This is a genomic window from Shewanella hafniensis (assembly GCF_019655335.1).
Classification (GTDB): Bacteria; Pseudomonadota; Gammaproteobacteria; order Enterobacterales; family Shewanellaceae; genus Shewanella; species Shewanella hafniensis.
This window is the reverse complement of record NZ_BPFD01000016.1, coordinates 1-57,671: the sequence shown is the minus strand read 5'-3', so window position 1 is coordinate 57,671 and position 57,671 is coordinate 1. Positions and strand designations below refer to the sequence as shown.

The window sequence follows — 57,671 nt, the reverse complement described above, 5'->3', positions numbered from 1 at the left end:
TCAAGAAATGATCCTGCTACTCAGCAAGAAAAATGCCGAAGAACGCCTGGCTGCATTTATCAGCAATCTGGCTAATCGTTTTGGTAGCCGTGGCTTTTCGCCAAAGGAATTCCGCTTAACCATGACCCGCGGTGACATTGGTAATTATCTCGGTTTAACCGTAGAGACCATCAGTCGTTTACTTGGGCGTTTCCAAAAATCAGGCTTAATTGAGGTTAAGGGTAAGTATATTACTATCCTCGACTCACAAGAGCTGAATCTGTTAGCGGGTAATTCGCGCATAGCGAGATAGTTCACCGCAAGCGTGTTTTCTGCAAGAAAGTTGAGTGAAACATAATAGTTAAGTGCAAAAGTATTAGGCGCTAATTCCTTGCTATAGATTGCAAGAACAATTCAGTTGAAAAAACGCGGCTGGCTAGACATGTCATGCAGATTAAGGCATGATTTTTAAGCGAGTTTTAATCAATTTCAATTGAGTTTGATCTAGAACAATACAGCTAACTGCCAAAGGCTCATGATGATATTGAGCCTATGACTAAAGGAACCTCCCATGAAGGATTATCAAAAAATACTGGTTGTGGTTGACCCTACCACAGAGAATCAAGTTGCCCTCGCTCGAGCGGTAACCTTGGCCAGTAAATGCAATGCTCAAGTCACTGTGTTTCTTTCTATCTTCGACTTTTCTTATGAGATGACTTCGATTCTGTCGAATCAAGAGCGCGAAGCCATGCGCCAAGGCGTCATAGATCAACGTCTCGCTTGGATCCAAGACTTACTCGCCGCTTACGCTCATCTGCAACTCAATATCGATACCCAAGTCATTTGGCATAACCGCCCCTTCGAAAGCATTATTAATCATGCAATTTCAGGGCAATACGATTTGATTGTTAAAGGCACCCATGCCCACGACAAACTCAAAGCGGTGATCTTCACCCCAACCGATTGGCATTTAATGCGTAAAGCGCCTGTGCCAGTGTTGATGGTGAAAGCCCATGACTGGCCAGCGGCGGGTAAAATCCTTTGCGCTGTGAATGTGGCGACCGAAGATACCGATCATCAAATGCTTAACGGTAAAATCATTGAGCACGCAAAAGATTTGGCAGATAAATTCTCTGCCGAAGTGCATTTAGTTAATGGTTATCCCGGCACACCGGTAAACCTAGCCATTGAATTACCAGATTTTGATGCCCAATCCTATAACGAAACCATTCGCATGCAGCATGAGCAGCGCGTAAGTTATCTCGCTAATGCATACGGCATTAATCCAAACCATTGCCATGTAAAAGAAGGCCTGCCTGAGGATGTGATCCCTGAGCTTGCTGAAAAACTCGATGCCGAATTGGTGATCTTAGGCACAGTCGGCCGCACCGGATTTTCAGCGGCATTGATTGGTAATACCGCAGAGCATGTTATCGATAGCATTAATTGCGACTTACTGGCTATCAAACCTGACGGTTATAAATCGCCGTTAGAAGAAGCCTAAGCGATACGCGGCACTTTACCCCGCCAAAGATAGCTGGAATAATACGCGCCCTGAAACTGAGTTACTGGGCGCTTTTTTATGCTTGAAGCTATATCTGAAGTTACGGCAAATCCTATGTCTGAAGAATTATCAAAAAAACACACTACCCGTCTGAATAAATTACAGAAACGTCTGCGTCGTGAAGTGGGTAGCGCAATCGCCGATTACAATATGATTGAAGATGGCGATAAGATCATGTGCTGCCTCAGTGGCGGTAAAGACAGCTATGCGATGCTCGATATTTTGATGAATCTGCAGCAACGCGCGCCCATTCAGTTTGAAATCATTGCGGTTAATTTAGATCAGAAGCAACCAGGCTTCCCTGAGCATGTGCTGCCCGCCTATTTAGATAAGCTCAATGTGCCTTATCACATCCTCGAGAAAGACACTTACTCGATAGTGAAAGACAAGATCCCTGAAGGCAAAACCACCTGCTCCCTGTGTTCTCGCCTGCGACGCGGTACGCTCTATGGCTTTGCCCAGCGTATTGGCGCCACTAAAATCGCCCTAGGCCATCACAGGGATGACATTATCGAGACCTTGTTCTTGAATATGTTCTTTGGCGGTAAGATGAAAGCAATGCCGCCAAAGCTGCTGTCGGATGATGGCGCTAATGTGGTCATTCGGCCACTTGCCTATTGTCGCGAGAAAGATCTCGAAGAATATGCCAGCTTAAAAGAATTTCCAATCATCCCCTGTAACTTGTGTGGCTCGCAGGAAAACTTAAAGCGCGCCGCTGTCAAAGACATGCTGAATCAGTGGGATAGACAATACCCAGGTCGAATTGAAACAATTTTCACCGCTATGCAAAACACCGCACCATCACAGGGTGTTGACCGTGAGCAGTTCGACTTTGTGTCTCTAACGCGTGACCCTAACGCGCCTCTGCGTGGCGATGTTGCCGAAGCCAATCTGCCCGCATTCGATTTCCTAGATATCGCCAACAGCGGCCGTATTGATTTGGATGCAGCAAAACGCATTGATATTGTTAACACTTACGAAGTCTAATTAAGGCTGAAACTAGCGCCCTAATCAGTAAATAAGTTAAACCAGCAAAACAAAAATGCCCACATGATGTGGGCATTTTTATGGCTACAAAATAAGTTAATCTTTGAGTACGTGCTTCTCAATCGACTATTTCAAGATGCCAATTCAAGATACAAAGAGGATCACTTCACCCAAGGACTCAAGACTAATGGCTGGGCACTAAAGCTTAGCGTCGTGATGTTTTCAAGCTCATTCACGGCTAATTTATAACTGCCCTTAACGGCTTGTTCACGGCCATTAAGGTGTACATACACTTCTTGCTCGGGTTGGAATTCAAAGTTAAGACCAGCAATAGGATCCCTAAAATAACGCATCGGGAAGCCTTGCATAGCACCAAGCAGCGTGTCCATTTCGGTCACGATTTGCTGTAAACGCGCTTTATCGTACTCAGCCAATGTCTGTTTTGCTCTGACTTGCATCGCGATAGCACATCCATCAGCACTGCCCGCAAAATTGAGATTAACCAAGGCACGCTGATCTTTTAAATCATCATCTAAGGGAATAAATAACCGCTGAGCATAGGTATACGTCAATGGCGTTGATGTTTTTTCACTGGAAATAGAACCGCTTTGGATCAAACAGTTTTTTTGCATTGGAACACTAAAAGCCACTTCTACGAGTTGGTAACTGCCCTTATTGACTTGTTTTAACCTATCATAAAAACCTTTATATTCAAGGGATACAGTTTCTGCAGCGGCGCTAGTTGCCAGTAAACAGAGGCCACTAAACAACAATTTTTTATACATCGACATTCACCAAATATTTTTCATTATGACGTAACATATCAAGCAGCTCATCAATATAAGCTTCTTGTCTTTCAGAATAATTCACGAGTCCGTAAATCAATTGATCCGCTGTCGGCTCTAGCTCCTGTGAGCGTAAATCAGCGCGGATAGAACGAAACAGCGCATAAGCCGTATTAGAATTTAAATTGCGCATGTAGGATGAAACGGACTCGTCGACCGATGAAAATACTTTGACCTCATGGCTCTTACCAGATCCCCGTGAAGATGGCACTATGCCGCAACCAGCACTAAAACACCATTCACCAAAAAAATTAAAGCCTTCACGGGCAAAACGTGAGCTGCCCCAACCGGATTCATTCGCGGCTTGGATCAGCACCATAGATTCAGGCACAATATCGACGCGCTTTAGTAAGCTTGCTAAGGATTTAGCATCGACGTTTCGTGCCGCATATTGGTATTTGTCGAATAGCGTATTGAGTTGCCCGAGTTGGGTCTCAGATAAACTCTTGCCATTATCAACCAAAGCGAGCATTTCACTGACAAACTCGCGTTCCATCGAGATGATGGCATTCTGCTGCTGCACAATCGGCCGCAGAAAATCAAAAAAGGCTTTCTTCTTTTCGGTGATATCGTTGATCGCAGAAAAGTCAGGAACTTGCGTAACAGGATCGACAGCGTCAACGAGTTGGGTCGCAATGCTAGATGAATCATTCGTGTTGGGAATGATCCAAACGCGCAATGCAAAAATCGCCACTATGACCATGGCTAATGCCAATGTAAACGATCCGATTCTACCCGTTTTCAATAGTTCACCTTAAGTATGACGCCCGTATTGGGCAAATAAAGGGCGGATTATAAGCTGTTTGTCAGATTTAACGAAATGTGCCCGCCGTCACTGTCATTAATCACGCATCTGGCGCATTAACTCAGGTACAATATTGCGCCTAAGTCGCGATTCTGAATCCGTGTATACGTGCTTGCCGTATGACAGTCGATAATAGATGCAAGCTTTCGACTGAGCTTTTATACTAAGGTTCCTTAACGCAGTTAAATTGCACAGTAGCGCTTACGTCATTGCGCTTTGTACTTAATCAGTGATGACAGTAACATTCATTTTTCGGGTATTCAGGAAGGAAGAACCCAGATGCAGCATTTGATGTTAAATCAATTTGAACGTGTCGTCGCCATTGGCGGAGGCCATGGTTTAGGCCGAGTATTATCGTCACTCGATTTTTTAGGCAGCCGTTTAACGGGAATTGTCGCGACCACAGATAACGGTGGCTCTACCGGTAGACTCAGAGCCGAGCAGGACTGTATTGCCTGGGGCGATTTACGCAACTGCTTATCCCATCTAGCCAATCGCCCTTCCGTCGGCTCACAACTATTCGAATACCGTTTCCAAGGTGAAACTGAACTCAGCGGCCATAATCTGGGTAATCTTATTTTACTGGCGCTTGATCAGCTGTGCGTTCGTCCATTAGAAGCAGTTAATCTCATCCGTAATTTACTCAAGATTGAAACCCAGCTAATCCCTATGTCTGAACAACCCACACACTTAGTGGCTCTGCAAGCCTGTGGTAGTAAAGTGTTTGGCGAGATCAATGTCGACAGTATGGATGAAGCACCTATCGCGCTCTGCCTTGAGCCACAGGTCGATGCAACTTTTGAAGCCTGTGAGGCCGTTCGACACGCAGATTTAATCATTTTAGGCCCTGGCAGCTTCTTAACCAGCATTATGCCGCCGCTGCTATTACCTAAGTTTGCAAAAAGCCTAGCCGCTACTAAAGCTCAAGTGATCTTTATCGATAACCTTGCAGAGGAAGCCTCACCCGCGGGTCGATTTAGTATTGAGCAACGTATCGCTTGGTGCCATCAAGTCATTGGCAAGCCCATCATTCACAAAGTGTTACGTCATGGCGAACAAACGCGTTTAGGACCACTCATTAACTATTTTCCGTTGAAGAATCGCCATAACCCGAATTTACATGATCAAGCGAACCTATTAGATGCATTAAGCGCCCTGCTACGAATTAAATCTGAGCTCACGCTACAATCGCAGGAGCCTCTCGCGCTTAGCTACTAATCACTGAATAGCCCGCACATTCTGAAAAACATAAAGGACAGCAAATGCTGTCCTTTATGTTTAAGGCTAAAGAGAAATTCCTTTAGCCTCATTCTATAATCTAATAAGCCTTACAATACTTGCGCTATCGCTTTGCAGATCACTGGCATATTGGTCTTAGTCATGCCTGCAACGCTAATGCGTCCTGAACCAACGATATAAACCCCAAACTCGTCTTTCAAGCGCGCCACTTGGGTTTTGTTCAAACCAGAGAAACTGAACATACCATTTTGGCGAGAAATAAAGCTAAAGTCCTGAGTCACGCCTTCAGCCTTTAAGCTGTCAACGAACAGGGTACGCATTTCGGCGATACGCTCACGCATCTCTTTAACTTCCTGCACCCACATGGCTTTCAGGGCTGCGTCATTTAAGATAGTGCTGACGATCAGCGCGCCATGTGCTGGCGGATTAGAATAGTTTGCACGTATGGTACGTTTCACTTGGCTAAAGGCACGCACGGCAGCATCAGCATCTTCAGCCACCACAGTTACGGCGCCGATACGTTCGTTGTACAAACCAAAGTTTTTAGAGAAAGAGTTAGCAACCAGCAGCTCCGGCACTTTTGATGCCACTAAACGAAGACCTGCTGCATCTTCTTCAATTCCAGCACCAAAACCTTGGTATGCAAAGTCAAACAATGGCACAAGTTTCTTATCAGTACACAATTGGGCTACGAGTTCCCATTGCGCCAAGGTTAAATCGATACCGGTTGGGTTATGGCAGCAACCGTGTAGCAACACAACATCGCCTGCATTCGCGTGAGACAAGTCCGTCATCATGGTATCAAAATCGATATCATGGGCTTCTGCTTTGTAATAACCGTATTCTTTAACGGCTAAACCCGCAGTTTCAAAAATGTTTTGATGGTTGGCCCACGTTGGATTGCTGACCCAAATAGTGTGCGAATCGGTATTACGCAGTAAAAACTCAGCAGCAATACGCAGTGCACCTGTGCCGCCTGGGGCTTGCGCTGTGGCAGCACGGCCAGAAGTGATTAATGCACTGCCCTCACCGAATAACAATGTTTGTACAACATGGTTATACGCTTGCACGCCTTCAATGCCTAAATAGTTTTTGGTCTTCTCTTGCTCAAGTAAAATAGCCTCGGCTTTTTTCACTGAAGTCAGCACTGGAGTTTGTCCAGCCTCATCCTTATAAATACCGACACCCAGATTAACTTTATCCTGACGGGGATCTGCCTTAAAGGTATCAGTTAAACCAAGAATGGGATCTGCGGGTGCGAGTAATACTTGAGAGAAAATCATGACTACGTATCCTAATTATGCGCGTGTAGGGGAAATTTCGGCTTATTTATACCACTGTCTTTAAGGGGGGAATAGCGACTTAAGCACCTTCTCAGGGAAATTCTTACGCCATTGTAGATTTAACAGTAAAAGTTCAATTTTTTTATGTAATTATAAGCATAAACGGAAAATTGCTTTAATAAAGTTATTTATAACATCTAGATCACAAAATCCTGTAATTTTATCTTGTAGAAAAGAATCGCGCTGACGTCGCAATACTGAATGAATAAAATGTGAGCGGGATCTATAGCTAATTCTAACTTAGCCGAGTAATCATCTTAAATGGCACTAAGTGAGCCAGTGGCATTCGGCTTTGAGGATCTATAAAGCAAAAAAGCCCTGACATGAGTCAGGGCTTTTCTGTTTTTTGGTACCCGAGGCCAGACTTGAACTGGCACGCTGTTACCAGCGAGGGATTTTAAATCCCTTGTGTCTACCGATTCCACCACTCGGGCAAACTCTTTATATTAACGACGGGAATCGTGTCATTAATACTTTAAACTATGGAGGCGCGACCCGGAGTCGAACCGAGATCGACGGATTTGCAATCCGCAGCATAGCCATTCTGCCATCGCGCCCAAACTGCCAAATTTATTAAATTTGGAGCGACATATCGGGTTCGAACCGATGACCTATACCTTGGCAAGGTATCGCTCTACCAACTGAGCTAATGTCGCCTATCATTGCGCTTAATCATTAGAAGCCATGCTAGGCATGCTTTCCCCTGACTGCGGATTGGCATTCTACCGATTTAGACCTCAGAGTCAATCAACAATTTTTAAAAAATGATCTAAGCCGTATCGTTTGCCCAATAAACCGCCATAAGTCAGCAAAGTTGATGTTTCCTTCATCAATTTAAGCTTTTTGCTGTTACTGACGCCGATGCGGCAGATGATTAAGTGCGGCAGAAAGCTGTGGTTGATAGGAGCATTGCGGCGAACCCAATTAAATTGCATAAGTATAGAAAAACAAAAGCGCCCTACAGGGCGCTTTATGTGAAGATTATGCACAAGTCTTGAAGACTCAGCATTACTTACGCTAGTGATTTACGCAGCCAACTTATGCAGGCAAAGATAGCGTCGTTAAACCTAACATAGTTTGCATTACACCAACCACTTGGCAACTGTAACCAAACTCGTTGTCATACCAAACATAAAGAATGGCACGCTTGCCTTCTGCGATAGTTGCCTGTGAGTCAACCACGCCCGCATAACGAGAACCCACTAAATCGCTCGATACAATTTCAGTAGAGTCGGTGTAATCGATTTGATTTTGTAGCGGTGATTGCAGCGCCGTATCTTTAAGGTACTCGTTCAGCTCATCTTTACTGGTTTCAGCATTCAAGTTCATGCTGATGATGGCCATAGAGACGTTTGGCGTTGGCACGCGAATCGCGTTACCGGTTAACTTGCCCGCTAACACAGGCAGTGCTTTAGCAACGGCTTTAGCGGCACCCGTTTCAGTGATTACCATGTTTAATGGTGCACTGCGGCCACGGCGGTCAGCGGTGTGATAGTTATCAATCAAGTTTTGATCGTTGGTATAAGAGTGAATCGTCTCAACATGACCATTCTCAATACCATATTTATCATTCACAGCTTTCAGTACAGGCGTAATAGCGTTGGTCGTACAGCTTGCCGCAGAAACGATAATGTCTTCTGGGGTAATATCGCCTTCATTCACACCGTAAACGATATTCTTGATTGCGCCTTTTGCAGGAGCTGTCAGCAACACTTTACTCGCGCCAGGGCTCTTAAGGTGTAAACCAAGACCCGCTTCATCTTTCCAAATACCAGTGTTATCAACAACGAGTGCATCGCTGATATCGTATTTAGTGTAATCCACTTCATCAGGCGAGTTTGCATAAATCACTTGGATATAGGTACCGTTGGCGATGATGGCATTGTTCTCTTCGTCAACTTCCACAGAACCATTAAAAGGACCATGGACTGAGTCACGGCGTAATAAACTGGCACGTTTCTCTAAATCACCTTTCTTACCTCCACGTAATACGATAGCGCGTAATCTTAACTTATTGCTGCGGCCTGTGCGTTCAATCAGCAGGCGTGCTAATAAGCGACCGATACGGCCAAAACCATAAAGCACAACATCACGCGGTGCGACATCATCAGCATGGTCAATGGCATCGGCCAACTCTTTTGCCATATAGCTTTCAATTTCACTGACATCGGTGTGATCACGCCAGTAATTGACTGCAAGCTTACCAATATCCACTTTACATTGTTTAACTGCGAGTTTGCTCAAAGCTTGAACGAAGGGGAAACTCTCGCGTAAACGTAATTTTTCACCGACATGACGACGAACTAAACGGTGCGCTTTAATGATTTCAATCGTAGAAGCATTGAGTAACGGCTTGCCGTAGACCACGACTTCAACGCCTTGGTTACGGTACAACTTGCCTAACAAAGGCTGCATCGCCTCTGCCATTTCAAAACGTTCTTGCCAACTTTGTAGGTGTTTATCAGCGCTCATTTACAGATCCTTTATCTCACTTTTCAATAAAATGTACTGAAAGGTTTGAGTAACATGACGAAAAGACCAATAATCTAATGCGGGTTTTAGGGAAAACCCTGTTTTGGTCGGCGCCATTGTAATGAAAGTCGCGCTGTGTTGCCAGTAAGATATTTTCTGTAAATCTGTAATTTTATTAGAAAAATTATCGTTTGGAGAGTGTTTTGAGACAAAATCTAGTAATAATTACATCATTTACCTTTGGGATGAGCCTTTTTGGTCTTTTCGGTTGTGATAATGGCCGAAATATCTCAGCAATTTGTAAAAATAATCCTGAAATTTGTGCCGATTTGCATAAGGATGGCTGGTGTTTGGCCGAAAAAACTAAACTAATCCAGAACCGCTACGAATTAAAAGACAACGAAAACCCCACAGGCAAACAACTCTACCTGCAATTGACTTACCTTGAGGATTACAGCCGCTGTATTGAACTCGCCTCTGGTGTTCAGCATATCATCCACACCAATCGCACCGCGGATAGAGCCAGAGCCTTTAGATTAAGCACCCAGAATTTAAGTTTGCTACAAGATCAAACCCGCGAGCGACAAGATCCTTTCATGTCCTATTACCAATGGACTCGCTTTGGCGATACCGCAGCGCTAAATAGATTATTAGAGCATGAAAACGCCGGCGAAGTGACTGACCCTTTCCTACTTGCCCAAGTCGCAACTTACTACAGCAATCGAAATGCCATCAAAGCGCAACAACTCTATCTTAAGGTCTTTGCGGAGATCCAATACGATGATTTCGACGTTAACTGGTTACTTGGGCTCGCATCAGCCTATCGCCAGCTACAGCTACTTGATAAAGCCTTTATGCTGACGAAGGCAAATTTACTACTTACGCAGCAGAAGTATTCAGAGGAAAAAATGCTAGCCTTGCTCGGTGGCAATAAAACGCTGGCGACTGAACTCGATTTAAAAGCCCAAGCTCTTATTGATGCGCTAAAAAACGGGACTTATCCTCAGAGTCCAGTAAGACAATGGCTTGATCCTCAAGCGGTTGACAAAGCGCCTACGGCAACCGAGGCTGTACCACCTGCGCTTGTCGAAAAAACAGACTAAGCAACTGATGGCAAAATGTTTGCCATCTTGTAATTTTTTACCCAATTAACGCGTAAAAAATGGCGATTTCGCGACCGATGTAAAAAAAATACCTAATTTGTTAATCAAGACAGCGGTAAAATGCCGATTTAACTTGACGATAGCTGTCAGTTTGGTAATTTTACTACCAGTTGAATTTTATAATCACCAGAGGGATATGAGATGACTATCCGTGTAGCAATAAATGGCTATGGCCGTATCGGTAGAAACGTATTACGCGCCTTGTACGAAAGCGAAAAAGCTTATCCAATCAAGATTGTCGCTATTAATGATTTAGGCGACGCTTCAATCAACGCTCACCTGACAAAATACGATTCTGTCCACGGTCGTTTCAATGCCAAAGTTGACCATGATGCCGAAGCTATTTATGTGAATGGCGACAAGATCCTCACTTTCCAAGAACGTGATCCTGCAAAACTACCATGGGCTGAGTTGCAAGTAGACGTGGTGTTCGAATGTACCGGTATCTTCACTTCTAAAGAAACTGTTCAACCGCATTTAACCGCTGGCGCGAAGAAAGTGATTATTTCTGCTCCAGGTAAAAACGTCGATGCCACAGTTGTTTACGGCGTGAACAACAACGTACTGACGTCGGACATGACAGTGATTTCAAATGCTTCTTGTACCACTAACTGTTTAGCTCCTTTTGCTAAGCCGTTAAATGACGAGATTGGTATCGAATCAGGCCTGATGACCACGATTCACGCTTATACTAACGATCAACGTTTATCTGACGTGTACCACACAGATTTACGTCGTGCCCGTGCTGCGGCGCTATCAATGATCCCAACTAAAACGGGCGCAGCTGCTGCTGTAGGTTTAGTTGTACCTGAATTACAAGGTAAATTCGACGGTCTAGCGGTTCGTGTACCTACAGTTAACGTATCACTAGTGGATTTATCTTTCATCGCTGCCCGTGACACGACAGTTGAAGAAGTGAATGCCATTATCGAACGTGCTGCCAGCGTTGCGCCATTGAGCGAAGTGTTAGCGGTAAACAAAGAGCCATTGGTGTCTATCGACTTTAACCACAATGCGTTTTCTTCAAACTTTGACGCCACTCAAACTCGTGTAAACGGCCGTTTAGTGAAAGTGATGTCTTGGTATGATAACGAATGGGGATTCAGTAACCGTATGTTAGATAACGCGGTTGCACTGATGAACGCCAAGTAAGTAAGCGTGAAGTAATCTAGTCACTAGATCTCGCGTTACTCAATCAAGCCTCGCATTTTGCGGGGCTTTTTATTGCCTTAGTTTTAATAAAAACAACAGACATAAAAAATCCCCACGCTATGGTAGGGATTTTATTAGACTAAATAAAAGCTAAATAATGCGCTTAGGCATTACCCTTCACTTTCATATTCAGTGTCTTGGCAAAATCCAGCATACGCGTCAGCGGGATTAGCGCTTTCACTCTTAAGTCTTCATCCACAAATATCTCATGGGTGGTTTTATCGCTGTCGGCGAGTGACGCTTCAATCGCCTGTAGACCATTCATCGCCATCCAAGGACAGTGAGCACAGCTCTTACAGGTTGCGCCATTTCCGCCCGTTGGCGCTTCGATTAAGATTTTACCTGGCGCCGCCTGCTGCATTTTATAGAAGATGCCGCGATCGGTTGCCACGATAAAACGCTCATTTGGCATAGTCTGCGCCGCTTTAATCAACTGACTGGTCGAGCCAACGGCATCGGCCATTGCCACCACACTGGCTGGTGACTCAGGATGCACAAGGATAGCCGCATCTGGGTAAACGCTTTTCATATCGCGCAGTGCGTTCGATTTAAACTCGTCATGAACAATACAATCGCCCTGCCACATCAACATGTCGGCGCCCGTCTGTTTGGCAATATAACTGCCTAAATGACGGTCTGGTCCCCAAATGATCTTTTTGCCCTCGCTGTCTAAGTGCTCAACGATTTCAAGGGCAATACTGGAGGTCACCACCCAATCGGCGCGCGCTTTAACCGCAGCCGAGGTATTGGCGTAAACCACCACAGTATGATCTGGGTGCGCGTCGCAGAAAGCGCTGAACTTATCGATTGGGCAACCTAAGTCCAATGAACAAGTCGCTTCAAGGGTCGGCATTAGGATAGTTTTTTCAGGGCTCAAAATCTTGGCGGTTTCGCCCATAAACTTGACCCCAGCAACGATTAAGGTTTTTGCTGTGTGATCGCGGCCAAAGCGCGCCATTTCTAAAGAGTCTGAAACGCAGCCGCCGGTTTCTTCGGCAAGGGCTTGGATTTCAGGATCGGTATAATAGTGAGCAACCAGAACGGCATCTTTTTCAATGAGCAGTTGTTTGATACGCGCCTTATAGTCGGCTTTTTCAATATCAGACAAAGGAACAGGCTTAGGCGGAAACGGGTAATCAATGGTTTCTATGGTTGGAGCAAATGGGCTGAGGGCTAACTGACTCATAACACATCCATCAGGATAACGACGTTAGGGAATTATACGTAATCGGGATCAAAAGATTAACCCATTTGTGCAAAGCAAAGTAAAAAGGACGCCCTAAAGCGTCCTTTTACTGTCAAATCTGCCTGCCAGCGGCTTAACGCATGGCCAATAACATCTCTTGCGGCTGCTCAAGATATTGTTTCCACAGATTACAGAAGCGAGCAATGGTGCCACCATCGATCACTCTGTGGTCACCAGACCAGCTCACTTGCATGATTTGGCGAGCTTCGACTTCCCCTTTCGCGTTAAAACGCGGCAAGGTTTGCAACTTGCCTAAGGCCACAATCGCCACCTCAGGTTTGTTGATAATAGGCGTCGCCACTGTGCCACCTAAGGCGCCAATGTTAGAAATAGATATAGTGCCGTCTTTCAGATCCGCTGGCGCCACGCGGCCGCTGCGGGCTGCTTGGGTCAGACGGGTGATTTCTGCCGCCACTTCTAAAATGCTCTTGTCCTGCACATCTTTGATGTTGGGCACCAAAAGACCCACTTTAGAATCCACCGCCATGCCGATATTGTGACGCGCCTTGTAAGTCAGCTCAGTGCAATCCGCATTCACTTGACTGTTCATCACAGGGAACTGACTTAACGCGAGCGACATTGACTTCATGAAGAAAGGCATCATGGTCAACTTCACTTCATCTGACGAATACTTCACTTTCATGCTTTCACGCAGTGCAACTAAGTCTGTTAAATCAAACTCTTCGCAATAGGTAAAGTGCGGAATGCTCGATACAGATTCCACCATCATGCGTGCCATCACAGCTTTTACGCCGCGAATAGGCTCAACCGTGTCAGCGCGTTGAGTCACTGTAGATGTTGGAACTTGGGTTTGAGATGCTTGAGTCGCTTGAACTGGCGCCTCTTTTACCTGAGCCACACTTGGAGCAGAAACATTGCTCGCGCCTTGTTGGAAGCGAGAGATGTCTTCCTTATACACACGGCCGTGCTTTCCTGTGCCAGGTACTTGGCTCAAATCGATATCTAACGACCGCGCCATACGGCGAACTGCGGGGCTGGCTAAGGCTTTACCTTGGCGAGCGGGTTCTGCACTCACAGCCTGTGCTACTGGTGCCGCATTAGCCGCAGTATCAGTGTTTGTTGTTGCCGCAGGTGCAGAAGCCATATGCTTAACTTCAATGGCAAATAAAGGCGCATGTACTTTAGCTAGCTGACCTTTGCGATAATGCAGTTTGGCAATTTTACCCGCTTTAATAGCAGGAATTTGCACCAGCGCTTTATCTGTCATCACGTCGGCAATCGGTTGATCTTCCTCAACCCAATCACCTTCGCTCACTAGCCATTCGACGAGTTCACATTCAACAATACCTTCGCCAATATCCGGTAGTAAGAATTCTTCAATGCTGACGGATGAACTGGATGAAGTATTGGCAGTTGTTGCGGCCACAGGCTCAGTCACTGTTGCAGTCGTCGCAGCAGATTCAGCCGTAACAGATTCGCTCGCAATTTCAACGGCACCTTCAATTTTTACGGCATAGAGCGGCGCATGTACCTTAGCAATATCGCCTTTGGCGTAATAGAGTTTAGTCACCACGCCACCAAAGGGCGCGGGGATCTGTACTAAGGCTTTGTCTGTCATCACGTCGGCTATAGGTTGGTCTTCAACGACTGTATCGCCTTCTTTCACCAGCCATTCCACGAGTTCACATTCAACAACGCCTTCACCAATGTCCGGCAAAATAAAATCTTTAATCATACCGGACTCCTAGAAGGTCACTGATGCTTTGATGGCTTCAAACGTTTTGAATGCATCTGGCATGTATTCTTTTTCATGAATGAGTGGGTACGGGGTATCTAAACCACACACTCGGCTAATGGGCGATTCCAGATATAAAAAACACTCTTGTTGAATCGTTGCCGCAATCTCCCCCGCAAAGCCACCTGTTAGCGGCGCTTCGTGGTTGATAAGCAGTCGCCCGGTCTTTTTAACGGAGTCGGCAACGGTATCAATATCCCAAGGCGCTAAGGTACGAAGGTCAATAACCTCACAGGAAATACCTTCTTTAGCCGCCATTTCTGCCGCCTTTTCAAGGATTTCCATTTGCGCGCCCCACGCGACTAAGGTGATGTCTTTGCCTTCGCGAACCACTTCAGCCTTACCCAGTTCAATTTCATAATCGCCCGCGGGCACTTCGCCAACCGATGCGCGATATAAACGCTTAGGCTCAAAGAAGATCACCGGATTTTTGTCACGAATTGACGCAAGCAGCAGGCCTTTGGCTTGCTCAGGGTTACGTGGCACAACGACTTTTAAGCCTGGAGTTTGGGTAAAATAGGCTTCGGGTGATTGGGAGTGATAATGCCCACCGGCAATACCACCACCGTAGGGCGTACGAAACACTAAACTGCCCACATTGAACTCATTACCACTGCGGTAACGGAACTTAGCGGCTTCGTTGACGATTTGATCAAACGCCGGAAAAATATAATCGGCAAATTGGATCTCGGCCACGGCGGTCATGCCATTTGAGGCTAAACCATTGGCAAAACCGGCAATACCTTGCTCTGTCAGCGGCGTATTAAAGCAGCGAGCGCGACCGAATTTTTCTTGAAGACCGGAGGTGGCGCGAAATACCCCGCCAAAGTGGCCCACATCTTCACCAAAAACCACCATGCGTTCATCGGCTTGCATGGCAATCGACAAGGCCTCATTGACGGCCTGTAACATATTCATTTCAGCCACGGCTTATAGTCTCCCTGCACTTTTTGGATAGGCTTGCGGATATTTCTTGATATGTTCTTTAAGCTCGGCAAGTTGCTTTTTCAGCACTGGCGTCGGCTTGTCGTACACATCTTCAATAATTTCATCCAGCATAGGCACAGGAATTTTTTCAGCCACTTTTACCGCAGCCAATACTTCTTCACGATATTTTTCATGCAGTTTCACATCATCCGCTTCAGCCAACCAACCTTTGTTGATAAGCCATAATTTGAAGCGTTTAACCGGATCGTGTTGCTGCCACTTGGCTTCTTCATCTTTCGAGCGATAACCAGAAGGATCGTCTGAAGATGAATGCGCGCCGAGACGGTAAGTCATGGCTTCAATCAGCACTGGCGCATTATGCTCAATCGCATAGGCGCGTGCTTGTTGGGTTGCAGCTAACACGGCCAGCATGTCATTCCCGTCAACACGAATAGTGTGCATGCCATAACCCACACCGCGACTCGCAATACCGTTACCGGCAAACTGCTCTTCGGTTGGAGTTGAAATGGCGTAGCCATTGTTACGGCAGAAGAAAATCACTGGGCATTTCAGTACGGCGGCCATGTTTAGACCGGCATGAAAATCCCCTTCCGATGCAGCGCCTTCGCCAAAATAGCAAACCGCGACTTTGCGCTTACCTTGCATTTTTAAGCTGTAGCCCACACCCGTCGCCTGCGGGATTTGTGTCGCAAGGGGTGAAGAAATCGTTTGATAATGCAATGCCGCACTGCCGTAATGGATTGGCATTTGGCGACCTTTACCGAGATCTTTCTCGTTACTGAACATCTGATTCATAAACTGTTCAGTGGTAAAGCCGCGATAACGCAGCGCCGCATGCTCACGGTATTGCGCGAGGATAACATCTTCTTGATCGAGTGCGGCCACACTGCCGACAATCGCCGCTTCTTCACCCGTACAGGTCATGTAGAAGCTGATACGACCTTGACGCTGGGCGCCAAGCATACGTTCATCAAGTACCCGAGTGAATACACAGGTATCGTAAATTTTAGTGGCTAAGGTTTCATCTATCACAGGCAAAACCGCGGTTTCATAAGTGGTGCCGTCGGCTTGTAGAATTCGAAGGATAGGAATGTGTAGCGATGCCTTATCCAAGAAGCCGACACGGTGCACTGTATCAGTGTTGAGTGTTGCTTTGCTCATATTGTGCTCTTGTTATCTCATTACGCACCAAAGCGTTTTGATGCGTCTGTTTATACGAATATGCCCGACGAACATTACGTTAACGTAAACTACCTATCAACCATTGGCATAGCTCAAACCACAAGTTATCCCTGCCTCGCATGTATATATTGCTTTACAAGCCTAACGCACGTCCGCATTCACCGCAGGGATCAGGCAAATCACAGTGCGATTGCCAATAGGCACTTTGGCATTAGGGAACACGACAGACTCAAACTCATGTTCCACTTTAATTTCTTGCCCACCTTCCCGCGCTAAAACAAAGCCCTTAGGGAAAGATCTGAAGTTTTCGACATCGGTGGCGAAGGTAAATTCAAAATCATCGAAATGTTTATTGATGACCCGGCACACTTGGTACAAGTTAACCTTATCGGCATCAAATGCATCTAGCTCCAACGGCTTAGCGGTGATCAAGCGCATAAACATTTCATGGGTGGCGATAAAACGCGTCATGTCGTTCTGCCCCATGGGAAACACTTTGCCAAGCTCAATGGTAAAGGCATCGGCGCCGTAGCGTTCGGAGGAAAAATAGCTAAAGGTCGTGGTCGGTTCGTGGTGAAAAAGAACCGTATCGACACCGCTTGCGGCTAAAAACATGATTTGCTCGCCACTAAAGGCACGCCCAGGACGATAGGGATAAATAGCGAACTTTTCATGCTTCGAGGCGCGCATCGCCGTGTGCAGATCATAATGAATGCGCTGACGACCATCGGCAACCGCGGTATAAAAACGATCGACATAGGCTTCGAGTTTTTTGGCGCGCACTCGCTCAGGATTGACTAATCCCGGAGGATTGGAATGCTCACCACTAAAGAGACGATTCATGTTCTCATCGATAATACGCGTGCCGTTATTAATCGCTAATGGATTACCAATCAGGAATAAAGTGCGCTGCTTTGCGATGATTTTTTGCTGTAAAAGCTGCTTAATTAAGCTATTGCAGAGTTCAATAGGCGCGGTCTCGTTACCGTGAACACCGCAAGATAGGACAACATCTTTTCCTTCATTCTCGGCGGGCTCAAAAACGATAACGCCGGTATCCCAGACTTCAACTTGGGTATGCTCGCCTAAGCTAAATGTAAACTCGCCATCGAACTGTTCAGGATGGGCTAAGGTGAGCGCTAAAAAATCCTTTGAATCTAACAGAGCTTGTAACACAGAATTCTCCTTATAATGGTGTGTAACAGTAACGGCGCAATAGCATCAGTGCAGATAGCCATAACCACTCAAGCATTCATCTCAACGCGGTTAGTCTCACTCGCACCTTAAAAAGCGGCTTCAATACTAACACATGTTTTTAGTGCTGTTCTCAGACATTTATCGCCATAGGACCCAGTTTTGAACGGAATAAGATCAACGCGGCGCTTTGCTACGGCGAGTGTAAATTTTCCATCACCTTATCGAAAATTCATCCTGCATAAATATTCCTGCTAGAGGCTTGCTTTTGCGCGCGAGTTTTATCACAATCCTTAGCCATCTAGACTTCTATTGGATTTAATTATGGCGTTAGCAACCTTTGGTGCCGGCTGTTTCTGGGGCGTAGAGTATTTTTTTAGACAAGTGAACGGCGTATTGAATGCCACCTGCGGTTACATGGGCGGTAATAATAGCGCGACCACCTATGAAGAAGTCAAAAAAGGCAAAACTGGCCACGCCGAAGTGGTACAAGTGGAATTTGACCCTGCCCTGATCAGTTATGAAGACTTGCTCGAGGTATTTTGGAAAAACCACAATCCAACCAGTCTGAACATGCAAGGTGGAGATATAGGCACTCAATACCGCAGTACGATTTTCTTCCATGATCGCGAACAAAAAGCCGCGGCAGAAGCCTCAAAGTTGGCTTTTGCCCGCTCAGGTCGTTGGGGATTACGCCATATCGTGACTGAAATAGTGCCATTGCAACAGTTCCATGTGGCTGAGGAATATCACCAAAATTACATTGATAAGAATAACTTACCGAGTTGTCATATCGAGTACTAAATACGGTCAAATCAGCATGAAAAAATACTCATAACTGACATTAGACACAAACAAAAACGCACTCAAAACTGAGTGCGTTTTTTTTGATACTTTATAAACCTACTGCTGCATTAAGCATTCAGCGCCTTATCAATTAATGCCTGCGCATCTTTGATAATCTCAGCTAGATGCTGCTCACTGATAAAACTCTCGCCGTAAATCTTAAATAACGCTTCCGTGCCCGATGGACGCGCCGCAAACCAACCATTCGCCGTAGTCACTTTAATGCCACCAATGGCCGCATTATTGCCCGGTGCATGGGTTAACACGTTTTCGATTGCCTCACCCGCAAGCACTGTGGCATTTAAGGTTTCAGCATTTAATAACGCAAATTTGGCCTTGTTTTCAAGACTGATTGGGCTATCGATACGCTTATAAAAGCTTTGGCCAAACTGTTTTACTAGCTCTTGATGGCGTTGACCTGGAGTTTTACCTGTCACCGCAAGAATTTCTGCGGCAAGTAACCCTAGAATAAAGCCGTCTTTATCTGTACACCACGTAGTGCCATCACGGCGCAAAAACGCCGCGCCAGCGCTCTCTTCACCGCCAAAGGCGATGGTGGCTTCGGCTAAACCATCAACAAACCACTTAAAACCCACAGGCACTTCGAGTAACTTTTTGCCATGGAAAGCACAGATTTTATCGATAAGCGCACTCGATACTAAGGTTTTACCTATGGCTAAGCTATCGCTCCAATCCGGTCTGTGCGTCAGTAAATAATCGATAGCGACCGCAAGGTAGTGATTAGGGTCCATCAAGCCTGTACCAGGGCAGACAATGCCGTGGCGGTCATAGTCAGGATCGTTACCAAGGCATAAATCAAAGGATTCTTTATGGGCGAGTAACCCAGCCATCGCATAGGGAGAAGAGCAATCCATGCGGATTTTGCCGTCTTTATCCAGCGGCATAAAGCTAAAGCTTGGGTCAACTTTATCATTGACTAAGGTGATATCGAGCCCATAACGCGCGGCAATCGGTGCCCAGTAGAAAATCCCTGAACCACCGAGCGGGTCAACACCGATACGCAGCTTAGCGTTGGCAATCGCCTGCATATCGATAACATTCTCTAAATCAGCCACATAGGGCGTTACCAAATCAATGGCGTTGACATAGCCTGAGGCCAGCGCTTCGGCATACGCTAATTTTTGCACGCCAGCTAACGCTTGGCGTAAGTAATCATTGGCACGCGACTCAATCCAAGCCGTGATATTACCTTCGGCCGGTCCACCATGGGGTGGATTGTATTTGATCCCACCATCTTGAGGTGGATTATGGGAAGGCGTGATAATCAAACCATCGGAAAGAGGCGCACCTGTGATATTTGCTTCGCGATTGGCGCAAATCACTCCATGGGACACCACAGGCGTTGGCGTGAAACCATCATTCTGCTGGATATGCACTGTGACTTTATTTGCCGCCAGCACTTCAATGGCCGACAAATAAGCGGCGTAGGATAACGCATGGGTGTCAATACCGAGGATCAACGGCCCATTGATATTCACCGATTGGCGATAATCCACCACAGCTTGGGTAATCGCCCAAATGTGTTGTTGGTTAAAACTGCCATTAAAAGCGCAGCCTCTGTGCCCAGAAGTGCCAAAGGTAACGCGTTGTTGTACGTCATCCATATTTGGCGTGATGCTGTAATAATGGCTCATCAGTTTTGGAATATTGACCAGATCCGTCTGATTAGCGATTTGTCCTGCCCTTTGATGTATTGCCACCTATGGCTCTCCTGCACTCAATTACAATTAGAAAATGTAGATAAATATCGTAATAACTTAGCTCACCCGCGGATTAAACGCGCTCGGCTATGCCAGCTGCAACCGTTGCATCACAGCCAAATTGCACTAAGACTTCGGATAAAATGGTGCGTTTCTTGGCGGTATTGTTATTGCTCGTCACCCAAAAACCACTGGTACCGATTTCTTTAGGATTCGCCGAGGCACTCGCTTCCAGTAATTGCTCTTTCGAACGGGCAAAATACAAACGATCGCGCCCTTGGATCTGCAAAATTTGTGAGAATTGCTCTGGGGCTAATTGATACAAACTTTCGAGCAAAAACAAAAAACGCCCAACTGCGCCTTTTTGTTGCGATAACAGATGTTCATCGACTAAACGACTAAAATCATTCACAGCAGGTGCAGTTTGCACTACGGCAGCTTGAATTGGTTCAGCCTCTAAACTTGGTTGGCTTATCGCCAAAGGCTGAGGTGGTTCGACCGCATCGACGGACAGGCCGAGTAATCGACGAAGAATGTCAGAGGCGCTCTCACCAATACGTTCTGTTTTGCTGGCAATATGACGATAGAGCTCTTCATCAACTTCGATATATTTCATAACCTTAATTATCCTTTGTTATTCGACAGGCTTAACCGAAAAAAGTGTACCACAGCGATCGGGGCAGATCATTGCGATCGGTTAACAGTGTATCCATGTCTATCAATCTGATAAAGCGTCATTATTCTAAAAATGCGTGAAATAGCACAGCAAACTAGCAGATAATCGGCAATTGTCGAAAAAGCGCCCAAGTTAATTGCCGCATATACGCTAAAGTAGCAACTGACTTGTCAAGCCAACGGCATTAAGGGCACAATTCGCGCCACGTTAAGCTAAACATATCCAACAGGAATCACCATGAACTTTGTTTCTACAGGCCAAGGACCCGCTGTACTCTTGATCCACGGCTTGTTCGGCAACCTAGATAACCTCAAAGGCCTAGGGCAAGTATTAGAAAGCCAGTATCAGGTTATTCGTGTCGATGTGCCCAATCATGGTTTAAGTGAGCATTGGGATGAGATGGATTACCCTCGCCTCGCCACTGCCATGGTTGCATTACTCGACGAACAGGCTATTGAACGCGTCCATATTGTGGGTCACTCCATGGGCGGTAAAATCGCCATGGCGACAGCGTTAGCTCATCCAGAGCGCATTATCAGCATGGTGGCAGCCGATATCGCCCCCGTCGCCTATGAGCCAAGACACGATACAGTGTTTGCCGCATTAGCAAGTCTGCCCTTAGAAGGTCATACCGACAGACGGTTTGCCCTAAACCACTTGATTGACAAAGGTATCGACGAAGCCACGGCGCAGTTTTTACTCAAAAACCTGCAACGTACCGACACAGGCTTTCGTTGGAAGCTGAATTTAAGTGGTCTAAAAGCTTGTTATCCTAATATTATTGGCTGGCATAATCAGGCGCCAAATCCAGTACAAAGTTATAGCGGCCCGAGTCTATTTATTCGCGGCGGTGACTCGAATTATGTTACGAGTGAACACAGAAGCGCTATCATGGCGCAATTCCCTGCGGCGCAAGCGAAAACCCTCGAAGGTTGCGGTCATTGGTTACATGCACAAAAACCCGCCATCTTTAATCGAATTGTGTCTGAATTTATTGACAAACAAGCAATGTAAATCAGCAGCAAACTCGACCTAAAGCATATGGCAGCCGCCATCTTGATGTGATATATTCGCGCCTCTTTTGGCCTTAGAACACTCTCGAGGACTAAGAAAGTATGTTATCTCAGTACATGGAACAAATTGAAACCATCGGCCTGAACCTGTTTTTTGCCTCGATATTTTTCTTTATCGGCATGGCCATCCACGATGTGCTTAAACAAGGTAACGTGCCGAAATTTGGTCGATTTATTGTTTGGTTAGTGTTATTTCTCGGCTGCGCCGGGTTTATTGTAAAAGGTATTATCCAGATCACTTGGGAAGGCTCAGGGATCGGTTAACAATAAGAACATGGCAAAAGAAGCGACAGACAGAACCACCATTGACCTTTTTGCCAATGAAAAGCGCCGGGGCCGCCCACGAAGTAATCCTTTGTCCCGTAGCCAGCAGCTTAAGGTCAACAAACGCAATCAAATCCAGCGCGATAAAGCCAACGGATTAAAGCGAATAGAGTTAAAGGTGTCACAAGATTTGTATGACGCCTTGAATGAGCAGGCATTGGCCAGTAACATCAGCCGTAGCCAGTTAATCGAATTAATTCTTCAGCAACAAGTTGAATGCTGAACGAGTACCAGCAAGATTAACCTAATAAGTGAACTAGACATTAAAGGATAGACAATGGCAACTGTAGGTCTTTTTTTCGGTAGCGACACAGGTAACACCGAAGCTGTAGCCAAAATGATCCAGAAAAAACTGGGTAAAAAAATGGTTGAGGTGAAAGATATCGCCAAAAGTACCAAAGAACAGATTGCAGAGTATGACTTGCTGCTGTTCGGCATTCCGACTTGGTATTACGGTGAAGCACAATGTGACTGGGACGATTTCTTCCCTGAATTAGAGCAAATTGATTTTACTGACAAACTTGTCGCTATTTTTGGTTGTGGTGATCAAGAAGACTACGCTGAGTATTTCCTCGATGCCATGGGCATGGTTGGCGATATTGTTCAAGCGCGTGGTGGTATCATCATTGGTCACTGGCCAACTGCGAGCTACAACTTCGAAGCCTCTAAGGGTCAAGTCGATGACGACCACTTTATTGGCTTAGGTATCGATGAAGATCGTCAGCCAGAACTGACCGAAGAGCGTGTCGATGCTTGGGTTAAGCAAATTTACGAAGAAATGTGCTTAGCAGAATTAGAAGACTAATTGGGCTAACCATTTGATTAAAGCGGCCTTAACGCCGCTTTTTTTATGCTTATATTTTTACTTATTGCAACTATCTACTTGTTGTAACTAAGAATAACGACATATCACACTCATGACCAATACACCCCGCTCCACCCATTGGGATATCTTTTGCACTGTCGTCGATAACTATGGCGATATTGGTGTCACTTGGCGTTTAGCCAAACAAATGGTTAATGAGTACCAGATTCCCGTTAATTTGTGGGTCGACGACCTCGCAAGCTTCTCTCATATTTTACCGACACTCGATCCACTAAAAGCCACTCAAAGCTTCAATGGTGTGAATATTATTCATTGGAAAGAGCCTTTGCCTGTAGCGTTTGTCGCAGGAGCTATGCTCATCGAAGCCTTTGCCTGTGAACTCCCTGAACAGGTAAAAGCGCAGCTGGCTTATTTACATCAGAACGCCCCAAAATCTGTACCTATCTGGCTGAATTTAGAGTATTTAAGCGCTGAGGATTGGGTCGAAGGCTGCCATGGTTTGCCTTCATTACAAGCCAATGGTTTAAAGAAGTATTTTTACTTCCCGGGCTTTGGCGCAAAAACCGGTGGGCTCATCTGCGAGCAAAATTTGTTTGCAGAACGTGATGCTTGGCAAGCTGATACTGCCAATAAATTGCAGCTTTTTACTGATCTAGGTCTTAAGGACATTCAGGCACAAGACACTGTTATTAGCGTTTTTAGCTATGAGACCGAGGCACTGCCCGCATTATGCGAGTTATGGCAGCAATCGGCCGAGAAAATCCATGCGCTTATTCCCAAGGGTCGTAGCTTAAACAGTCTGACGCATTTACTGCCCTGTGACATTGCCGCGCTCGTTCCGGGTCAACAGATAAATCATGGCAATTTGACTCTGCACATTTTGCCTATGACAGATCAACAAGGCTTTGATCGCCTGCTCTGGAGCTGTGATTTTAATATCGTCCGCGGCGAAGATTCCTTTTTACGCGCCCAATGGGCCGCAAAACCCTTCATTTGGCACATTTATCCCCAAGAAGATGATTATCATCTCGTAAAATTAGAAGCTTTTCTCAAACTTTACTGCGATAATCTGCCACCTAAAATTGCTTGTTATTGGTCTGAATTGAATCTTGCGTTCAACCAAGCACAGCAATCTGCCGTGAGCCTTCACTGGCAAAACCTTAATCCTGTTAATTTGCCCTTGTTGCACCATGCTAAACAATGGCCAATTAATGCATTAAATGCTGCAGATCTCGCTACTCGACTAGTTCAGTTCGTTAAAAACAGCTAAGATACTGCGCGAAAACAGAAAAATCTAAATATAGGAAATAGTGTAATGAAAACTGCTCATGAAATCCGTCCTGGTAACGTGATCATGTTAGATGGCAGCCCATGGGTTGTGCAGAAAACTGAAACAACTCGTTCTGGCCGTAACGCTGCTATCGTTAAGTTAAAGTTGAAAAACTTACTGCTTAACTCTGGTACTGAAACGACTTTCAAAGGTGAAGATAAGTTAGAAGACATCATCCTAGATCGTCTTGATTGTACTTATTCTTACTTTGCTGATCCTATGTTTGTATTCATGGATGCAGAATACAACCAATACGACGTAGAAGCTGAAAACTTAGGTGATGCAGCGGCTTATATCGTTGACGGTATGGAAGAAACTTGCCAAGTAACTTTCTACGATGGCAAAGCTATCTCTGTTGAAATGCCAACCACTATCGTACGTGAAGTAACCTACACTGAGCCTTCAGCGCGTGGCGATACTTCAGGTAAAGTAATGAAGCCTGCGACTATCACTGGCGGCGGCACAGTCAGTGTTGCTGACTTCGTGAAAGTTGGCGACAAGATCGAAATCGACACTCGTACTGGCGAATTCAAGAAGCGCGTTTAATCGCCCTTCTCGTTTCCAGACGAAGAAAAGCCAGTGCATGCACTGGCTTTTTTGTCGCAGTTTTTTAGTCGTGTGATTTGTGGGATGTATTTGTGGGATGTCAGTCACTCAAGGGATAAAGCGTTATCCAGCAACATCCCCTCAGAAAATAAGCACTAACATTGCGGCCCTAAAAAACGTCGCTCCCAAGCCCCTATCTCACTCAAATAACTTTGAAACTCGATTTCCTTCACCGACACAAACCCCGTGACAAAATCATCCCCGAGTAAGCGCCTTGCCGAATCACTTTGGCGCATTTGCGTTAATGCAGCGAGAAATGTCTGCGCTAAGTCATGGCTGCTCTCATAAGCACTACCGGTTTCTGGCGCGCTTGGGGATAGTTTTTCTTCCATTCCCGCAAGTCCCGCAGCCAAAGATGCCGCAATCATCAGATACGGATTAGCATCGGCGCCCGCAATACGATTCTCTACCCGTCTCGCCACTGGCGCACTCAATGGCACACGTAAGCCAGTGGTGCGGTTATCAACGCCCCAGCTTAAATTAATCGGCGCTTGGCTACCGGAAATGTAACGTCGGAATGAATTGATATTAGGTGCAAATAACAACATTAAATCAGGTAGATATTTCTGTAATCCGCCGATGTAATGGTGAAAACGTTCAGTGTCGCTACCATCGGCATGGCTGAATATATTATTGCCTTTATCATCGACGACACTTTGATGTAAATGCATAGAACTGCCGGGTTGGCCAGCTATGGGTTTCGCCATAAAAATTGCGTTCAAGCCATGTTTAATGGCGATTTCTTTCGCCGCGTATTTAAACATAAAAGCTTGATCTGCTAAGGCCAGCGGATCGCCATGCACTAAGTTAATTTCATATTGCGATAGCCCCATCTCATGGATCCAAGTATCTCCTTTGATCCCAATCGCATCGATAGCGGCATTAAACTCATCCCAAAATGGTGCGAGTTCATTGAGCATATTCATACTAAACGCAGATTGACCGTTTTCAGCTCGGCCACTTTTTGAAATGGGCGCCTGATACGCCACACTCGGATCGGTATTCGCCTCCGTAAGATAAAACTCAATCTCAGGGGCCACCACGGGCGTTAACCCCAAGGCTTGGTAACGGGCCAACACATTCTTTAAAATGGAGCGCGGCGCAAATGGACATAAATGACCATCGAGCAGCACACAGTCATGGATGGCAAATGCACGTGGCACTGTGCTCCACGGGATCATTTTTAATGTACTGTAATCGGGGACTAATAGGAGATCAGGGTCGGCATCAGGGAAAATAGGATCGTAGGAATATTCCCCAGTAATTGCCTGCATCGAAATCGCTTGGGCAATACGTAACTCAGCCCCCTGAGCAAAGCTTCGGGCTGGCATGAGCTTCCCCCTTGGATAGCCTGAGATATCGGGGAATAAACATTCGACATCACGTATGGTGCCGTGCTTGAAAAACTCAGTAAGAAGGGTTGAGTCCATTTGATTCGTTTGCCACTAATGTTGAAAATAACACCATGAAGGATGCAAAGTATAATCAGGCTTTGATTTGAAAAGCTACATGGCAATGATGAAACATGTAAAATATAAATGACAATTTCGTAAAATATAATTTGACATCGTCTGAAGTTCTCCCTTCAAGAGTGGAATCGCCTTCAACCTAGTTCAAGCCTAATCACTTTGCCTCATTATTGATTCACTTTAGCCGCCTAATCCTATAACGGCAGACATAAAAAAACCAGCCGCAGCTGGTTTCTTATATTAATGGTGACTGGTTCGACAGTGGCCTAGGCTATGCAATCACAATAAAGCCTATAAATGCGATTACTGCTGCAATAAGCGCGTAAGGTAACTGAGTCACTGCATGGCTTACTAAGTTACAACCTGAGCCTTGGGCGGCCAATACGGTTGAATCTGAGTAGAAGCACGCTTGGCTACCAAATGATGATGCTGACAACAAGGCACCAATCACTAATGGGATATCCGCACCCACCGATTGCGCTAATGGCATAACGATAGGAATAGTTACCGCAAAAATGCCCCAGCTCGAACCTGTGGCAAACGCGAGGATCGCCATAGATAAAAACACCACTGCAGGCAGCAATTTAGGCGTCATAAACGGGCTTAAAGATTCAATCACGTACTGCGGCAGTAATAACTGATCGCACACATCCTTAAACACAAACGCCGCAATCACAGTGCTAATCGCCGGTAGCATGCTCTTAAAACCATCGATCATCTGATCCATCATCTCGGATAACGGCATTAAACGTTGCACCGCATAATAAGGAATCGTGATCACTAAGGTCGCCAGCAGGCCTTTCCACACATCGATATCAAAGTACACGGTAAAGGCCACTAACAAACAAATCGGCACTAAAAAGTTATGCAGCTTGCCATGATTATCGGCGTGCTTAAATTCCTCTTCGATGGCTTTAACCGCATATTCATCCGAGGTTTGCACTTGGTCGAAATCCACTTGGGCTTCTGCTGGTTCGCCTTGGGCAGCGCGCAGCTGCGCAGTCTTCATCGGACCAATGGCAGGCACTATGCCGAGTGCCACAAGCAGCACCATAGCCACGGCTAACCAAGCATAAAGCATGTAAGGAATCGCTTGCATATAAACAGCAATGCCCTGACCTTCTGCTGCCACACCGTTATCGACCAGTAATCCACCAAAGAATACAGCCCAGGTCGACAATGGCACTAACACGCACACGGGCGCGGCGGTGGAATCTACGACATAGGCGAGCATCTCACGGGACACTTTAAACTTATCCGTTACACGCTTCATGGTTTCACCCACGGTCAGCGCATTGAGATAATCATCGATGAAAATCACGATCCCAAGAATAAAGGTCATCAATAGGGACGATTTGGGTCCCTTAGCAAATCTCAGTGCATTACGACCAAACGCTAATGCGCCGCCGGTGCGGACCAAAAGCGCGATCAGCGCACCAAAACCACCACACACCAAAATCAACCAACCTATGGTTTCATCGGCCATGACCTTCAATGACACACTGGCAAAATTGTTTAAGACTTGACTGGGATCGAGTAACAGGAAACCGGTTACCGCACCTATGATCAGAGATAAAATGGGACGGCGTAACCAAATAGCTAACACCAATACCACCAAAGGTGGGATGAGACTTAACGCTGTCGGTTCAGACATGCACTTAGGTCCTCTAAATAAATCGCCTAAAAGGCAAATGGTTTTAGAATAACGTCTGAAATCAACATGATTTAGAACGTCAACACAGCTGCTTCATGATGACTAACCCTGAAGATAAAACCCGCGAATTGCTTGCTATCTGAGGTGCCTTGCCAAAAACATCGCGCAGAAAATAAAGCGCATCGAATATTGAGTCAACTATAAATTTAACTTGATAGAAAATAATTTTAACGGTCGCTGACAAAATCAACATAAAACTTTAATTTTAAAGCATTTTAACTCACTCGCAACGAAACCGTGAATGATCCTACTAGCTTAATAAGCATTCAATAAATATGCCTATTTATCACAAGGTCATATACAGTTTGCATAAGTTGATCTTATCGAGGAACTGTGATTAAAAATCAATCATTAAGCTTTTGCTAAAATACAATTTTCCCCGACTAAGATTTATAGGACGAACAAAGGAAACGAAATAACCGTCAACCACTGAAAATGCATTTCTGTTAAGCGTGATTATTTTCTTCTTACATCTAAAAAACACGTAAAGCAGGTTTTATTTACCACCATCGACAGTCTAACGTTCTTTAAAGCATACAAAAGTCAGAATATAAAACTTGTTCTTATTTCATTAATTGACTGTTAAAGCATATTTAACTAAGTAGTATTTATAAAAAAAGTCCTATTCTGTGCAGTTCCCCCCTTTCATCTACAGTGAAATTTCGTTATGGTGCGCTAACTTAAGCCAAAACTTTATGCATGTTCCGAGGTGTAAATGCGCCCTATCATCAAATCCAACAAGCTAGATAGCGTTTGCTATGACATCCGCGGCCCAGTGCACAAGGAAGCCAGACGTTTAGAAGACGAGGGTCATCGGATCCTCAAACTTAACATTGGTAATCCTGCACCCTTCGGTTTCGAAGCGCCTGAAGAAATTGTGCGCGATGTGATCCTTAATTTACCCAGTGCCCAAGGCTACTGTGAGTCAAAAGGATTATTCTCTGCCCGCAAGGCCATAGTGCAGCATTATCAAGCCCAAGGGATTTTTGGTGTCGATATCGAAGATATCTATATAGGCAACGGCGTCTCAGAACTCATTATGATGGCGATGCAAGGTCTGCTCAACACGGATGATGAAATTTTAATCCCCTCGCCTGACTATCCACTGTGGACGGCGGCGGCCAACCTCGCTGGCGGCAAAGCCGTGCATTATCGTTGTGATGAAGAAGCGGACTGGTTCCCCGATCTCAACGACATTAAAAGCAAAATTTCATCGCGTACCCGCGGTATTGTACTGATCAACCCGAACAATCCTACGGGCGCGGTTTACAGCAAAGAATTACTGCTGCAAGTGGTTGAACTTTGCCGTGAACACAGCTTGATTTTATTTGCCGATGAAATTTACGACAAAATTTTGTATGACGAAGCCAAGCATGTTCCTGCGGCTAGTCTTTCTGATGATATTTTAACTGTTACCTTCAATGGGTTATCAAAGGCTTATCGCGCAGCGGGCTTTCGTGTCGGTTGGATGATGTTGTCTGGCAATCTTAAGGCCGCGAAGAGCTATATCGAAGGTTTAGAGATGCTCTCTTCGATGCGCCTGTGTGCAAACGTGCCCAATCAACATGCGATTCAAACTGCGCTCGGTGGCTATCAAAGTATTAACGAGCTGATTTTACCTAATGGCCGTTTGACCGTTCAACGGGATGCCTGCTACGAATTGCTTAACCAAATCCCGGGCGTCAGCGTGAAAAAACCTAAGGGCGCACTCTATGCTTTCCCTAAACTGGATATGAAGAAATTCAATCTACGGGATGATGAGCGCTTAGTGCTGGATTTACTCAGAGAAAAGAAAATCCTGTTAGTGCACGGCACAGCCTTTAATTGGCCAGAGCCTGACCATCTTCGAGTGGTTTTCTTACCCTATAAAGAAGATCTGAAAAAAGCATTTACCGAGTTTGGCGCCTTCCTCGAAAACTATCGACAGTAGGTTTAGCCTCAGTTAACGGTTTGAGTCATAAAGCGATCCGAGTGGTCGCTTTATTTTTAGTGATTTGTACAAAACCTCCCGCTCATGCTCACGTGTCATCCAAGGCTGTGATAATCTAACACTTCATTAGCGTCAATACTGCTTATTCAACTCGTGTCACGTCTTCCATTGCAGCTTGTCGCCTTTTATTCACTCATTAGCAGGTAAAACATAAGTTATATACTTGGTCACTTTTACAGGAAAACTATGAGTCACTTATTTGCCCATTTAGCTCGAATGAAACTTATCCAGCGCTGGCCTTTGATGTACAACGTTCGCACTGAAAATGTTCAAGAACACTCGCTGCAAGTTGCCATGGTGGCCCATGCACTGGTGATCATCAGCAATAAAAAGTTCGGCACGACGCTCTGTCCCCATCAAGCCACCAGTTTGGCGATTTTTCACGATGCCAGTGAAATCCTCACGGGTGACTTACCGACGCCGGTGAAATACTTCAACAAAGAAATCGAAGCCGAGTATAAAAAGATTGAGGCGATTGCTGAGCAGCGCATGCTGGATATGGTGCCAGAGGAATTTAAAGCAGATTATCGCAGTCTGTTCATCAGCGATTACGCCGATCCCGTTTACAAGACCATAGTGAAATCGGCTGATACTCTGTGCGCATACCTTAAATGTCTTGAAGAAAACCGCGCCGGCAACAGTGAGTTCAATACCGCCCGTAAGCGCCTCGAAGACATGTTGGCGACAAATCCTGACCCCGCCGTACAGTATTTTATGAACTGCTTTGTGCCCAGTTTCACCTTGAATTTAGACGAAATTAACAAGATGCTTTGATTTTCCACTCTCGCTAGGAATGCATATGACTTCAAGTGTTTGGCAAGAACGCCGTCATGGTGAAGATAAACAACGGCGTAACGATCACCGCAGCCCTTACCAAAGAGACAGGGCGCGTATTCTCCACTCGGCCGCCTTTCGCCGCCTCCAGGCCAAAACGCAAGTGCTCGGCGTTGGTATGAATGACTTCTATCGCACCCGATTAACCCACTCACTCGAAGTCTCGCAAATTGGCACTGGCATAGCCGCGCAGCTCAGACGCAAATATCCACAACATAAGCAGCTGCTTTGCTCTATGAGCTTATTAGAGTCCCTGTGTTTAGCCCACGATATTGGTCATCCTCCCTTCGGCCATGGCGGTGAAGTCGCATTGAATTATATGATGCGCGACCACGGCGGTTTTGAAGGCAATGGCCAAACTTTTCGCATTTTATCGAAACTTGAGCCTTATACATTAGATTTCGGGATGAACTTATGTCGGCGTACCATGCTCGGGATTTTAAAATACCCTGCGCCGCACTCGACGCTATTTGTCGCGGGCGAGCATAGTGAAATCACCAACTACAGACAGTTAAAACCGTCACAATGGCCGCCGGTTAAGGGCATTTTCGACGATGATAACGACATCTTCGCTTGGGTGCTTGAGCCTTTGTCTGAGATGGATAGCCGTCGTTTTACATCAACTCAGCAAGGTTCACACCCCGCCCTGCACCACTATCCACATCTGCGAACCCAGTTTAAATCCTTCGATTGCTCGATTATGGAACTGGCAGATGACATCGCCTATGCGGTGCACGATCTCGAAGATGCGATTGTGATGGGCATAGTCACAGCGTCCCAGTGGCATCAAGATGTGGCGCCGACACTCACGAACAGCAGTGATGCGTGGATAAAACAAGAGCTGGCAGATATTGGCAACAAGCTGTTTTCCCATGAGCATCACCTACGTAAAGATGCCATAGGCACACTCGTTAATGGCTTTGTCACCGCGATTGTTATCTCAGAAGATGACGTGTTTGAAGAACCATTATTGCGCTTTAATGCAACATTAGAGCCCGAATTTGCCATTGCGCTCAATGTGCTCAAGCAACTGGTTTATAAATACGTGATCCGTAAACCTGAGATCCAAATGCTGGAATATAAGGGCCAGCAGATTGTGATGGGATTATTCGAAGCCTTCGCTTCCGATCCAGAGCGTTTACTGCCACTGAACACCCAAGAGCGCTGGCGCGAAAGTGAGCAACAAGGCTTAAACAGTCACAGAGTGTTGGCGGACTATATTTCAGGGATGACAGATGAGTTCGCGGGGCGACTGTATCAACAGTTATTTAGCCCCAAAGCCGGCTCAAATGTGGAACTGAGTAAGGAAATGTAGCCAAGCAGACATTGCGCTGCCCGACTTGCTATAAAGCCAGACCGTTTGTAAATGTGCGAATTTCTATAAAAACTAAACTTTCTATAGCGCCCGCTGTCACAGGCATTCTTTATCAAAGGCGAAAGATGAAAGATGAAAGACAAAAAACCACCTTGCGGTGGTTTTTATTTTGTCACTATTTCAAGTCAAGCTCGATTTATAAAGCGCCGATGGCATCTTTACAAAGTTGAGTGATACGATCCCAATCGCCGTGTTCCATTGCATCCGTTGGCGCAATCCAGCTGCCGCCAATACAATCGACGTTCTTCAGCGCTAAATAATCTTTATAGCTGCTTGGCGTAATGCCACCTGTTGGGCAGAAGCGAATATCCGCTAGCGGTCCCGAGAAGGCTTTGAGCGCATCCACGCCACCAGAGGCTTCAGCTGGGAAGAATTTAAAGTGGGTGTAACCAAGCGCCATCCCCGTCATCACTTCTGAAATACTCGCAACACCAGGGATCAATGGTACAGGACCATGCATACCCGCTTTGAGCAGTTCAACTGTCGCGCCTGGGGTGATAATAAATTGCGCGCCAGCGGCAATCGCAAGATCTAGCTGAGCTTCGTTTAAGATAGTACCCGCTCCCACTAAGGCCTCTGGCACTTCTTTGGCGATTTTAGTGATAGCTTCGAGTGCACAAGGCGTACGCAAAGTCACTTCTAACACGCTAATGCCGCCGGCAACCAGTGCTCGCGCTAATGGCACCGCATGTTCAATCTTGTTAATCACCATAACAGGAACAATAGGGCTGCGTTTAAAAATATCTTGTGGTTGTAGTGACCAGTTATTCTCAAGCATTGCGTTATTCTTCCTTTGTATTAATAAAGTTCATCGATGGCATTAGTACAACGCGCACCAGTTTCTGGACTACTTAGATTGGAACGTAGCGCACTAAATAACTCGCGGCCCATGCCATAACGTGAGCGATGTAAATCAACTATTCCCGCGGCTCTGGTGGCAAGTTCAGCTTCAGATACAAGCAGGCTCAGTTCGCCTGTTAACGCATCGACACGGATCAAGTCGCCATCTTGGACTTTGGCAATTAAACCGCCATCTAAAGCTTCTGGCGTTAAGTGAATCGCCGCAGGGACTTTACCCGACGCGCCAGACATACGACCGTCGGTCAACAGCGCAACTTTAAAGCCTTTGTCCTGAAGCGTGCCCAATAATGGGGTTAACTTATGCAGTTCTGGCATACCGTTGGCTTTCGGGCCTTGTCCTTTAACTACAACCACGCAATCTCTATCCAGAGCACCGGCTTGGAACAAGGCATCGAGTTTGTTTTGATCGTCAATCACTACCGCGGGCGCTTCAACGACACGATGTTGTGCTTGTACCGCCGATACTTTGATCACAGCGCGGCCTAAGTTACCTTTCAGTAATTTCAAGCCACCGTTGTTTTGGAAAGGTGATGCGACAGAAGTTAACACTTCAGTATCTAAACTGGTTGTTGGACCATCCACCCAGCGCAGTTCACCGTCGAGCAGTTTTGGCTCTTGGGTATAACGGCGTAAACCAAAGCCCGCAACGGTATTCACATCTTCATGCAATAGACCCGCATCGAGTAATTCTTTAATCAAGTACGCCATGCCGCCCGCGGCGTGGAAATGGTTGATATCGGCGTGACCGTTTGGATACACGCGCGCCACTAATGGCACGGCATCGGATAATTCAGAAAAATCATCCCAGTTCACGATAATACCGGCAGCGCGAGCCGCGGCGACGATGTGCATGGTCAAGTTAGTAGAACCGCCAGTAGCCAAAAGTGCCACTATGCCGTTCACCACAGACTTTTCGCTGACCACTTCACCGATTGGGGTATATTGAGTACCCATTTCAGTTAAACGACACACTTGCTTAGCCGCCATCTTGTTTAAGGCTTCACGCAGTGGATCATCAGGATTCACAAATGACGAGCCTGGTAACTGCAGGCCCATCACTTCAAGCATCAGCTGATTCGAGTTTGCCGTGCCGTAGAAAGTGCAGGTTCCCGCACTGTGGTAAGACTGGGCTTCAGCTTCTAACAGCTGTGCACGGTCTACTTTACCTTGGGCAAATTGTTGACGGATACGGGCTTTTTCTTTGTTCGGGATACCTGATTTCATCGGACCTGCCGGCACGAATAACATAGGTAAGTGACCAAAACTTAAGGCGCCGATAAGTAAACCTGGAACAATTTTATCGCAAATGCCGAGCAGTAAAGCGCCATCGAACATGTTGTGAGACAAACCCACAGCCGTTGCCATAGCAATCACTTCACGACTCAGTAAGCTCAATTCCATACCGGGTTGACCTTGAGTCACACCGTCACACATGGCCGGCACACCGCCCGCCACTTGTGCAACACTGCCGACTTCCTGACAGGCTTTTTTAAGCAATTCAGGATAGCTTTCATAGGGTTGGTGCGCAGATAACATGTCGTTAAATGCCGTCACTATGCCGATGTTCGCCTTATTCAATTGACGCAATGCATTTTTGTCGTCTGGATTACAGGCGGCAAAACCATGGGCTAAGTTGCCACAGCTCAAGGAGCTACGGTGTACACCATGGTTACGAGCATCATTCAATGCGGCGAGATAACCTTCACGTGACGCTTTGCTACGGGCAATAATTCTGTCGGTAACAGCTTGAACTACTGAGTGCATCTTGACTCCTTAAGCGCTCCAGAGCACATCAACGGGCGTTTTACGCTGCGCTAATACGGCTCTGATAGGCATAACATGGACATCATCACTTTCTAACGCTTGACGATATACGGATAATTTCTGTTCCCCGACCAAGTGCAGATAAATTTGTCTGCTGTTCAGAATCGCACTCTTAGAGAGCGTGATCCTGCCGTGGGGCGCTGTGGTGGGGTTAGTCGCCACGCACAGGGCTTGGGTTGTGAGCGCATTTTCAAGCTCAGCACTACAGGGAAACCAAGAGCAAGTATGACCATCGTTACCCATGCCTAACACCACCACATCAAAAGGACGAGGGAAATTAGACAAAGACTCGGCGGCCATATCGGCGCCCGCTTCTGCGGTCGAAAACATGTTTTTTAAACCGCGGAATTTGGCATTTGCCGCACGGTTTTGTAATAAATGTTCACGCACTAGACGTTCATTAGACGCATCGGCGTCAGCTTCAACCCAGCGCTCATCGGCGAGAGTGATATAAACATCACTCCAATCGATGGACTTCATGCTCAATAGTTGAAATAACTTAAGCGGCGTCGAACCACCGGAAACCACTAGGCTAGCTTTTCCGCGGGCATCGACGGCTTCCTGTAACTGGCTCGCAATCTTGCTGGCCAGTTGCTGTTCTAAGGCACTTGGCGTATCGAAAGATTTGAATACGGTTTCTTTAATCATCAAAGTCTCCTACTCGTCCCACGAACGGCCATCTTTGGTAATCAAAGCAACTGACGCAACTGGACCCCAAGTGCCCGCAGGATAAGGTTTTGGTTTTTCGTTGCTTTGTTCCCACGATTGAATAATGCCATCTACCCAAGTCCATGCCTGCTCGACTTCGTCGCGGCGCACGAACAGCGCTTGATTACCGAGCATGGCTTCAAGCAATAGACGCTCGTAGGCATCGGCGATACGTTCATTTTTGAAGGTATCGGAGAAGCTCAAATCGAGTTTAGTGGTTTGTAAACGTTGTTTTTGCTCCAAACCTGGCACTTTGTTCATCATCTGGATTTCAACCCCTTCATGGGGTTGCAGACGAATCGTCAGCTTGTTCGGTGGCAGATTTCGGTAACTTGAGCGATACAAGTTATGTGGTGGGTTTTTGAAATACACCACAATTTCAGAGCTCTTAAACGGCATACGTTTACCGCTACGTAAATAGAAAGGTACGCCCGCCCAACGCCAGTTGTCGATATCCACACGAATAGCCACAAAGGTTTCTGTGTGTGATTGAAGGTTGGCGCCTTCTTCTTCTAAATAACCCGGTACTGGGCTGCCCTTTAAGAAACCGGCGCTGTACTGACCGCGCACGGTGTTTTCATACACATTGTCTGAATTAATCGGACGCAGTGATTTAAGCACTTTAACTTTTTCATCACGTATGCTGTCAGCGTCTAAGTTAACCGGTGGATCCATTGCAACCAGCGTTAACACTTGCAGCAAATGATTTTGGATCATGTCGCGCATCTGACCCGCTTTGTCGAAGTAACCCCAACGGCCTTCGATACCCACTTCTTCTGCTACCGTAATTTGGACGTGGTCAATCGTACGGTTGTCCCACTTAGAGGCAAATAAAGAGTTGGCAAAACGCAGGGCAATCAAGTTCTGTACGGTTTCTTTACCTAAGTAATGGTCGATACGGTAAACCTGACGTTCTTTGAAGTAAGCGGAAACTTGATCGTTGATAACGCGAGAAGAGTCTAAATCTGAACCGATTGGCTTTTCGAGTACCACGCGTGAATCTGGGTGAATAAGATCTTGCTCGTGCAAACAACGGCAAATGTCACCGAATATCGCAGGTGGCGTAGCAAAGTAACTCACCATGACACGCTCTTCTGGTTTGAGCAGTTCATGGAAGGCACTGTAGCCCGCTGAATCGGTAAAGTTAGTGCCTATATAGTGGCAGCGGGACAGGAAACGTTGGAGAGTCTCTTCGCACAAAGGCTCTTTCACGAAGGTGTTTAAGGCAAGCGTGACTAATTCGATAAACTCTTCTTGAGTAAACTCATCTTTCGCGACACCGATCACTTTCGTATCTTTATCGAGAAGTTCAGCTTTATCTAGCTGGTATAAAGAAGGTAACAACTTGCGTCGTGCCAAATCGCCTTTAGTACCAAAGAGTACGAAGTCACAAGCTTTGGCGCCTGATGTTGTTTTGCCCATTGCGTTACGATCTCCTTTGTATGTCGTGTCCCTTCATGTCGATGAAGAAATCCACACTTTTGTTGTAATATAACAACAGAATTTGTTAAATGCATCTATTTTTATAAATATTAACATTCTTGCTAACTAGGCACTTGCAGCATAAATCTGATATGCTTTTTGTGCTTAAATTACTGAAGCTAGTAAAGTCTTATTTCAAAATTGTACTGAAAAGTTACTACAAAGAGTCTCTTTGTGGGCCGCCGGCCTTGATCTGTCACCCACAAAACTAAAAAAATAAAATTACATTCTCAATTTAGCGGACATACGCGTATGAATACCCTAGAAAAGGTTCAAAAAAGCCTCACCCATTTTAGTAAATCAGAACGCAAAGTTGCAGAGGTGATCTTAGCATCACCACAGACAGCTATACATTCTAGCATCGCCACACTGGCTAAGATGGCAGATGTCAGTGAACCTACTGTGAATCGTTTCTGTCGCCGCTTAGATACTAAAGGCTTCCCTGATTTTAAGTTACATCTAGCGCAAAGTCTCGCTAACGGTACTCCTTATGTGAGCCGCCATGTTGAAGAAGATGACTCACCAGAATCTTACACGACAAAAATCTTCGAATCTTCAATGGCTTCGCTTGATACCGCTCGTCAGAGTCTCGATATTTCAGCCATCAACAAAGCCGTTGATATACTGACTCAAGCTAAGACGATTTCCTTTTTTGGCCTAGGAGCCTCCGCTTCTGTTGCCCATGACGCACAAAATAAATTTTTCCGCTTTAATGTGCCTGTCATCTGTTTTGACGATGTTTTAATGCAACGCATGAGCTGCATAAACAGCAATGAAGGCGATGTTGTCGTGTTGATATCCCACACTGGCCGTACTAAGTCATTGATTGAGATAGCCCGTTTAGCAAGAGAAAACGGTGCAGCTGTAATTGGTATTACTGCCCGCAACTCACCTTTATCGATGGAATGTACACTGCCAGTGACAATGGAAGTGCCAGAAGATACCGACATGTATTTGCCTATGGCCTCGCGTTTAGCCCAATTAGTCACTATAGATGTATTGGCAACGGGTTTTACCTTACGTCGAGGTCCACGTTTCCGCGATAATTTGAAACGCGTAAAAGAAGTGTTAAAAGAGTCTCGCATCAATAAAGATCCGATACTGTAACTCACTTCCTTTTCTAAAAATGGCTAGCGTTGATCCTTTTCCTAGCCATTTATCGTGCAAATATCAGCGATACCTCACAAATTTCATACATAACTTTAGATCATTTTGATTGTAACTTTACTACATAATCTGGAATTGCATGGTAATATAGGCCCAAGATTTTTTTAACTTTAACGGAGTATCCTTATGTTCCGCAGAACCAAAATCGTCACCACTCTAGGTCCCGCTACCGATCGTGATGATAATCTACGCCGCATCATCGCGGCAGGTGCAAACGTTGTACGTCTTAATTTCTCCCACGGTTCCCCTGAAGATCACTTAAAACGAGCGACTCAAGCGCGTGAAATCGCTAAAGAGTTGGGCGTTCATGTGGCTATTCTGGGTGACTTACAAGGCCCTAAAATCCGTGTTTCTACTTTCAAGGACAATAAGAAAGTACAACTGGTATTAGGTCAAGCCTATGTACTTGATGCCGAGTTAGCCAAAGGTGAAGGCGACGAGACCCAAGTGGGTATCGATTACAAGCAATTGCCTGATGATGTGACTGTTGGCGATATCCTGATGTTAGATGATGGCCGTGTTCAATTACGCGTTGAGCGTGTTGAAGGCCGTAAAGTGCATACCACAGTGACTGTGGCAGGCCCTTTATCTAACAACAAAGGTATTAACAAGCAAGGCGGCGGACTTTCTGCTGCTGCGCTAACCGAAAAAGACAAAGCTGACATTTTGACTGCGGCAATGATCCAAGTGGATTATTTAGCCGTGTCTTTCCCGCGCAGTGGTGCTGATTTAGATTACGCCCGTGATCTTGCCCGTCAAGCCGGTTGCAATGCCTTGATCGTGGCTAAAGTTGAACGCGCTGAAGCCGTTGCGACCGATGCGGCTATGGACGATGTGATCTTAGCATCTGACGTGGTTATGGTTGCCCGTGGTGACTTAGGTGTTGAAATTGGTGATGCTGCGCTCGTTGCGGTGCAGAAGAAATTAATCGCCCGTTCACGCCAACTGAATAAAGTCGTCATCACGGCCACTCAGATGATGGAATCGATGATTTCAAGCCCAATGCCAACCCGCGCCGAAGTAATGGACGTGGCGAACGCAGTGCTTGATGGTACCGATGCTGTGATGTTATCTGCTGAAACTGCTGCCGGTGACTTCCCAGAAGAAACCGTTAAGGCAATGGCAAACGTGTGTGTTGGCGCTGAATCTCACCCAAGTGTGATTGTGTCTAAGCATAGATTAGATGTGCGTTTCACTTCAGTTGAAGAAACCATTGCACTCTCGACTATGTATGCAGCAAACCACCTAGAAGGCGTTAAGGCGATTATCGCTCTGACTGAATCGGGTGCAACACCACAGTTGATGTCTCGTATCAGTTCTTCACTGCCAATCCTGGGTTTATCACGTCACGCAACAACCTTAGCCAAAATGGCCTTGTACCGCGGCGTGTTGCCAATCTACTTCGATTCAACGATCCACCCAGCCGATGAGCTAGCGCAAAAAGCGTTAGAAGCATTAACAGCGGCAGGTTATTTGAATAGCGGTGATATGGTACTAATGACCAAAGGCGATGCAATGGAAACGATTGGCGGCACTAACACCTGTAAAGTGTTAATCGTAGCTTAGGTTGCTTAAGCTTCTTCTAACAACTCAAGCGCGTTAGAAAACAGCCAATAAAAAACCACCTCATGAAGGTGGTTTTTTTATATTGACTGTTTTTTGTAAGTGCAGATTTCTGTTAATGCTGATTTATCGGCTCTCATTGCTGAGGGGAATCTAAGCGGCCCAAGCGGAGTAATCATCAAACTTAACACCGCTTAGACCAGACCGTACTGACATTAAACGCTGACATTAAACACTAACATCAAACACTAGCAATCACTATAACGCTTCGAAATCATTCACATTAATTGCCGCTAAGCGCAGCTTATCAGCATGCTGCAATTTTTGCTCTTCATCGGCAGTGATTACGCCAGTCTCGAGGGCTTTTGCAAACAAGACGAGATTAGGCACTTTGGCTGGCAACTCACCGGCACGCTGCGCTTTCTTCAGCTTTTTATAGATATCTTTACAGGCATACTGAGCGACAAACGCTTGCTCAACTTCAGCAATACCGCCCTTATCTCCTTCAAATTCAGGACATAAGAAGGTAATACGGTCACGAGCAGGACCAGGCTTCAACATGCCGCCGACTAAATCGGTCGCCATTTTGTCGCTCGGTGCAGTGAAGTGATTACCCAGCGGGAAAATTAAGCCGCGCAGTAACCAGGCCACAGGACGGCTTGGGAAGTTACGAATCGTGTCTTCCAACGCTTTAGCCGCCAAGTGCAAACGATTGGCCATTACATAACGTACTGCTGGCAAATCGTCCTGCTGACGGCCATTATCTTCATACAACTTCAAGGTTGCTGAGCCTAAATACAGCTGGCTGAGCACATCGCCCATACGTGCCGACAGCATTTCTTTACGTTTTAAATCGCCGCCCATGATCAGCATAGATAAATCTGTCATTAAGGCTAATGCAGACGAAATACGCGACATATCTTTATAGTACTGCTTAGTTTCACCGCTCACTGGCGCACTGCCAAAACGGCTACCGCTTAACGCGCTAAACAAAGCACTGAAAGCATTACGCGTGGCATAACCCATGTGACCCATTAATAACGCATCAAAATGCTCTAAGGCTTCATGTTGGTTTTCCATCGCTGCGGCTTCCATTTCGGCAAGCACGTATGGATGGCAGCGAGTCGCACCTTGACCAAAAATCATCAATGAGCGGGTTAGAATATTCGCGCCTTCGACAGTGATCGAAATTGGATTCGACATATAAGGGTGGCCTAAATAGTTTTTAGGTCCTAATTGAATGCCCTTACCCGATTGAATATCCATGGCATCGTTCATCACTGAACGGCCTAATTCAGTCATGTGGTACTTAGCTATCGCGGTCACGACCGAAGGTTTAACTTTAAGATCGATACCCGTGGTTGTTAAACGGCGTGCGGCTTCTAACTGATAAGTGTTGGCAATAATACGCGCCAGCGCTTCTTGCACCCCTTCAAACTGGCCAATTGCCATACCAAACTGGTGACGCACATAGCTGTAAGCCGTTGTCGTCTTAGTCGCCATGTGACCAGAAGCCGTAGCCAATGCTGGCAATGAAATACCGCGGCCCGCCGACAAACACTCAACCAGCATACGCCAGCCTTTACCGGCAAATTCAGGTCCACCGATAATCCAATCCAGCGGGATAAACACTTCTTTGCCTTGAGTTGTACCGTTCATAAACGCCATGCCCAGCGGATTATGACGACGACCAATGACCACACCAGGATGATCCGTGGGGATCAACGCACAGGTAATGCCTAAGTTTTTCTTATCGCCAAGCAAGCCTTCAGGATCGCGCATTTGGAACGCTAAACCCAAAACCGTCGCCACTGGCGCCAGCGTGATATAACGTTTATCCCAAGTCAATTTTAGCCCGAGCATCTCTTCGCCATTGAAGGTATCACGGCACACAATACCCACATCGGGGATAGCGCCGGCATCACTGCCCGCTTCTGGACCGGTTAATGCAAAACAAGGGATTTCATCGCCTTTAGCTAAAGCGGGTAACCAGCGTTCTTTCTGCTCACTCGTACCATAGTGGGTCAGCAGCTCACCCGGGCCTAAAGAGTTTGGCACCATTACTGTAACAGCAGCGCTTACGCTGCGGCTGGCTAATTTGCTGACAATGGTAGAGTTAGCATAGGCAGAGAAAGCTTTACCACCGAATTTCTTCGGAATGATCAGAGCGAAGAAACCTTCTTTCTTGAAGTATTCCCACAACTCTGGTGGTAAATCTTTACGGTTATGCACTATGTCGAAATCATCGATCATCGTCAGTGCTGTCATCACTTGATTATCGATAAAGTCTTTTTCTTCAGCGGTCAGCGTTGGTTTGCCGTAGCTGTGCAAGGTATTCCAGTTAGGATTTCCGCGGAACAACTCCCCTTCCCACCAGACATCACCAGCTTCCATCGCTTCGCGCTCGGTATCTGAAAGTGGCGGTAAGACCTTCTTGAAAAAACTAAAAACTGGGCGGGTAATAAACTGCATCCGGATATTTTTCACCGCAAACAACACGACAATGGCTATCAGGGCAAGAATTATAATCGTCAACATTATCAAGACCTTTTAATTAAGAAGAAACGGGGACTGATACGCCAGCCGCCATGTATGGGATCACTTTACGGATAACGGCTTCGATGTCGTTATGCTCACCAAACTCAGCAGCAGCGATATCGTTTAGGGCATCGGCCGACGCCATAGTGAATACGATAGTGCCTAAGGTAAAGTGTAAACGCCAAAACATTTCAGCGGGTGGAATATGTGGCGCACTGGCCGATACAGCTTTAACAAATGCATCCAAATGTTGGCCATAATGGGTCGTGATAAACCAACGTAAATGCCCTTGGCTTTCGATATAACCGCGTCCTAAAAGCTGCAGGAAGATCGTGGTGCCTTCAGTACGTAGCGCGTTTAAATCCAATAAAGGATCGACCAGCGAAGACAGAATTTCTTCGAGTGTTGCTTGTGCTGGCGCGGTATTTAAGCGATTAATTTGGTTTGAAGCCGCAGGCATAAACACGTCTAAATAACGCGCTAATACTGCACGGATCAGCTCTTTTTTAGAACCAAAGTGATAATTGACCGATGCTAAATTCACCTCAGCCTTACTGGTGATGAGTCGCAACGAGGTCTCAGAAAAGCCCCGTTCAGCGAACAGTTTTTCTGCGGCATCAAGTATTCTAGTTTTTGTATCGGATCGACTTGCCATTCCGTGACCTTGAATTAATTTAAAACACTCGTTTAAATTAAACATTGGCACCACGGATGTCAAACTAAAATTGGACAAATTCACCGCTTTCTAGTCTGTGATATAAGCGGTATGTCGCACATGTCCGAATAAGTGTTAAAAACAAGTCAATTAACCCTTGTGCAATAACCCTGTGGTTTAGGTAAACTGTGTAACACAAAAACAACAAGGACAAGTAGACATGGTTATTTCATTGAATCGTCGCAGTAAAATCGCCCTCACAGTCGCCTTAGCGCTGGGATTAACAGCCTGTAATGATGCACAAAGTAAAACAGACAAGCCTGCTAGCACTGAAGCGGCGGTCATCAATACCACACCTAATAAAGCACAAGCGATTGCTTTTATTAACGATGCAGAAGCCAAAATGGCTGAATTATCGATTGAATCTAATCGCGCCGAGTGGATTTACAGCAACTTTATTACCGATGACACTGCTGCCCTCTCTGCCGCAGTCGGTGAAAAGGTCAGCGCAGCGTCAGTAAAATTTGCAACAGAGGCGGCTAAGTACGCCAATGTGGACCTCGATCCCGTTAATGCCCGCAAACTCAATATATTGCGCAGTGCGTTAGTGTTACCCGCCCCGCTAGACCCTGCGAAAAATGCCGAGCTTGCGCAAATTAGCTCAGAATTAAATGGCTTATACGGCAAAGGAAAATACTGTTTTGCCGACGGTAACTGTATGACCCAGCCTGAGCTATCGAGTTTAATGGCCGAATCACGTGATCCCGTTGCATTACTGGAAGCGTGGAAAGGCTGGCGTGAAATCGCCAAACCTATGCGTCCCTTATTTGAACGTGAAGTGGAACTGGCCAATGAAGGCGCGAAGGATCTCGGTTATGCAAACCTGTCTGAGCTATGGCGCAGTCAATATGATATGAAACCCGATGATTTTTCACAGGAACTTGACCGTCTTTGGGGCCAAGTCAAACCCCTTTATGAGTCCTTGCACTGCTACGTACGCGGTGAACTCAATAAAGAATACGGCGATAACATCGCACCAACCACAGGACCTATCCCTGCACATTTACTCGGTAATATGTGGGCCCAGCAATGGGGCAATGTGTATGACTTAGTCGCCCCAGACAATGCCGACCCAGGTTATGATGTCACTGAGTTACTGGCAAAAAATGGCTATGACGAACATAAAATGGTGAAACAAGCCGAAGGCTTCTTCACGTCGCTAGGATTTGCGCCATTGCCTGAGAGTTTTTGGGCTCGTTCACTGTTTGTTCAGCCCAAGGATCGTGATGTGGTTTGCCACGCCTCGGCATGGGATCTCGATAATCTCGACGATATTCGCATAAAAATGTGTATCCAAAAGACCGCCGAAGACTTTAGCGTGATCCACCACGAACTTGGGCATAACTTCTATCAACGCGCTTATAAGCAGCAACCATTCCTGTTTAAAAACAGCGCCAACGACGGTTTCCATGAAGCGATTGGTGACACAATTGCGCTGTCGATCACCCCAAGCTACTTAAAACAGATTGGTTTACTTGAAGAAGTGCCTGATGCCTCTAAGGATATTGGGCTTTTACTGAAGCAAGCTTTAGATAAAATCGCCTTCCTGCCCTTTGGTTTGATGATAGATCAGTGGCGCTGGAAAGTGTTTAGCGGCGAAATCACACCAGCGCAATATAACCAAGCTTGGTGGGATCTCAGGGAGAAATACCAAGGCATAAAAGCACCAGTTGAACGTAGTGAAGCAGATTTTGATCCGGGCGCTAAATACCATGTGCCAGGTAATGTGCCTTACACCCGTTACTTCCTCGCGCATATTCTGCAATTTCAGTTCCATCAAGCCCTGTGTGAAACTGCGGGCGATAAAGGACCGGTACACAGATGCAGTATTTATGGCAATCAAGCCGCGGGAGAGAAACTTAATAAGATGCTCGAGTTAGGCTTAAGCAAGCCATGGCCAGAGGCATTGAAAGAAGTCACCGACAAAGAAGCTATGGATGCCAAAGCTGTGCTCGATTACTTCGCGCCACTTAAAACATGGTTAGATGAGCAAAATACCGCGGCTAATCGCCAATGCGGTTGGTAATCATGAGTTAAACCATCGCCAAGTTGTATAAAACAAAATGCCCAACGAGATTGGGCATTTTTATTCGAGACTTTTTATTTCATACACGGCCTGTTTTTTTTGGTCTAACGCCAGCCCATGCCTTTACGATTGGCTTCACGGTTCTCAAGCTTTAACTGTTCAGACTTAGTTAACATCACATACAGCGCCCCAGTGCCGCCCTGCTCCGTTTTCGCCGAATGATAGGCCAGCACCATATCAAGCTGTGATAACCAACAACACACAGCGGATTTGAGTAATCCCGCAAAAGGTTGGCTCTGATAACCTTTACCGTGGATCAACATCACGCACCGCTCACCATGCGCCTGCGCTGCCAGTAGATAGTTGAGTACAGCCTCGCGAGCTTGATTAAGTCGATAGGCATGCACATCGAGCTCCATCTTGATACTGTATTGCCCCATGCGTAAGCGCTTAAAAACGCCGCCTTGTACCCCTTCACGTTTAAAGCTGACAATCTCATCCGGGGCTTGCTGCACAAACGCCTTTAAATCCAGCGGCATACACGCTAAATAAGCTTCCCTTTGTAATGCATCGCGTCTATTGATCTGCTCCGTCGTTAACGCTTTGGGCGCAAAACTCACCACAGGTACCTCACCTTTCAGGGGTACAACTCCGGCCATTTCCTCAAAAAACAGTGCTGATTCATCATCCAGCATGGCAAGCTCCTTTACTTCACACTCTTGTACAGAAACACACTTTGTAAACATTCAAGGCTTTAGTTCAGCGGGCGGCTCCATTATAGTGACGCCATGATTGCCAGATTAGAATAAAGTAATGAAATTTTTGCCGCTAGTCCTGATGTGCCTATTGTCGCTGCCAAGCTTAGCCAATCCAGCTAAAACGCATACAAAATCCACAGATGATCAATTGATCAATGCTAATTATCCTTTATTTATTAGCGCTTTTAATCAATTATCCCCTGAAGTGACCCGTGAAATTTATGCCGATGATGCGAGCTACTTATCTGAGAGTCAAAGTAAAGAGATTTACTATGGACGAGATAATATCGTTGCGATTTACAAGAAATTTTTCGATAAAATCCGCGCTAAGAAAGCCACTATCGACGTGGATTTCCGCATTACTAAACGTAAAATTATCGGCGATGGTGCCATAGATACTGGCTATTATTTAGTTCGATTTTATCCCGCACAAGAAACGGGCGAACCTGTGAGTGAATTTGCAGGCAAATTTGCCATTGGTACAGAAAAGGTCTCAGCGACTCAGTGGAAAGTAAGTTTAGACACCAATAATCGTGCAGAACCTAGCTATTATCTAAATGCGAAACCTGTGCCTAATTTGTATTATGGCCGCCAGTTCCCGCCTTTGCCTGTCGGTAAAAAATTACCCTAAGTTTTGTGCTGACGCTATTTAACGCATTCAGATTCCAGCCTAATGCGTTAGAATAAAAGCCTAATTTATTAAATAAATCGATATCGCAAAGAATACATGATGACAACTGAACAACACTGCCCCTGTGGCAGTGGCAAACGCTATCAAGATTGCTGCTCTCCACTGCATATTCATCTGGATTCTGGGCAAGTCGTTGCGCGCACGCCCGAGCAACTCATGCGCTCACGCTACTGCGCATTTGTGTTGAAAAATTTTGATTATATATTAAAGACACATCACCCCGAGTATCTAAACGGTCTCACCCTAGCGAGTCTCAATACTGGCCCTCACCCACACTGGTTAGGACTAGAAGTACTCAGCAGCAGTGAAACACCCGCCCACAGCATTCAAGCGAGTCAAGCCGAAGATGAACCAAGACATGGCACAGTGAAATTTAAGGCTTGGTACACACTCGAAGGTAAAATTGATGCTATCTATGAACGTTCGGAATTCATCTATCAAACGGGCCGCTGGTATTACAGCCAAGGCCTGCAAATGACGGCGAAGTTACCCGGCAGAAATGATCCTTGCGTTTGCCATAGCGGTAAAAAATTCAAACAATGCTGCTTAAAATCCCTCTGATTTAACAAGTACACCAGTCTAGTGGGTCAAGACCGAAGGGCTTTTGGCCGACAAAATAAATTGTGCAAACTCAGGCTCCCGCAATGCGGGGCTATAGAGATAGCCCTGCGCCTGATGGCAAAAACTTTTCGCTAAAAAGGCTTCTTGTTCAAGGGTTTCAACCCCTTCTGCCGTCAAAGAGATATTCAAAGCACTCGCCATGGCGATAATGGCTGAGACAATTTCGCGGCTTTCGCGGCTCACAGTCAGATCTGAAATAAACGACCGATCAATCTTAAGTTTACTGATCGGGAACTGCTTCAAATAACGCATTGAGCTATAACCCGTGCCAAAATCGTCAATCGCAAGCCCTACGCCTAATTCCGCTAATTCTTGGCATAACAGCGTCGCGTGGCGAATGTCGCCCATCAACTCAGTTTCAGTGATCTCTAAAATTAACGTCTTAGGTTTCAATCGATAACGAGTCAACAGCTGCCACACCTGCTCGAATAAATTGCCACTGAAAAACTGACGGGCCGACACATTCACGTGCATTGTCATGTCCGCATTATGGTGTTGCCATAGGTTCAACTGGCGACATGCGGCCTCTAACACCCAGCTACCAATGGAATTAATCATCCCCGACTGCTCGGCAATGTCGATAAAAGATGCGGGAAATAGCACGCCCCTTTTAGGATGGTGCCAACGGATTAAAGCTTCAGCACCAATATAGGTATTCTGCTCTAAATCCCTCAGTGGCTGATAATAAAGCTCAAACTGACGGCCACGAATGGCACTGTGTAAATCGCGCTCTATCTGCGCATCTTCTTTAAATGCGCTCAACAAAGTACTGTTAAACACTTGGATTGCAGTGCCTTTTTTCTTTTTAGCATACTGAACAGCAATATCGGCACAGGTTAACGGCGCAAACAAACTCGCCACCGAGGCGATATCAACCACAGCTAAGGCAGGCTTAGGCTCGACTTGCTCGCGACCGATTAAGATAGGCATAGCCAGATGCTGATACAGACGCGTACTAAAATAGTCGAGATCGTATACCGCGTTATCATCGGTCAACAATACGGCAAATTCATCGCTGCCGACGCGGGCAATTTCGGTGGCTTTATTGATTTCGGAGAAATGTTTCAAACGGCGGGCAATTTCTATCAACAAGCTATCGCCATTCTCATGACCATAGGTATCGTTAAACCGCTTAAATCCTACTAAATCAACTAATAACAACAAACCTTTATTGGTACGTTCAAGCACTCGATTAAAGTGGGTGCGGTTATGTAACCCCGTTAATCCACAGCGCCAAGCGAGGCGTTCAAGCTCTGACTTGTAGTTGTGCTCATCGGTATTTTCTTCACACGAGACCAAGGCATAATGATTGCCGCGATCAGTAATGAATTGACTCAAGACGTATGTCAGCCAATAGCGGCTGCCATCGGCACGACTAAACTGCACTTCGCCTTTGGCAATCTCGCCCCTAAATATCTGCGCTAGGGTTTGCTCGGCTAATTGGGCATGCTGCTTAAAAAAAGCCAATTCACGGATATTTGCGCCGATTATCTGCTCACGGGGCATGCCAGTGATTTCACTGTGTGCCTGATTCACATACTCGACTTTTTCAGTATGCAAATTAATGAGCATACTGATCTGTCGCGATTGCTCCGTCGCGCAGCGAAATAGGCTCAAACTTTCTTCTTTGTCGTAGCTGTGTTTTGTCGCTAAGGTCAGGGCTAATTGATCGGCCATCTGGCACGATAGGTGGATTTCGCTGTCGTGCCAATGGGGAGTGAATTGCGCCCGCTCGATGCAGAGCACACCTTCGAGACGACCATTAATGCGAATGGCGATGTCGAGAGTTGAATTGATGTGCCGCGGGATAAAGTAGCACTCTGCCAATTCACTTAAACGGGGATCGGTCAGGGCATTGCCGGCATCGATATGGCGCAGGGTTTTAAGCTCGTGCACATAACGGGGACAAGCTTGTAATAGTTTAGGCCTATGAATGTCTTGCAACATCATAGAACCAAATTGTGCAACGAGTGTTTGGGTTTGTTGATCAGCTGAAAACGTCCACACTGACACCAAAGAAACCGCTAAATTCTGGCACAACAACTCTGTGGCTAACTCTGCTGTCTTGGTGAAATCGCCCTGCTGTTTTGCAGTTGACTGAACCAAAGACTCCAATAAATGCTGATGCTGACGTCGCTTCACGCTGATTCCCTACAAAACTTCGTGTTGGGCTAAAGGTCTTTGCTACGCGCAAACGTACCTTGAAATGTGCAATTAAGCTGATTGAATTATTCTTATTTGGAGGCAGATTACACTATCTATTGTAAGTGCAGCAACATGTGGCACAATTTATTACAATTCAGTTAACAACTGCAGCATTTTTAGACAGTTAAAACGATTAAGCTCGAATTCTATCCGCTAAAATCTATCCACTAAAAGTGCTGCACAAAAACTTATAAACCGTTTTCCAATTGGAAAATCATTTTCTCGGCGCTCACACCAAAGGTCAGCAGTAAATCGATACCCGCCGCCGTGGTCACAAACTCAGTTTGTACTTCAGCAAATCGAGCTTGGGCGCGGCTCGCCATACTTTCGGCATCTGTTTGCGCGCTATCGCCAACAAAATTTAACGTCAATAACGTATCATGTTCATCAATGACGGCGCCGATATCGACAAAACTGCCACAATCGGTGCAAGTATCATTCACCGCCGGATTCTGTGCTTCTATTATGCCTTTCATCTGTATTCCTTATTTATAAAGCGACCGATTAACGGCATCACTAAACTATGCCGCTAATTTATTTGCGCGGTAAGTGGGTAACTCGATAGGTTAATCAGAATTATAGGTAATTAAGCCTCAAGATAACTGGCTTTAGCTCACGCTTATTTACTGAAATGGCGCAGATTGACGCTATTGGTATTGTAGAGGACTTGCTGGAAATGGGTAACTAGGCAGAAGCAAGCAGAGGCACGAGATTACGTTGGATTGCCAATTGATCGGCAAAATGCATGATTTCAACCTTAGGCGCGCTGAGTTGGCCCCGCTGCCTGAGCTGGGTGACATGATCACAGTTACTCAGGGCCTCGGCCATTGCAACGCTCTCACCGCCTCGGATCACTAAGGCTTCCGGTCGTAGTGCCTGCTGTAATTGAAATGCCCGCGGACCTTGCGCCATAAAAATACTGCTGTTATCGACTACAGGTTCGGCTGAGGATAAATCCGCCATTAAGCTTTGCTGTGGTGGTAATTCGAACTGACGCTGTAATTTTTGCGCCATATCGAGATCTTTTTGCCATTGAAATTGCGCCATGTCCCGTGCGTCAACCGACAGTAACGACAGCAACAGGGCGAATTCGCCCCGTCTGTCGTTTTCTATCGCCGCATTTAAGCGGGTGCCAATTTGGGCTTCGTTGACTAAAGGAACATCAATTTGCATAAAAAAACATCGTCAAAACAATTCGTTGTTAGTTAATCGACCATTTGATGCATAACTTTAGGAAAATTTTTAAATTGGGTATTTACATGCAAAAGGTTTCTGACTACTATGGCGGCCGCAATTGAGGAGGGGTTCCCGAGTGGCCAAAGGGATCAGACTGTAAATCTGACGGCTCAGCCTTCGAAGGTTCGAATCCTTCTCCCTCCACCATTTGCACTGTAAGTTTGTGGGTGTTGTTCGAAAATGATGTAGAGTTTTACAATAGCGTTAAAAGTATTCGTGGAGGGGTTCCCGAGTGGCCAAAGGGATCAGACTGTAAATCTGACGGCTCAGCCTTCGAAGGTTCGAATCCTTCTCCCTCCACCATCTTTATCTCTAACGTAGATTATCATTTTCAAGTATCAAACATGGCCAATGTTTGGTTCAGTTTTAAAAGTAAAGAAAGTTTGTGGAGGGGTTCCCGAGTGGCCAAAGGGATCAGACTGTAAATCTGACGGCTCAGCCTTCGAAGGTTCGAATCCTTCTCCCTCCACCATTTCTTTCATTATCTCTATCGCTCTTGTTCAACTTCCGTTTTTTATTCCCGTTTTATCTGTAATAACTTCATCTATTCCTTTTGTTCTGATTACATTCTTTGTATTAAACTGCACTCCTGTTTAAAGCCATCTTTGTTTGAAGACATCTTTTATTTCACAATATTTGTCTTTAACAGCAATCACGCCTCGCGCGACTTCAAGCTAACGATCCCAAGCTAGTAATGAACCAATAAAACCGCTTTACCCGTCCCTGTGATATGCTCTAAAAATGCTCCCTTTCGAAGTAACTACTATGATATCGAACACGATTCAACCGCCAGTGGACTCACACAGTGCTCACAGACTCTGCCCAACGTGGGAAGCCCATGCGATAGGCAAGATTGAAGCGGATTTTCAGCGTAGCGCCGATACCCATTTGATTAAGCTTGAATTACCTATGCTCGATGGCATAAATATTTATCTTAAAGATGAAAGTACCCACCCGACAGGCAGTTTAAAGCATCGCCTCGCCCGTTCACTCTTTCTCTATGCCCTGTGTAACGGCTGGATTAAGCAAGGTACGCCCATTATCGAATCCTCATCGGGTAGCACGGCGATTTCTGAAGCCTATTTTGCCCGCTTACTCGGTTTACCTTTTATTGCCGTGATGCCCAAAAGCACGGCTAAAAAGAAGATTGAGCAGATCACTTTCTATGGCGGCCAATGTCATTTTGTCGACCATTCCAGTGAAATTTACGCCGAATCGGCACGCCTCGCCGCAGAACTTGGCGGCCATTATATGGATCAATTCACCTACGCCGAGCGCGCAACCGACTGGCGCGGTAACAATAATATCGCCAATTCGATTTTCAATCAGATGGAGCGCGAGCCACATACTATCCCGCGTTGGATAGTGATGAGTCCAGGCACAGGCGGCACCTCGGCGACCATAGGCCGTTACATCCGATATCAAAGGTTGACGACCCAGCTTTGCGTAGTCGACCCACAAAACTCGGTGTTTTTTGATTTTTATCAGAGCGGCGATGCCAGCTTAACCTGTTGTAATGGCAGTAAGATTGAAGGCATAGGTCGACCGAGAGTCGAGCCATCGTTTATCCCTGGTGTTGTCGATACTATGCTGCAAATCCCCGACGCCGCATCGGTGGCGACAATTCATTGGTTAGAACAATTGATTGGCCGTAAAACCGGCGCATCCACAGGAACCAACCTGTACGGCGCATTACAACTTGCCGTACAAATGCAAGCGCGTGGAGAACATGGCTCAATAGTAACCCTCATTTGTGACTCGGGTGAACGTTACCTTGATACTTATTACGATATAGATTGGATTACAGCTAACATCGGCGATATTGCGCCCTATCAGCGTCAACTTGCAGCATTTAATCATTTCGGCCAGTTAAGTGAGCTTGATTAACCGACTCGATTGAATCACTTACCTTCAGTCGACGGCTTTAAAGTCCACAGCTAAACGTCACCCATAAAAAACGCCCCACAATTGTGAGGCGTTTTTTTATCGTTTATAGATTAACTGAAGGGCATTAATCAATATTCAAATACTTATGGGTCTGGATCGATAAGCGCCAATTACGGGCAATACACACCTTCATCGCCAGTTCTGTCGCTCTAGGCTTTTGACTAATCGGCTGAAGGCAAATCGTTTTCGCTGAAATATCGATGTCTTGCAGCAACTCATCCAATTCAGCAATATGATTTTCAGTGGCGATAGGATGCTTGATCTCATTGGCGCGGTTCAGCGCCTGCGCTAATACCTGATAGCCCCCTTTCATGTTCACCTTGGGCGATACCGTCACCCAAGTGTCATCGGCACAGTTGATGTCGAAGGTACCACTGGTTTCGATTTGGGTCGCAAAGCCTTGGCTGTGCAAGGTTTCAGTTAATTCGCGTAAATCGTACATACAAGGCTCGCCGCCAGTAATCACAATATGGCGCGCAGTAAAACCTTTAGCATCAAAAGCAGCAATAAGACTTTGCGCGCTATGGTTTGCCCAGCGACCAATGTTGCCATCGACGGTAATCACTTGTTCAGGCGAGACCTTATTGGCTTCCAGCACATCCCATGTCTGTTTCGTGTCGCACCAAGCGCATCCCACGGGACAACCTTGCAGGCGGACAAATATGGCGGGCACTCCGGTAAAGACACCTTCACCTTGAATGGTTTCAAATACTTCGTTGACTGGGTAGTTCATGCTGGCGTTCCACTTTTCTGGGGCGGCATTTATAGTGGATTTTAGCTTGAGCTGCAAGTTTTTGCGCCGACAACGCCGATTTGATGTCGTTCGTCAGAGTTTGCAAGCCCTATGGCCTGAGTTACACTAACGGCCTATTTGAGAGTGTTCTACGGTGAAGTGAAATCTTTTATGTCAACGAGCTTAGTGTCAAAACCCTTAGCGTCAAAAGCAGTGGTAGTATTCAGTGGCGGACAAGATTCGACAACCTGTCTTATCCAAGCCCTAACCCAGTACGATGAAGTACACGGGATCACCTTTGACTACGGTCAACGTCACCGCGAAGAAATTGAAGTCGCCAAATCCTTAGCTAAACGCTTGAAAATCACCAGCCATAAAGTCATGGATGTCACCTTACTCAATGAGTTAGCGATATCGGCGCTTACCCGTGATGCGATTCCCGTTTCACACGAGTTAATGGAAAATGGCCTGCCGAATACTTTTGTGCCAGGGCGTAATATTCTGTTTTTAACGCTTGCGGGGATTTATGCCTATCAATTAGGCGCGCAGGCGATTATCACCGGCGTGTGTGAAACCGATTTTTCGGGTTACCCAGATTGCCGTAACGATTTTGTTAAAGCGATGGAATCTGCCTTAGTTCAAGGTATGGATAAACAACTGAAGATCATCACGCCCTTAATGTGGCTCAATAAGGCACAAACCTGGGCGCTGGCGGATAAATATTCGCAACTCGAACTGGTTCGTCACCATACACTCACTTGCTATAACGGCGTGATTGGCGATGGTTGTGGCGATTGCCCAGCTTGTCATCTGCGTAAACGGGGGTTGGACGATTATCTACAGGATAAAACCGCAGTCATGGCTTCACTCGACGCTAACGAGCCTAAGGCATGACACGCAGTCCTTATTGGGTTGCGCTGATAGTGAGTTTGATATGTGCGGGTTTGTATGTCGCAGGCTTAGCCAGTCCCGCTGTCGACAACCTGCTCGCCTATCGCCGCAGTGCCATTGCTGATGGCGAATGGTGGCGCTTAATCAGCGGTAATTTATTGCACACCAATCAGTGGCACCTGTTGATGAACCTTGCAGGGCTGTGGGTTGTACTGTTTTTGCATCATTTCCACTACCATCTCAAAGGCTTAAGCGCACTGTTCCTGGTGTTATGTTTACTCGAAGGTGTAGGCTTATATTTGGGCTATCCGCAATTACTCGGTTATGTCGGCTTAAGCGGTATGTTGCATGGCTTATTCGCCTACGGCGCGGTGCAGGATATCGTCCGCAAGCTGCGCTCGGGCTATCTGCTACTCGTTGGCGTGTTCATCAAGGTTGGCCACGAGCAGCTTTACGGCGCCAGCAGTGATGTCACCGCCATTATAGGTGCACGCGTGGCAACCGAAGCGCATTTGGTCGGTTTAATCTGTGGGCTGATTTGTGCTTTAGCGGTATTCATCACGTTGAAGTTTCGCCCCGTAAAAGTCGCCGGTTAGTTCACCAGCACAGATTAAAAAGCCGTTACAGCATAATTGCTGGACGGCTTTTTTTGATCTTGAGCGCCGAGGTCAATCTAGGCCTTGATCAACAGATCCCGCAGATGTTTTACTTCATCACGCATCGCCGCCGCTTGTTCAAACTCTAAGTTGCGCGCATGTTCGTGCATCTTCTTCTCAAGCTTATCGATTTGATGGCTCAACTCAGTTGCATCAACTTTGTGGTAATCGGACTTAGACTCTGCCACTTTGCCATACACAGCTTTAGTGTCACGACCATCATCCACATCCATCACATCTGTAATACGTTTAACCACCCCCTTCGGAATGATCCCATGTTTTAGATTATGAGCCCGCTGTTTTTCGCGGCGACGCTCAGTTTCACCCATGGCTTTGGCCATCGAATTAGTAATACGGTCAGCATAGAGGATCACTTTACCATTGACGTTTCGCGCGGCTCTGCCGATGGTTTGAATAAGCGAGCGTTCAGAACGCAAGAAGCCCTCTTTATCGGCATCTAAAATACACACCAAAGATACTTCCGGCATGTCTAAGCCTTCGCGCAAGAGGTTGATCCCAACCAACACATCAAACTTTCCTAATCGCAGATCGCGGATGATCTCCACTCGCTCCACCGTGTCGATGTCGGAATGCAAATAACGCACTTTCACCCCATGCTCGTCTAGGTATTCGGTCAAATCCTCCGACATACGCTTGGTCAGTGTTGTAACTAATACCCGCTCATTCACCGCCACCCTTTTGGCGATTTCGGACAATAAATCATCCACTTGAATACCGACTGGGCGCACTTCTAATTCAGGATCAAGTAACCCTGTCGGTCGTACGACCTGCTCTGCAATCTCGCCTTCGCTCTTTTCTAACTCGTAAGCACTTGGCGTCGCCGACACATAAATGGTCTGCGGCATCAATTGTTCAAACTCTTCAAACTTGAGCGGGCGGTTATCTAATGCCGACGGTAAGCGGAAACCGTATTCCACGAGCGTGGTTTTACGGGAACGATCACCTTTGTACATAGCGCCGATTTGCGGCACAGTCACATGGGATTCGTCGATAATTAATAAGCCGTCAGCGGGCAAATAGTCGAGCAAGGTTGGCGGCCCTTCCCCAGGAGCGCGGCCAGACAAATAGCGCGAGTAGTTTTCGATACCGGAGCAGTAACCTAACTCCACCATCATTTCCACATCGTATTGCACTCGCTCATGAATACGCTGTGCTTCAATTAACTTATTGTTATCGAGTAAATATTGTTTACGCTCACGCAGTTCTTCTTTAATGAACTCAGTGGCGGCGATAATTTTTTCCCGCGGCGTCACATAGTGAGTCTTAGGGTAAACCGTCGTACGTGCTATCCGTTTAATAATATGGCCCGTTAACGGGTCAAACTCACTTAAACGCTCAATCTCATCGTCGAACAATTCAACACGAATGGCATTACGCTCAGAATCGGCAGGGAAAACATCAATCACTTCTCCACGCACGCGATAGGTGCCGCGCTGCAGTTCAATATCATTACGCGTATATTGCAACTCACTGAGACGGATTAAGATATCACGCTGCCCCATCACATCGCCTTGGCGCAGATGCAGCAACATTTTTAAATAGGAATCAGGATCACCCAAACCATAAATGGCCGACACAGAGGCGATGAGCACCACATCTTTGCGCTCTAACAGCGCCTTGGTCGCCGACAGGCGCATTTGCTCAATGTGGGCATTTACTGACGCATCTTTCTCAATAAAAGTGTTAGATGCAGGCACATAGGCTTCTGGCTGATAGTAATCGTAGTAAGAGACAAAATACTCGACCGCATTATGGGGAAAGAACTCTTTCATCTCGCCATAAAGCTGCGCCGCCAAGGTTTTATTCGGCGCCATGATAATTGTCGGGCGACCCAACTTTTGGATCACATTGGCAATCGTGAAGGTTTTACCTGAGCCCGTCACCCCAAGTAAGGTTTGGCAAGCTAAACCCGCTTCGAGTCCATCGACTAATTTGGCTATCGCTGTAGGTTGGTCGCCTGCGGGGGCGAATTGCGATTCAAGCTGAAAAACAGATTCTGACACGCGCACATATCCTTTTAATGAGTCGCCCCATTCTAATCAAGTCACCGACTAAGCTCCACAGTTATCCTGACTGTCGCCATTCATTACGCCGCAACACCGCCAGATGACAATTTAGTGGAAGCAACATGAAACTTTTACACCAAGTCATTTTCAACGATTTTTGCTTACAAAACACCCGCAAACTAAGCAAAAATGCCAATTTAATACACAAGAAATCAATTTCGTTCGATTACAAAATTGCAACCTGATTTACCCCCTCAACAAAAACCACTTGCTTTTAGTATGCACTTGATAATGCTTATATTT

At 46.1% G+C, this 57,671-nt stretch carries 49 protein-coding genes and 6 tRNA genes (1 of these 55 running past the window's edge); 27 read left to right on the top strand and 28 right to left on the bottom strand.

The annotated features are described in order from the left end of the window. The 3 genes from etrA to ttcA all read left to right on the top strand — a co-directional run. On the top strand, nucleotides 1–292 hold the end of the coding sequence (gene etrA, locus K5Q99_RS07220) for an electron transport transcriptional regulator EtrA (protein WP_006081599.1). Its footprint begins 461 nt before the window's first position; only the last 292 of its 753 coding nucleotides appear in the window; its start codon lies off the left edge, out of view; its stop codon occupies nucleotides 290–292. Nucleotides 293–550: 258 nt separating this feature from the next. Then, on the top strand, nucleotides 551–1,483 hold the full coding sequence (gene uspE / locus K5Q99_RS07215) for a universal stress protein UspE (RefSeq protein ID WP_106650460.1): 933 nt from the start codon (nucleotides 551–553) through the stop codon (nucleotides 1,481–1,483). Nucleotides 1,484–1,561: 78 nt separating this feature from the next. Next, on the top strand, nucleotides 1,562–2,530 hold the full coding sequence (ttcA, locus tag K5Q99_RS07210; RefSeq protein ID WP_198555449.1) for a tRNA 2-thiocytidine(32) synthetase TtcA: 969 nt from the start codon (nucleotides 1,562–1,564) through the stop codon (nucleotides 2,528–2,530). Between the two features lie 161 nt (nucleotides 2,531–2,691). Here ttcA and K5Q99_RS07205 read toward each other — a convergent pair whose 3' ends face one another. Beyond that, nucleotides 2,692–3,315: a DUF2987 domain-containing protein gene (locus tag K5Q99_RS07205; RefSeq protein ID WP_106650459.1), complete on the bottom strand. Its 624-nt coding sequence runs from the start codon at nucleotides 3,313–3,315 to the stop codon at nucleotides 2,692–2,694. Beyond that, nucleotides 3,308–4,120: a glucosaminidase domain-containing protein gene (locus K5Q99_RS07200; protein ID WP_106650458.1), complete on the bottom strand. Its 813-nt coding sequence runs from the start codon at nucleotides 4,118–4,120 to the stop codon at nucleotides 3,308–3,310. The genes K5Q99_RS07205 and K5Q99_RS07200 overlap by 8 nt, the downstream gene beginning before the upstream one ends. Before the next feature lie 339 nt (nucleotides 4,121–4,459). On the opposite strand from K5Q99_RS07200, the gene K5Q99_RS07195 reads away from it, so the two are divergent. Further along, complete coding sequence (locus K5Q99_RS07195; RefSeq protein ID WP_220776460.1) at nucleotides 4,460–5,398, top strand: YvcK family protein; 939 nt, start codon at nucleotides 4,460–4,462, stop codon at nucleotides 5,396–5,398. 110 nt (nucleotides 5,399–5,508) lie between these two features. On the opposite strand, the gene K5Q99_RS07190 is transcribed toward K5Q99_RS07195, so the two are convergent. The 5 genes from K5Q99_RS07190 to K5Q99_RS07170 form a co-directional block, all read right to left on the bottom strand. Beyond that, entirely contained in the window at nucleotides 5,509–6,702 is a 1,194-nt protein-coding gene (locus K5Q99_RS07190; protein ID WP_106650457.1) for an amino acid aminotransferase, read from the bottom strand. Nucleotides 6,703–7,109: 407 nt separating this feature from the next. Next, nucleotides 7,110–7,196 (bottom strand) — tRNA-Leu (locus K5Q99_RS07185). 49 nt (nucleotides 7,197–7,245) lie between these two features. Beyond that, a tRNA-Cys gene (locus tag K5Q99_RS07180) sits at nucleotides 7,246–7,319 on the bottom strand. 23 nt (nucleotides 7,320–7,342) lie between these two features. Continuing rightward, a tRNA-Gly gene (locus K5Q99_RS07175) sits at nucleotides 7,343–7,418 on the bottom strand. A gap of 382 nt (nucleotides 7,419–7,800) precedes the next feature. Then, a complete protein-coding gene (locus K5Q99_RS07170) occupies nucleotides 7,801–9,234 on the bottom strand; it encodes a glyceraldehyde-3-phosphate dehydrogenase (RefSeq protein WP_106650455.1) in 1,434 nt (477 codons plus the stop codon). A 203-nt stretch (nucleotides 9,235–9,437) separates the two neighbouring features. Between K5Q99_RS07170 and K5Q99_RS07165 the strand changes: the two genes are divergently transcribed. Both K5Q99_RS07165 and gap read left to right on the top strand, forming a co-directional pair. Further along, nucleotides 9,438–10,337, top strand: a complete 900-nt coding sequence (locus K5Q99_RS07165; protein ID WP_220776459.1) for a DUF2989 domain-containing protein — start codon at nucleotides 9,438–9,440, stop codon at nucleotides 10,335–10,337. A 201-nt stretch (nucleotides 10,338–10,538) separates the two neighbouring features. Next, on the top strand, nucleotides 10,539–11,549 hold the full coding sequence (gap, locus tag K5Q99_RS07160; protein WP_006081590.1) for a type I glyceraldehyde-3-phosphate dehydrogenase: 1,011 nt from the start codon (nucleotides 10,539–10,541) through the stop codon (nucleotides 11,547–11,549). A gap of 163 nt (nucleotides 11,550–11,712) precedes the next feature. Here gap and nadA read toward each other — a convergent pair whose 3' ends face one another. From nadA to astE, 5 genes are all read right to left on the bottom strand, one after another. Beyond that, a complete protein-coding gene (gene nadA, locus K5Q99_RS07155) occupies nucleotides 11,713–12,795 on the bottom strand; it encodes a quinolinate synthase NadA (protein WP_220776458.1) in 1,083 nt (360 codons plus the stop codon). 133 nt (nucleotides 12,796–12,928) lie between these two features. Beyond that, a complete protein-coding gene (locus K5Q99_RS07150) occupies nucleotides 12,929–14,551 on the bottom strand; it encodes a dihydrolipoyllysine-residue acetyltransferase (protein ID WP_220776457.1) in 1,623 nt (540 codons plus the stop codon). A gap of 9 nt (nucleotides 14,552–14,560) precedes the next feature. After that, the gene (locus tag K5Q99_RS07145) at nucleotides 14,561–15,538 is read right to left on the bottom strand and encodes an alpha-ketoacid dehydrogenase subunit beta (RefSeq protein ID WP_220776456.1); all 978 of its coding nucleotides are present in this window, start codon (nucleotides 15,536–15,538) and stop codon (nucleotides 14,561–14,563) included. A 3-nt stretch (nucleotides 15,539–15,541) separates the two neighbouring features. Continuing rightward, the gene (locus K5Q99_RS07140; protein ID WP_113939702.1) at nucleotides 15,542–16,720 is read right to left on the bottom strand and encodes a thiamine pyrophosphate-dependent dehydrogenase E1 component subunit alpha; all 1,179 of its coding nucleotides are present in this window, start codon (nucleotides 16,718–16,720) and stop codon (nucleotides 15,542–15,544) included. A gap of 162 nt (nucleotides 16,721–16,882) precedes the next feature. After that, nucleotides 16,883–17,917 (bottom strand): succinylglutamate desuccinylase, encoded by a 1,035-nt coding sequence (gene astE, locus K5Q99_RS07135; protein WP_220776455.1) that lies wholly within the window; start codon nucleotides 17,915–17,917, stop codon nucleotides 16,883–16,885. Nucleotides 17,918–18,259: 342 nt separating this feature from the next. On the opposite strand from astE, the gene msrA reads away from it, so the two are divergent. After that, nucleotides 18,260–18,739: a peptide-methionine (S)-S-oxide reductase MsrA gene (gene msrA / locus K5Q99_RS07130; RefSeq protein ID WP_220776454.1), complete on the top strand. Its 480-nt coding sequence runs from the start codon at nucleotides 18,260–18,262 to the stop codon at nucleotides 18,737–18,739. A gap of 110 nt (nucleotides 18,740–18,849) precedes the next feature. Here msrA and pgm read toward each other — a convergent pair whose 3' ends face one another. After that, nucleotides 18,850–20,502 carry a phosphoglucomutase (alpha-D-glucose-1,6-bisphosphate-dependent) gene (gene pgm, locus K5Q99_RS07125; protein ID WP_220592925.1) on the bottom strand — a complete coding sequence of 551 codons (1,653 nt, stop codon included), beginning with the start codon at nucleotides 20,500–20,502 and terminating at the stop codon, nucleotides 18,850–18,852. 73 nt (nucleotides 20,503–20,575) lie between these two features. Further along, entirely contained in the window at nucleotides 20,576–21,118 is a 543-nt protein-coding gene (seqA, locus tag K5Q99_RS07120; RefSeq protein ID WP_107947487.1) for a replication initiation negative regulator SeqA, read from the bottom strand. Nucleotides 21,119–21,415: 297 nt separating this feature from the next. Here seqA and K5Q99_RS07115 point away from each other — a divergent pair, with 297 nt between their 5' ends. The 6 genes from K5Q99_RS07115 (at nucleotide 21,416) to efp (ending at nucleotide 25,277) form a co-directional block, all read left to right on the top strand. Beyond that, entirely contained in the window at nucleotides 21,416–22,192 is a 777-nt protein-coding gene (locus K5Q99_RS07115; RefSeq protein ID WP_220776453.1) for an alpha/beta fold hydrolase, read from the top strand. 101 nt (nucleotides 22,193–22,293) lie between these two features. Next, the gene (locus K5Q99_RS07110; RefSeq protein ID WP_006081578.1) at nucleotides 22,294–22,515 is read left to right on the top strand and encodes a DUF2788 domain-containing protein; all 222 of its coding nucleotides are present in this window, start codon (nucleotides 22,294–22,296) and stop codon (nucleotides 22,513–22,515) included. Between the two features lie 10 nt (nucleotides 22,516–22,525). Further along, a complete protein-coding gene (gene ybfE, locus K5Q99_RS07105; RefSeq protein WP_006081577.1) occupies nucleotides 22,526–22,798 on the top strand; it encodes a LexA regulated protein in 273 nt (90 codons plus the stop codon). A gap of 54 nt (nucleotides 22,799–22,852) precedes the next feature. Beyond that, nucleotides 22,853–23,380, top strand: coding sequence for a flavodoxin FldA (gene fldA, locus K5Q99_RS07100; RefSeq protein ID WP_006081576.1), 528 nt, complete (start codon nucleotides 22,853–22,855; stop codon nucleotides 23,378–23,380). Between the two features lie 112 nt (nucleotides 23,381–23,492). After that, complete coding sequence (earP, locus tag K5Q99_RS07095) at nucleotides 23,493–24,671, top strand: elongation factor P maturation arginine rhamnosyltransferase EarP (protein WP_220776452.1); 1,179 nt, start codon at nucleotides 23,493–23,495, stop codon at nucleotides 24,669–24,671. A 45-nt stretch (nucleotides 24,672–24,716) separates the two neighbouring features. Beyond that, nucleotides 24,717–25,277 (top strand): elongation factor P, encoded by a 561-nt coding sequence (efp, locus tag K5Q99_RS07090; RefSeq protein ID WP_106650444.1) that lies wholly within the window; start codon nucleotides 24,717–24,719, stop codon nucleotides 25,275–25,277. Nucleotides 25,278–25,432: 155 nt separating this feature from the next. Here efp and K5Q99_RS07085 read toward each other — a convergent pair whose 3' ends face one another. Next, nucleotides 25,433–26,767, bottom strand: coding sequence for a glutamine synthetase family protein (locus K5Q99_RS07085; protein WP_220776451.1), 1,335 nt, complete (start codon nucleotides 26,765–26,767; stop codon nucleotides 25,433–25,435). Between the two features lie 310 nt (nucleotides 26,768–27,077). Continuing rightward, a complete protein-coding gene (locus K5Q99_RS07080; protein ID WP_106650442.1) occupies nucleotides 27,078–28,460 on the bottom strand; it encodes a Na+/H+ antiporter NhaC family protein in 1,383 nt (460 codons plus the stop codon). Between the two features lie 775 nt (nucleotides 28,461–29,235). Here K5Q99_RS07080 and K5Q99_RS07075 point away from each other — a divergent pair. The 3 genes from K5Q99_RS07075 to K5Q99_RS07065 all read left to right on the top strand — a co-directional run bounded on the left by K5Q99_RS07075 (nucleotide 29,236) and on the right by K5Q99_RS07065 (nucleotide 32,659). After that, entirely contained in the window at nucleotides 29,236–30,450 is a 1,215-nt protein-coding gene (locus K5Q99_RS07075) for a pyridoxal phosphate-dependent aminotransferase (protein ID WP_106650441.1), read from the top strand. Between the two features lie 246 nt (nucleotides 30,451–30,696). Then, nucleotides 30,697–31,284, top strand: coding sequence for a 5'-deoxynucleotidase (gene yfbR / locus K5Q99_RS07070; RefSeq protein ID WP_220776450.1), 588 nt, complete (start codon nucleotides 30,697–30,699; stop codon nucleotides 31,282–31,284). Nucleotides 31,285–31,309: 25 nt separating this feature from the next. Next, nucleotides 31,310–32,659: an anti-phage deoxyguanosine triphosphatase gene (locus K5Q99_RS07065; RefSeq protein WP_220776449.1), complete on the top strand. Its 1,350-nt coding sequence runs from the start codon at nucleotides 31,310–31,312 to the stop codon at nucleotides 32,657–32,659. A gap of 196 nt (nucleotides 32,660–32,855) precedes the next feature. Here K5Q99_RS07065 and K5Q99_RS07060 read toward each other — a convergent pair whose 3' ends face one another. The 4 genes from K5Q99_RS07060 to zwf are packed head-to-tail and all read right to left on the bottom strand — an operon-like array spanning nucleotide 32,856 to nucleotide 37,534. Beyond that, complete coding sequence (locus tag K5Q99_RS07060; protein WP_006081567.1) at nucleotides 32,856–33,497, bottom strand: bifunctional 4-hydroxy-2-oxoglutarate aldolase/2-dehydro-3-deoxy-phosphogluconate aldolase; 642 nt, start codon at nucleotides 33,495–33,497, stop codon at nucleotides 32,856–32,858. A gap of 20 nt (nucleotides 33,498–33,517) precedes the next feature. Then, complete coding sequence (gene edd / locus K5Q99_RS07055) at nucleotides 33,518–35,344, bottom strand: phosphogluconate dehydratase (protein WP_220592920.1); 1,827 nt, start codon at nucleotides 35,342–35,344, stop codon at nucleotides 33,518–33,520. 9 nt (nucleotides 35,345–35,353) lie between these two features. Beyond that, nucleotides 35,354–36,052, bottom strand: a complete 699-nt coding sequence (gene pgl, locus K5Q99_RS07050; protein ID WP_220776448.1) for a 6-phosphogluconolactonase — start codon at nucleotides 36,050–36,052, stop codon at nucleotides 35,354–35,356. Nucleotides 36,053–36,061: 9 nt separating this feature from the next. Continuing rightward, nucleotides 36,062–37,534 (bottom strand): glucose-6-phosphate dehydrogenase, encoded by a 1,473-nt coding sequence (gene zwf / locus K5Q99_RS07045; protein ID WP_106650437.1) that lies wholly within the window; start codon nucleotides 37,532–37,534, stop codon nucleotides 36,062–36,064. A 312-nt stretch (nucleotides 37,535–37,846) separates the two neighbouring features. Here zwf and K5Q99_RS07040 point away from each other — a divergent pair, with 312 nt between their 5' ends. After that, entirely contained in the window at nucleotides 37,847–38,701 is an 855-nt protein-coding gene (locus K5Q99_RS07040; protein ID WP_106650436.1) for a MurR/RpiR family transcriptional regulator, read from the top strand. Nucleotides 38,702–38,887: 186 nt separating this feature from the next. Beyond that, nucleotides 38,888–40,327: a pyruvate kinase gene (gene pyk, locus K5Q99_RS07035; protein WP_105252459.1), complete on the top strand. Its 1,440-nt coding sequence runs from the start codon at nucleotides 38,888–38,890 to the stop codon at nucleotides 40,325–40,327. Nucleotides 40,328–40,582: 255 nt separating this feature from the next. Here pyk and K5Q99_RS07030 read toward each other — a convergent pair whose 3' ends face one another. Together K5Q99_RS07030 and psrA are read right to left on the bottom strand one after the other, a co-directional pair. Further along, entirely contained in the window at nucleotides 40,583–42,862 is a 2,280-nt protein-coding gene (locus K5Q99_RS07030; protein WP_220776447.1) for an acyl-CoA dehydrogenase, read from the bottom strand. Between the two features lie 16 nt (nucleotides 42,863–42,878). Beyond that, the gene (gene psrA / locus K5Q99_RS07025) at nucleotides 42,879–43,517 is read right to left on the bottom strand and encodes a TetR family transcriptional repressor PsrA (RefSeq protein WP_106650433.1); all 639 of its coding nucleotides are present in this window, start codon (nucleotides 43,515–43,517) and stop codon (nucleotides 42,879–42,881) included. Nucleotides 43,518–43,737: 220 nt separating this feature from the next. Between psrA and K5Q99_RS07020 the strand changes: the two genes are divergently transcribed. Further along, nucleotides 43,738–45,603, top strand: coding sequence for a M2 family metallopeptidase (locus K5Q99_RS07020; RefSeq protein WP_220776446.1), 1,866 nt, complete (start codon nucleotides 43,738–43,740; stop codon nucleotides 45,601–45,603). 104 nt (nucleotides 45,604–45,707) lie between these two features. Here the strand turns inward: K5Q99_RS07020 and smrA are convergent, their stop codons facing one another. Next, nucleotides 45,708–46,298: a DNA endonuclease SmrA gene (gene smrA, locus K5Q99_RS07015; RefSeq protein ID WP_220592917.1), complete on the bottom strand. Its 591-nt coding sequence runs from the start codon at nucleotides 46,296–46,298 to the stop codon at nucleotides 45,708–45,710. 118 nt (nucleotides 46,299–46,416) lie between these two features. On the opposite strand from smrA, the gene K5Q99_RS07010 reads away from it, so the two are divergent. Then, nucleotides 46,417–46,992 carry a YybH family protein gene (locus K5Q99_RS07010; protein ID WP_220776445.1) on the top strand — a complete coding sequence of 192 codons (576 nt, stop codon included), beginning with the start codon at nucleotides 46,417–46,419 and terminating at the stop codon, nucleotides 46,990–46,992. 99 nt (nucleotides 46,993–47,091) lie between these two features. Continuing rightward, a complete protein-coding gene (locus tag K5Q99_RS07005; RefSeq protein WP_373317029.1) occupies nucleotides 47,092–47,613 on the top strand; it encodes a YchJ family protein in 522 nt (173 codons plus the stop codon). 18 nt (nucleotides 47,614–47,631) lie between these two features. On the opposite strand, the gene K5Q99_RS07000 is transcribed toward K5Q99_RS07005, so the two are convergent. The 3 genes from K5Q99_RS07000 to K5Q99_RS06990 all read right to left on the bottom strand — a co-directional run bounded on the left by K5Q99_RS07000 (nucleotide 47,632) and on the right by K5Q99_RS06990 (nucleotide 51,051). Continuing rightward, complete coding sequence (locus K5Q99_RS07000; RefSeq protein WP_220776443.1) at nucleotides 47,632–49,815, bottom strand: putative bifunctional diguanylate cyclase/phosphodiesterase; 2,184 nt, start codon at nucleotides 49,813–49,815, stop codon at nucleotides 47,632–47,634. 251 nt (nucleotides 49,816–50,066) lie between these two features. Beyond that, nucleotides 50,067–50,354, bottom strand: coding sequence for a DUF406 family protein (locus tag K5Q99_RS06995; protein ID WP_006081553.1), 288 nt, complete (start codon nucleotides 50,352–50,354; stop codon nucleotides 50,067–50,069). A gap of 208 nt (nucleotides 50,355–50,562) precedes the next feature. Continuing rightward, nucleotides 50,563–51,051 carry a VC2046/SO_2500 family protein gene (locus K5Q99_RS06990; protein ID WP_106650426.1) on the bottom strand — a complete coding sequence of 163 codons (489 nt, stop codon included), beginning with the start codon at nucleotides 51,049–51,051 and terminating at the stop codon, nucleotides 50,563–50,565. A gap of 125 nt (nucleotides 51,052–51,176) precedes the next feature. Here K5Q99_RS06990 and K5Q99_RS06985 point away from each other — a divergent pair. The 4 genes from K5Q99_RS06985 to K5Q99_RS06970 all read left to right on the top strand — a co-directional run bounded on the left by K5Q99_RS06985 (nucleotide 51,177) and on the right by K5Q99_RS06970 (nucleotide 53,001). Then, nucleotides 51,177–51,261 (top strand) — tRNA-Tyr (locus K5Q99_RS06985). A gap of 71 nt (nucleotides 51,262–51,332) precedes the next feature. Further along, a tRNA-Tyr gene (locus K5Q99_RS06980) sits at nucleotides 51,333–51,417 on the top strand. 84 nt (nucleotides 51,418–51,501) lie between these two features. Then, a tRNA-Tyr gene (locus K5Q99_RS06975) sits at nucleotides 51,502–51,586 on the top strand. A gap of 269 nt (nucleotides 51,587–51,855) precedes the next feature. Next, nucleotides 51,856–53,001, top strand: coding sequence for a PLP-dependent cysteine synthase family protein (locus tag K5Q99_RS06970; protein WP_246604410.1), 1,146 nt, complete (start codon nucleotides 51,856–51,858; stop codon nucleotides 52,999–53,001). A gap of 124 nt (nucleotides 53,002–53,125) precedes the next feature. On the opposite strand, the gene queE is transcribed toward K5Q99_RS06970, so the two are convergent. After that, entirely contained in the window at nucleotides 53,126–53,794 is a 669-nt protein-coding gene (gene queE, locus K5Q99_RS06965; RefSeq protein WP_220776442.1) for a 7-carboxy-7-deazaguanine synthase QueE, read from the bottom strand. Nucleotides 53,795–53,965: 171 nt separating this feature from the next. Between queE and queC the strand changes: the two genes are divergently transcribed. Together queC and rrtA are read left to right on the top strand one after the other, a co-directional pair. After that, nucleotides 53,966–54,688 (top strand): 7-cyano-7-deazaguanine synthase QueC, encoded by a 723-nt coding sequence (queC, locus tag K5Q99_RS06960; protein ID WP_220592910.1) that lies wholly within the window; start codon nucleotides 53,966–53,968, stop codon nucleotides 54,686–54,688. Continuing rightward, nucleotides 54,685–55,281, top strand: a complete 597-nt coding sequence (gene rrtA / locus K5Q99_RS06955; protein WP_220776441.1) for a rhombosortase — start codon at nucleotides 54,685–54,687, stop codon at nucleotides 55,279–55,281. The genes queC and rrtA overlap by 4 nt, the downstream gene beginning before the upstream one ends. A 77-nt stretch (nucleotides 55,282–55,358) precedes the next feature. On the opposite strand, the gene uvrB is transcribed toward rrtA, so the two are convergent. Further along, nucleotides 55,359–57,365, bottom strand: a complete 2,007-nt coding sequence (gene uvrB, locus K5Q99_RS06950) for an excinuclease ABC subunit UvrB (protein ID WP_106650421.1) — start codon at nucleotides 57,363–57,365, stop codon at nucleotides 55,359–55,361. Nucleotides 57,366–57,671 lie beyond the last annotated feature (306 nt).

What these genes read in the sequence shown, in the direction of transcription:
- ybfE (WP_006081577.1), top strand. Translation starts at nt 22,526, where the DNA reads ATGGCAAAAGAAGCGACAGACAGAACCACCATTGACCTTTTTGCCAAT.
- nadA (WP_220776458.1), bottom strand. Translation starts at nt 12,795, where the DNA reads ATGAGTCAGTTAGCCCTCAGCCCATTTGCTCCAACCATAGAAACCATT.
- K5Q99_RS07195 (WP_220776460.1), top strand. Translation starts at nt 4,460, where the DNA reads ATGCAGCATTTGATGTTAAATCAATTTGAACGTGTCGTCGCCATTGGC.
- uspE (WP_106650460.1), top strand. Translation starts at nt 551, where the DNA reads ATGAAGGATTATCAAAAAATACTGGTTGTGGTTGACCCTACCACAGAG.
- pyk (WP_105252459.1), top strand. Translation starts at nt 38,888, where the DNA reads ATGTTCCGCAGAACCAAAATCGTCACCACTCTAGGTCCCGCTACCGAT.
- K5Q99_RS07140 (WP_113939702.1), bottom strand. Translation starts at nt 16,720, where the DNA reads ATGAGCAAAGCAACACTCAACACTGATACAGTGCACCGTGTCGGCTTC.
- psrA (WP_106650433.1), bottom strand. Translation starts at nt 43,517, where the DNA reads ATGGCAAGTCGATCCGATACAAAAACTAGAATACTTGATGCCGCAGAA.
- seqA (WP_107947487.1), bottom strand. Translation starts at nt 21,118, where the DNA reads ATGAAATATATCGAAGTTGATGAAGAGCTCTATCGTCATATTGCCAGC.
- fldA (WP_006081576.1), top strand. Translation starts at nt 22,853, where the DNA reads ATGGCAACTGTAGGTCTTTTTTTCGGTAGCGACACAGGTAACACCGAA.
- edd (WP_220592920.1), bottom strand. Translation starts at nt 35,344, where the DNA reads ATGCACTCAGTAGTTCAAGCTGTTACCGACAGAATTATTGCCCGTAGC.
- earP (WP_220776452.1), top strand. Translation starts at nt 23,493, where the DNA reads ATGACCAATACACCCCGCTCCACCCATTGGGATATCTTTTGCACTGTC.
- K5Q99_RS07110 (WP_006081578.1), top strand. Translation starts at nt 22,294, where the DNA reads ATGTTATCTCAGTACATGGAACAAATTGAAACCATCGGCCTGAACCTG.
- efp (WP_106650444.1), top strand. Translation starts at nt 24,717, where the DNA reads ATGAAAACTGCTCATGAAATCCGTCCTGGTAACGTGATCATGTTAGAT.
- K5Q99_RS07040 (WP_106650436.1), top strand. Translation starts at nt 37,847, where the DNA reads ATGAATACCCTAGAAAAGGTTCAAAAAAGCCTCACCCATTTTAGTAAA.
- K5Q99_RS07115 (WP_220776453.1), top strand. Translation starts at nt 21,416, where the DNA reads ATGAACTTTGTTTCTACAGGCCAAGGACCCGCTGTACTCTTGATCCAC.
- K5Q99_RS07205 (WP_106650459.1), bottom strand. Translation starts at nt 3,315, where the DNA reads ATGTATAAAAAATTGTTGTTTAGTGGCCTCTGTTTACTGGCAACTAGC.
- K5Q99_RS07065 (WP_220776449.1), top strand. Translation starts at nt 31,310, where the DNA reads ATGACTTCAAGTGTTTGGCAAGAACGCCGTCATGGTGAAGATAAACAA.
- K5Q99_RS06995 (WP_006081553.1), bottom strand. Translation starts at nt 50,354, where the DNA reads ATGAAAGGCATAATAGAAGCACAGAATCCGGCGGTGAATGATACTTGC.
- K5Q99_RS06970 (WP_246604410.1), top strand. Translation starts at nt 51,856, where the DNA reads ATGCTCCCTTTCGAAGTAACTACTATGATATCGAACACGATTCAACCG.
- gap (WP_006081590.1), top strand. Translation starts at nt 10,539, where the DNA reads ATGACTATCCGTGTAGCAATAAATGGCTATGGCCGTATCGGTAGAAAC.
- K5Q99_RS07170 (WP_106650455.1), bottom strand. Translation starts at nt 9,234, where the DNA reads ATGAGCGCTGATAAACACCTACAAAGTTGGCAAGAACGTTTTGAAATG.
- queC (WP_220592910.1), top strand. Translation starts at nt 53,966, where the DNA reads ATGTCAACGAGCTTAGTGTCAAAACCCTTAGCGTCAAAAGCAGTGGTA.
- queE (WP_220776442.1), bottom strand. Translation starts at nt 53,794, where the DNA reads ATGAACTACCCAGTCAACGAAGTATTTGAAACCATTCAAGGTGAAGGT.
- K5Q99_RS07150 (WP_220776457.1), bottom strand. Translation starts at nt 14,551, where the DNA reads ATGATTAAAGATTTTATTTTGCCGGACATTGGTGAAGGCGTTGTTGAA.
- zwf (WP_106650437.1), bottom strand. Translation starts at nt 37,534, where the DNA reads ATGGGCAAAACAACATCAGGCGCCAAAGCTTGTGACTTCGTACTCTTT.
- K5Q99_RS07085 (WP_220776451.1), bottom strand. Translation starts at nt 26,767, where the DNA reads ATGGACTCAACCCTTCTTACTGAGTTTTTCAAGCACGGCACCATACGT.
- K5Q99_RS07020 (WP_220776446.1), top strand. Translation starts at nt 43,738, where the DNA reads ATGGTTATTTCATTGAATCGTCGCAGTAAAATCGCCCTCACAGTCGCC.
- yfbR (WP_220776450.1), top strand. Translation starts at nt 30,697, where the DNA reads ATGAGTCACTTATTTGCCCATTTAGCTCGAATGAAACTTATCCAGCGC.
- smrA (WP_220592917.1), bottom strand. Translation starts at nt 46,298, where the DNA reads ATGCTGGATGATGAATCAGCACTGTTTTTTGAGGAAATGGCCGGAGTT.
- K5Q99_RS07190 (WP_106650457.1), bottom strand. Translation starts at nt 6,702, where the DNA reads ATGATTTTCTCTCAAGTATTACTCGCACCCGCAGATCCCATTCTTGGT.
- K5Q99_RS07075 (WP_106650441.1), top strand. Translation starts at nt 29,236, where the DNA reads ATGCGCCCTATCATCAAATCCAACAAGCTAGATAGCGTTTGCTATGAC.
- pgl (WP_220776448.1), bottom strand. Translation starts at nt 36,052, where the DNA reads ATGATTAAAGAAACCGTATTCAAATCTTTCGATACGCCAAGTGCCTTA.
- ttcA (WP_198555449.1), top strand. Translation starts at nt 1,562, where the DNA reads ATGCTTGAAGCTATATCTGAAGTTACGGCAAATCCTATGTCTGAAGAA.
- msrA (WP_220776454.1), top strand. Translation starts at nt 18,260, where the DNA reads ATGGCGTTAGCAACCTTTGGTGCCGGCTGTTTCTGGGGCGTAGAGTAT.
- K5Q99_RS07060 (WP_006081567.1), bottom strand. Translation starts at nt 33,497, where the DNA reads ATGCTTGAGAATAACTGGTCACTACAACCACAAGATATTTTTAAACGC.
- K5Q99_RS07005 (WP_373317029.1), top strand. Translation starts at nt 47,092, where the DNA reads ATGACAACTGAACAACACTGCCCCTGTGGCAGTGGCAAACGCTATCAA.
- rrtA (WP_220776441.1), top strand. Translation starts at nt 54,685, where the DNA reads ATGACACGCAGTCCTTATTGGGTTGCGCTGATAGTGAGTTTGATATGT.
- K5Q99_RS07030 (WP_220776447.1), bottom strand. Translation starts at nt 42,862, where the DNA reads ATGTTGACGATTATAATTCTTGCCCTGATAGCCATTGTCGTGTTGTTT.
- K5Q99_RS07010 (WP_220776445.1), top strand. Translation starts at nt 46,417, where the DNA reads ATGAAATTTTTGCCGCTAGTCCTGATGTGCCTATTGTCGCTGCCAAGC.
- K5Q99_RS06990 (WP_106650426.1), bottom strand. Translation starts at nt 51,051, where the DNA reads ATGCAAATTGATGTTCCTTTAGTCAACGAAGCCCAAATTGGCACCCGC.
- K5Q99_RS07080 (WP_106650442.1), bottom strand. Translation starts at nt 28,460, where the DNA reads ATGTCTGAACCGACAGCGTTAAGTCTCATCCCACCTTTGGTGGTATTG.